The organism is Bacillus sp. 2D03 (genome assembly GCF_003946765.1).
Lineage (GTDB): Bacteria > Bacillota > Bacilli > Bacillales > Bacillaceae_G > Bacillus_A > Bacillus_A cereus.
In genome coordinates this window covers 1-46,521 of the sequence record NZ_RPSJ01000020.1, presented here as the reverse complement: position 1 = coordinate 46,521, position 46,521 = coordinate 1, and the positions used below count along the sequence as shown (strand labels likewise).

The following is a 46,521-nucleotide window of genomic DNA, read 5'->3' as shown; positions in this document are numbered from 1 at the left end:
CTACAGCTTTAAATCCTGCAAAGTGAATAACTGCTTCAATTGAATTTTCTTCAAAAATTGCGTCAAGCGCTTCGCGATTTAAAACATCTTCTTTATAAAACTTAAATTGTTTTCCTGTTATTTCTTTCACTCGATTTATAGATTCTACCGAGCTATTCGAAAGATTATCCACTACTATAACTTCGTAACCGCTATTTAGTAATTCTACACATGTATGACTACCAATATATCCTGCTCCACCTGTTACAAGTATTGCCATAATTATAGTCCTCCATATTTCATTCATTATAAACTTCTCAAAGTATATCACATATTTCTTATCCTATGTTTAACATGCGAACACAGAAACTTACATTTTATCCCATAATAATTTTATAACATATACGATTCTAATCAGGTAATAAAAAAACGCCACATAATAAAAATTATGTGACGTTTTTTTATTAAATTACGTAACAATATACACTTAGAAAATGCGCAAGACTACCTAATAATACAAAAACATGAAAAATTTCATGATGCCCCATATATTTAAACTCTAACCATTTTGGCTTTGTTCCATAAATAAATCCACCAATTGTATAAAAAATGCCACCAAGTACTAAGAAAATAATGCCTCCTGTACTTAAATTCTCAGCTAACGGGGCAAAGAATAAAACAATTAACCAACCCATCGTAATATAAATTGCTGTCGATAACCACCTTGGACAATTAAACCAAAACATTTTAAATACAATGCCACAAATCGCAGTTGCATAGACTAAACAAAATAATAGCAAACCACTTGCTGAATTTAATGTAATTAAGCAAAAGGGTGCATATGTACCTGCAATTAATATAAAAATCATAGAATGATCTAGCTTCCTAAAGAAGTATATAACACGTTCATTGGCCACAACACTATGATATACAGCTGACGCCGTATAAAGGACCATCATTCCAATACCAAACAAAATAACAGCTGTAATTGCAGCAAATGATGGCATCTTGATAGAAACTTTCACAAGCATAGCTAATAACGCAATAAATGATAATATCGCTCCACCTAAGTGAGTAAATGCATTAACTGGTTCCCTTACATAAGTATTCATAATAACACCCCTCATATAATTACATGTAGTTTTGATAACTACATGTAATTATATACACATTTCTTTTTAAGGTCAACATTTACAATTCATTTGTTTCGTAATACCATATTTAAAGATATATTAAACATTAAGTTCCACTAAGTTATAAAAGTGAGGGATTCTACGTGGAAAATATAAATGAATTACTTAAGACATTACATTTAGAAAAAAACATTAAACTTGAGGATATTCCAAATGTTGACTTATATGTAGACCAAGTTGTCCAACTATTTGAGAATACTTATGCAGATACAACGAGAACTGATGATGAAAAAGTATTAACAAAAACGATGATTAATAATTACGCAAAAGGGAAACTATTCATCCCTATCAAAAATAAAAAGTATTCAAAAGAGCATATGATTTTAATTAGCCTAATTTATCAATTAAAGGGAGCTCTCTCCATTAACGACATAAAAAGTTCATTAGAAACTATAAATGACTCCTTATTAAATGATGATTCATTCGAATTAAATACGTTATACAAAAATTATCTTGCTCTTACTGAAAGCAATGTCGAAAGCTTTAAACAAGACGTAAATAACCGTGTTACAGAAGTAAATGAGATTTCTTCCTTAGAAGATACAAAGCTAGAAAAATTTCTACTACTAACATCCTTCGTCACTATGAGTAATATGTATAGACGTTTAGCGGAGCAACTAGTGGATGATTTAAAAGAATCATAAATAAAAAACTATCCACCTATTAAAGTGGATAGTTTTTTATTTACTTAATTGCTTCATGAACTTTTAGTTGTTTCCCTTTAATCGTTGTAGTCTTCATGACTTTCAAGACAAGTGGTCCTTTTCCATTTAATATTTCAACGTAAGAAACATTATCTTGTATCGTAATAATACCTATATCTTCTGCTGTAACACCTTTAATTTTAGCAATTGTACCGACGAAATCTACCGCCCTAATTTTCTTTTTCTTCCCGCCATTAAAGTACAGCTTCATAATGCCTTTGTTGATATCTGCATTTTTATCTTTCTTTATAATTGGTTTAGCATGTATCTTTTCTTCAAATGCAGCTTTCTCTTTCATAACTTCTTCTTTTGAAGGTCCAATTGCCTTTGGAATTTCAAATCCAATATACTCCTCAATCTCTTCTAAAAATCTATTTTCATATGGTGTTATAAATGTAATAGCTTTTCCACTATTTCCAGCTCGTCCCGTTCTTCCAGTACGATGTACATAGCTTTCTTTTTCAAGTGGAATATCATAATTAATAACATGTGTAATATTATCAATATCAATTCCTCTCGCAGCTACATCTGTTGCTACTAAATAACGGAATTTTCCTTTTCTAAAATCATCCATGACTTCAAAACGATCTTCTTGTACCATACCACCATGTATTTTGTCACAAGGATAGTTAGCTCGTTTTAATTGTCTATATACATGATCTACATTTTCTTGTGTACGACAGAAAATAATACAGCTATCAGGATTCTCAATCGTTGTTACATCTTTAAGTAGTGAAAGCTTCTCGTCTTCTATCACCTCAAAAAGAGTATGTTCAATTTTATCCGTCGTAATCCCAGCTGCTTTAATTTCAATATGAATTGGTGAATTCATATATGTACGAGACAATTTCTCAACATCTTCTGGAAGTGTTGCTGAAAATAACATCGTCATTCTTTTTGTAGGTAATTCATCAATAATTGCCTCTACTTGATCGATAAAGCCCATATTTAGCATCTCATCTGCTTCATCAATAACTAAATACTTCAAACACTCTAAAGAAAGGGTACCCTTCTCAATATGATCCAACACACGACCAGGAGTACCAACTACAATATGTGTCTTTTGCTTTAATTCTAATTTTTGACGTGCAAATGGAGATTTCCCATAAACTGCCGCAGCCTTAATCCTTTTGAATCGACCTATATTTGTAATATCTTCTTTTACCTGTACCGCAAGCTCTCTCGTTGGTGTTAAAACTAATGCTTGTGGTTTATTCTCTTCCCACTCCACCATTTCACAAAGTGGAATACCAAATGAAGCCGTTTTTCCACTTCCAGTCTGGGACTTCACAACAAGATCCTTCTTTTCTAATGCAACTGGAATAACCTCACCTTGTACTTCTGTTGGATGATTATATCCTAACCCAGTAAGTGCCCTTACGATTTCCGTACTTAGTTTATAATCAGAAAAACTTTTTTTACTCATATATTAACCTCATTTTATTTTGTATTATTTTCTTTTTTATCTTTTGTATACATTACTATCACCCTACTTATTATACTTGAAACCTCACATAAAAAGGTGGATCATGCCAGATTCATCTTTTTATATAGAAATAAACCTTATCATTTCATATAATGTTCAACTACTTGATAACATCTTTTGCTCGTATTGTTAGCATTAACCTTTTCATATTATCCTACATCCACTCCAAAAAAATAAAAAGAATACATACAACCTTGTATAATTATCTTAATTTTTCAACCTTTTTCATAAACGAACAATAAAAATAAAAAAACGTTTTAAATTCGTTTTTAACGTTGTTTTTCAGATATAAAATCTACTTTTTCAAAAAATGTTAAGAAATCCTTTGACTTCTTAATAAAAATAATGTAAATTATCCTATGGACGAACATTTTTGATTAATAAAAATAAAATATTCGTATTTTAGGGGTGTAAATGATGGAAAACGTATTCGACTATGAAGATATTCAATTAATTCCCGCGAAATGTATTGTAAATAGCCGCTCTGAATGTGATACAACTGTCACTTTAGGAAAACATAAATTTAAATTACCTGTCGTACCTGCAAATATGCAAACGATTATTGATGAAAGAATTGCAACTTATTTAGCTGAGAACAACTACTTTTATATCATGCATCGTTTCCAACCAGAGAAACGAATCTCATTCATTAGAGATATGCAATCACGTGGATTAATCGCTTCTATCAGCGTTGGTGTAAAAGAGGACGAATATGAATTCGTACAACAATTAGCTGCTGAGCAACTGACACCTGAATATATCACGATTGATATCGCACACGGTCATTCTAATGCTGTGATCAACATGATTCAACATATTAAAAAACATTTACCAGAGAGCTTCGTTATCGCTGGAAACGTTGGAACTCCAGAAGCGGTAAGAGAATTAGAAAATGCTGGTGCCGATGCAACAAAAGTTGGTATTGGACCTGGTAAAGTTTGTATTACTAAAATTAAAACAGGCTTCGGAACTGGTGGTTGGCAGCTAGCTGCACTTCGCTGGTGTGCAAAAGCTGCAAGTAAGCCAATTATCGCTGATGGTGGTATTCGTACACACGGCGACGTAGCTAAATCTATACGATTTGGGGCAACTATGGTCATGATCGGTTCTCTATTCGCTGGTCACGAAGAGTCTCCAGGGGAAACAATTGAAAGAGATGGCAAACTTTATAAAGAATACTTCGGTTCTGCTTCTGAATTCCAAAAGGGTGAGAAGAAAAACGTTGAAGGTAAGAAAATGTTCGTTGAGCATAAAGGTTCTTTAGAAGATACGTTAATCGAAATGGAACAAGATCTTCAATCTTCTATCTCTTACGCTGGTGGAACAAAATTAGATGCTATTCGTACTGTAGATTATGTTGTCGTGAAAAACTCGATTTTCAATGGTGACAAAGTATATTAATTCTTAAATTAACTTGAAGGACAAGCATTTTCATGCTTGTCCTTCTTTTTTGTATATAAAAATGTAAAATACTTTGATTTAACTGAATTTTCTATTGTTATATTTTTAGATAGTCTTAATAAGGAGGATATACGACTTGAAAAATGTAATGGAAAATCGCCTTAATCGCGTAGAGGTACCTGCTGAACTAACATGGGATTTATCCGATTTGTATAATTCTGATACCAAATAGCCTACTGCATTAAACGCATTGGAAAATGATATACAGAAACTTGATTCATTTAAAGGACATTTACATACTAGCTCCCACACTTTATTAAATTGCCTACTTTTAGAAGAAGAACTTTTAATGACGTTAACAAAACTGTACTCATATGCAAATTTAAAAGAATCTACTGATCGTACAAATCCAAGTATTCAAGCGAACTCTTCCAAAATTTCTGCTTTATGGACGAAAGTACATACTGCACTATCCTTTATTCATAATGAAATTCTCATATTCGGCGAAGGAACAATTGAAAAATATTTAACTGAAGAAACAAAACTTGAACCTTTCCGTAAATCGTTACTAGAAATACTACAAAAAAGGCAGCACACACTGCATCCACTGCAGTAGCTCAAATGATTAAAGAGGAAGGACAACATGCTATTGATCGCTGGTGGTACAATGAAACATGCCGGAGTAGATATGTCAAAACCAGATGCAATCCGTAAAGCTGTTTCTTACGTTGGTTCATTAATTGATAAATTAGAGCATTCTTATCAAGTATAAAAAATAAGCCCTCGCTTTATGAGGGCTTATTTCATATTTACTTCCCAAACCGTTTGCGATATCCACATTTCCTGCAAAGTTCTTCAACCGCAACTCTTTTCGAAAATCCATCGACAATGTTTGTTGCTCTTTCACCTTCGATAATGTTAGAAAATGAATCATTATTAATATTCCCAAGGTTAATAATCCCTTCACCATCTAAACAACAAGGAATAACTGTTCCATTCGCTAAAATACCCGCTTGATTACGAAGTCCATGACAGAATCCTTTCCCATCATCCTCTTCTTCATGTAATGCTGGCCACTGGAATTCATAGTCTTGATTAATAAAGACACGTTCTGCAATTTTTATACCTTTTCCTGGTGTAAGCTTCTCTTCAATTTGATAAGATAGATCAAATTCATTTTCAATTATAGATAATAACTCTCTATTTTTCTGGATTTCAGCATTCGTTTTATTATCCTGAGTTAAATTCCATAACCTTAACGATACAATTAAATCTGATTGACTTGTCGCTTCCCTAATGAAGGAAAGTATACTCCTTACATAGCCCTCTTTATCTTGCGAACCTGGATGTCCATCAAAACTATGCAGTGAAAAATTCATTTGTCTTAACGCAGGCTTATTTAACAGCCTATGTCTTCTCTTATTAATTAACGTTCCGTTCGTTGTAATATTAACTTTAAACCCTTTTTCATGACTTAAGTCTAATAGTTGATCTATTTTCGGGTGGAGCAACGGCTCACCCTTCACGTGCAAATAAATGTAGTCTGTGTGAGGTTTAATTTGGTCTAATCTTTTAGCAAAATCCTCTACAGAAATGAATTGCTTCTGCCTTTCCGTCGGCGGACAAAAGCTACACGCAAGATTACATACACTCGTAATCTCCAAGTAAAACTTCTTAAACTTCTTCACCTTTAATTCCTCACTTCTCTAACTACTTATACTTTTTCCTCTTCATATTACAGCATATTTTTATGGAAATAGAAACATACTTATTTTAGGAAATCTACATACCATCTAATAATATTTAAAAGACCATCGGTAATTTTTGTCCAATGGTCTTTTTATCCTTTTATATGCAAAGAATAAATTTATTTATGATACGGTTCATCGTAACTATTCTAAATAAGGTTATTTTTTATTATTTTCATAATTAAATTTAACAAAAAAGGTAGTGCCTTCCGATCCTGTTTGAATTTCTATTTTTGCATTATGGCGGGCAGCAATGGCATAACATACACCTAACCCTAATCCAGTTCCATTATCTTTGGTCGTGTAAAACGGCGTACCCAGTTTCTCTAATACTTCAGGCCTGATACCTTTTCCTTGATCCCGCACTGCAAGCACCACACAATTTTGACCTTCCTTGTAAGTGCTAATGGTTAGAACTTTCCCTGTATTCATCGCTTCTAAGCCATTACGATATAGATTCATTAATAATTGCCGTATTTCATTACGATTTAAAAGTAATTCTGGAATGTCATTTGTATCGACTTGAATATATTTATTTTGATTGTACGTATCAATCTTTATTAAAGGAATAATATCGCGGATAATTGAATTTAAATCTAACATCTGCAAATCCGATTTCCTTGTATTACCCATTGAGAGAAATTCAGTAATAATAGAATTGGCACGGTTAAGTTCTTCAATCATTAAATGAAAGTATTTATTATGTTTCTCATAGGTATTCTCTTCTTTTAATAACTGTAAAAATCCTAGTACTGTTGTCATTGGATTTCTAATTTCATGGCTGATACCTGCTGCCATTTGCCCTATTAAATCTATGTTGGATAATCTTTTCAATTCCTGTTCATATTTCTTTTTTTCCGTTATGTTTTTAAAAATACAACAAATACCATCATCATACGGGTATGCAATAACTTCGTGCCAATATTCATCTGCAGTAGAAAGAAATTCGAAATGAACTGTAGTTCGCTCTGACATCGCACGATGAAATTCCTTATACATAACTGTGTCGATTTCACTCGGGAAAACATCCCATATATTCTTTCCTAATACATCTTTTGCTGTTTTTCTTTGCGGAAAATATTGGTGCTTATTTACGTACGTAAATTCCCATTTATTATTTAAAATAAAAAATCCATCCGTAATACATTCAATCACACTTGTAACTTTTTCATTAGCAGCAGCTAGCTCTCTCGTTCGCTCTTCCACTATGCTTTCTAGTTGATCCATATATGACAAATTCGAAAACGTAGGGGCTGTGGCATCAACGATAGATTTTGCTAGTTGAAGTTGAGAATGATCATAATTGTGAGCTTTTCCTTCTTTGCCAACGACGATTACCCCTAATACTTCTCCAATTGAAACCAATGGAATCATCAATAGACCCTTACTATCTATATTTTTTGTTTGAATAACTTCTTGAATCTTGGCTTCATAGCTTTTCTCTGTCCAATCCGCTTCTGTCCAATGACAGCCCTTACTTAATTTCGTTGTTTTAATTGTTGTTTTATCTAGCGGATCTAGAAGATGGGCAGTCATATTTTTACTCTCTAAAATCTGTTCTAGGTAAAAAAAGCATTTATCAAAACTCTCCTGTATCGAGGAACACATTGATAAATCACGTGTAACATTTAGTAACAGCTGCTTCTCAGCAATAAGGTTTTCCTTTTGTTTTAAATTATTTGTGTTTTGAATTGCAACCGCAGCCATATTTACATAAGCTTCAACACTTTGAATTTCTGAATCTGTTAAGTTCATCGGAATTCCATAATCAAATAAAAAAACTAGACCAAATAACTCTTGCCCAAATGAGATAGGCAAGGCTAATAAGGACTTAATTTTGAATGCATTAACCGGTCTCGGATCTGGTCGATGATCCTTTGAGGTATCAGGAATATAGATGGTTTTTTTCGTTTCAATAACCTCTTTTGCCAGTAAGTCTATTTCAGGATCAATTACTTGAGTATCGAGCGTTACGCCATTTATAGTCTCTGGTTTTCCTGCAAACCCTCTAAATGTTCCATCTTCCTGGGGTAAATAAATTCCAACAGCATCGCACCTAACAATTTCCTCTGATATCGCCATTGTCACACGCTGCAATACGTCACGTAGTTCTAATTTCGTATTTATTATTTTTGTTATATTTGCGAGTCTAGAATATCTCGTCTGATCACTTACCATTCACATAGCCTCCAATTATAGGCATAATAAAATAAATATGATAATATCAGTGTTTTACATAGAATACATTACTTATGATACGGTTCTCCACGATTAATCCGAAACGCTCTATAGACTTGCTCAAGCAACACTAATCGCATTAATTGGTGTGGCAATGTCATCTTTGAAAAAGAAAGTGATTCATTTGAACGCTTCATCACTTCTGAGCTTAGTCCAAGTGATCCACCAATTACAAATGCGACTTTACTCTTTCCGTATGTAGCAAGGCGATCTAGACTTACCGCAAATTCTTCTGATGACTTTTGCTTTCCATCTATAGCTAATGCAATCACATGCGTGTCATCAGAAATTTTATCCAGTATACGTATACCTTCTTTTTCCTTTACAATTAACATTTCTGCTTCACTTAAATTTTCTGGCGCCTTTTCATCAGGCAATTCAATTACTTCTACTTTTGCGTATGCAGATAATCGTTTTAAGTATTCTGCTATACCTTGTTTCAAATATTTTTCTTTTAATTTCCCAATTGAAATAATCGAGATATTCACACGTATCCTCCACCTTACAAACATGTTATCCACAAAACTTATCCACATATCCACAAATACTACCCACATATTGTGTGAGAATCTGTGTTCGATACAACATATGTCGCCTCATTTTGACAAAATTCACATGTTTTTTTCTCTTTTCTCGAGTTATCCACATTGTTGATAACTGGTGCAACTTCACACTCATCCACAATAATATCTAACGCTAATTCAACATGTTCTAAACAACAAGGTAAATTCATTTTCTACACCTCACTTTTCTACAATAGAAAACAGGAGGTAGGCCCTCCTGTTTTTAATACTTTTGAATGCCTAATTTCACTGTTGTTGTTACTCTTTTTGTACCACGATAAAACGTAAGAGTCATTTTATCATTAATTTCCTTATCATATAAGGCCGTACGGAATCCAATAATATCGCGAATCGGTTTTCCATCTACTGCCACAATAACATCATGTTCTCTTAAACCAGCATCCGCACCTGGCGAAGGACTTTTCACATCCAAAATACAAACGCCCTCTGTTACAGTACCTGGTAAATGTAATGTTTTTGACCAATAATAGTTTGGGATTTCATTTAATGACCTAAGTTCAATCCCAACATACGGTCTTCTTACTTTTCCATACTTCTCAAGTTCATTCATAATCGGAACAGCTCTAGTCACCGGAATAGCAAGGCCGATTCCTTCTACTTCTTTTGCAGCAATTTTCATTGAATTAATACCAATTAATTGTCCTGCTGCATTTACAAGCGCACCACCACTATTCCCCGGATTAATCGCTGCATCTGTTTGTAACACTTCTACTTGCCAATCATAATGTCCATCTTGATCTAAATCTACAGGGACAATACGTTCATTAGCTGAAATAATACCTTGTGTAACTGTTCCAGAAAATTGCAGTCCAAGTGGGTTTCCAATCGCAATAACTGGTTCTCCTCTGCGAACAGTATTAGAATCGCCAATTTCAATTATTTTTTTCACATGCTTTGCATCTATTTCTAATACAGCTAAATCTGTGACTACATCGGTTCCTAATACTTTTCCAGGAACCTTCTTACCATCACTTAGACTTACTTCAATACGATTCGCTCCAGCTACAACATGATTATTCGTTACAATATAAGCTTGACCATCTGTCTTTTTATAAATTACTCCTGATCCTGTACCGGCCTCTGAATCTGCCTCTGAAAAATTATCTCGTTGAATGTTAATAACACCCACAACAGCTTCAGATGCACGATCAACAGCATCTACAAAGCTAATCTGTTTAATCCCTTGAGCTTCAGCCATATTACTTCCGCTTGCTTCAGCTTGCGGAAGCGTATCAGCAGAATTCGAAAATAAAGGCGCTCCAAACGCAAATAAAGAAGCTCCTACAATTGTTCCCGCTATACTCGAAAGAACTATACCTTTGTGCTTCTTTTTTCCTGCACGTTTCATACGATAACTTTCTTCATCAATAAAGGACATATTTGTTCACCTATCTTCCTGAAAACAACTATATTCACCTTTATTGTTTACTAAAATGAAGAATTATACGTATTGAATTTTTGTAGGCATTTTTGGATCTGTATCGTGAATTTCAAAGGATTCACCCACTCCAAATCCTTTTTCCTCTAGTACTTGTGATACTGACATACGCGCTAGTTCTTTCATGTTATTATCTAGGCTTAAATGGGCTAAATAAATATGCTTTGTCTCATCTGTAATTACATCTGCCATCGCTAATGCAGCATCCTCATTACAAACATGCCCAACGTCACTTAAAATACGTCGTTTAATGCTCCATGGATAACGTCCCATACGAAGCATTTCTACATCATGATTACTTTCAAATACAAAAGCATTAGCTCCCTTAATAACGCCCTTCATACGGTCACTTACGTATCCCGTATCTGTAATAAGCGCTAATTTCCTATTATTGTTATGGAAAGCATAAAACATCGGTTCTGCCGCATCATGAGAAACTCCAAATGACTCGACTTCAATATCACCAAATGTTTTCACATCACCAACTGAGAAAATAAACTTTTGTTCAGTTGGGATATTTCCTATTAAATGTTCCATTGCATTCCATGTTTTCTCATTCGCATAAACAGGTAAATCATATTTACGTGCCAATACACCTAATCCTTTAATATGATCACTATGCTCATGCGTTACAAGAATACCTGATACATCATTTATATTTAGTTCTGCTTGTTTAAATAAAGCCTCTGTTGCTTTACCACTTAAACCTGCGTCGACTAGTAATTTTTTTTCATCGGTTCCTACGTATAGCATATTTCCTGTACTTCCACTTGCAAGTACGCTAAAATGCAACCCCATTCTTTCTCACTCCAGTATGTTCATCAACCACTTGATTTTCCTTTTCTCCTAATTCCATAACTTGTCCTTCAATTGCATTCACAAAGAAGTCCTGCTTCTGCTCCGTTTTTAAATTCCACGTTGGAGCAAGTACTTGGTTATTAGAAGTAGATGCGGTAAGAGTGGCATAACCAATTTGCGCTTCTTTAACATGCGTATTTCCATGAATTTTATTTTTTAAATACAAATTTTCTAAAGCTGTTTGAGCCGTAATAATTTCTTGCTCTTTCGTTTTTTCACCTTCGCCCATTTCTTTTAAATCAGTTAGCATTGTCTGCGTATATGAAACAAGTTCATTTTTTTCATTTAATTCCACAACAATCATCGCCTGATTATTATAGAAAATAGGCTTATCTTTATATTTTTGGAAGAAATAAATTTTAGAGTCTTTCACCGCTCCAAATTCATACTTTTGTCCATCCAATACATAGTTCTTCAAAAATTCATTATACTTATCTTTTGATAATGATTTCGTATTTAAAAAAGGCTCTTTTAGCTTACTTTCTATCTTGTACATATTTTGTATATGCACCGTTTGATTTTTCAAAGACTGTATATCTTCTTCTTTAAAGGCTTTATTTTCCGCTCTAATAAATGACTCTTTTTTCGGTTCTTTAGGGATATTTCCCATCGTAATTTTATTTGCTTTTAATTCTTGATCTATCTTTGTTTCTGCAATAAGCTCCAATTGATTACTATCTTGCTTTTGAATGAATTGGAAAATGAGAAAGAGGTCCAAAACAAAAAAGGTCACAATAAATATGGTTTTAATCCGATCCCAATCCATTTAGTCCTCCCTCACTCCACTCATAGATTTTCTGTTTACCTATTTCATCTTCAACAAGCTTTACATACCAAATTGGTTGTAGTCGAACCACTTGCCCATCTAGTGATAACTTGTATCCAATGCCAATATCCTTAATTACTTGTTTCTTTATCTCTGGATTATTTTCTAGGGATGCTATTACAACATGCCCTGACGGAAGAGTAACCTTCTGTTCTATACCTTTAGTATTTAAAGACAGCAACGGTCTTTCATATTCCATTACTTCTTCTGATCCCCATACTTGTCTTAATTCCGCTAATCCATCTGCATTGAATACTGGATATCCATCTTCATTTAAGCGAAATACTGTCTCTCCTTTATTCATATAGTCCAAACGATATGAATCCAAACTCCCACTGTGACCACTTACAAATTCAAAGCTTTTTTGTAAAAGCATTAAATTATCTATCGTTTTCTCAGTTAAGACAGAAGAGTTTTTATACTTTAGCATGTGACGATCGTTTTCAATTTCCATGGATCTAATACCATCTGTAAATGTTTCTTTCGACATCTCGGTAATCGGACTTAAATAACGAGGATCACTAAACAGAGCATTCTTAAACGTATCAACTGCTAAATTAGATGAAATATATGTTATATTGCTTAACTCTGTCGTTCCATCTGGTAAAAATAATTTTTTCATATCATTGAGTTGATAATCAAAATAAGGTTTTGCTGATACTATAAATTGATTTTGGGCATTTACAATATCTTTTAAATACAAGCCACTTAATTTTGCCTCGTATATTTTAAAGTTATCACCATCAGAAACAAAGTTAATTTTAATTTCTTGATCCTTACTTCTAGAAGGATCAAGGAGAATACGATTAAAATGTTTAGGCTTACCTGTACTTTTCTCTTTCATGTTAAACATGGATTTAACTGCATCAAATGGGATATCGGTAGGGAAAACAAGTTCAACTTTCCCTTCACCATGCACATATGAAAGGAAATCACCCTTAGTGATTGATATCTCTCTAAAATCATATAGTTCCCCTACTTCCAGAGGCTTATAGATTGATTCTATATCTGCCTCTCTTTTGCTCCCATAATGATTTTTATCTTTATGCACGATGATAGAAGTAGGACGGACAACATCGGAAATTTTAGTTTGGTTCATTCCTTCATTCCCCTGTACAAATTTCGCGTTTTGCATGGATGTAGAATCTGGCACATACGTCCATAAATTAAAAGTAAGAAATAGGCTAATTACAACTAGGTTAATTAAAACTATTGTTTTAAAGTTTTCCATACTCATTCCCAATCGTCCTCTTCATCTGCTGCCATTGGTAACGTGAAATAAATAGTTGTCCCTTTTCCTTCTTCACTCTTCGCCCAAATAGAGCCACCATGTGCCTCAATCATTTCTTTTGCAATTGCTAATCCAAGTCCCGTACCACCCATTTGTCTTGAACGAGCTTTATCTACGCGATAAAAACGTTCAAAGATTTTATCAACGTTTTCTTTTGGAATACCCATTCCTTGGTCACTTACACTAATTTCTAATAAATCACCGCGATCACGTAAACGATATGTTACTGTTCCACCTTCTGGTGAATACTTTAATGCGTTAGAAATAATGTTATACAGCACTTGAGTAATTTTGTCAGTATCCATATCAATAAATCTAGATTTCTTAGAGAAAGATCGTTTGAAACTTACATTTTGCTCTTTAGACATTTCAAAGCGATCAATAATATTATTAAAGAAATCAGTAAAGTCGACCCATTCTTTCATTAAACGATGCTCTGTACTATCCAGTTTAGATAGCTGTAACAACGCATTTACAAGTCTAATCATTCTTTCTGTTTCTTCTTGTGTAACCGTTAAAAATTGTGGTGCAATATTTGGATCCTGCCATGCTCCATCTGTAAGTGCCTCTAAATAACTGCGCATCGTCGTTAATGGCGTCCTTAATTCATGAGAGACATTTGCCACAAACTCACGGCGTTCCCGTTCTATACGTTCCTGCTCTGTTACATCATATAGTACAGCAATTAAGCCGTTTGCCTTCCCTGTTTCTTTTTGAATAACAGAGAAACTAGCACGTAAAATATATGGTTCGTTTCTCGTACTAAAATCTAATAAAACAGAATCTGGCTCTTCATATAAATGATCGAGCGTAAATTCTTCCTGTATCCCTAATACCTCTAAAACAGATTGATCGAGCGCTGTTTCACGAGAAACATTTAACATCTTTTCCGCAGGGTCATTTAGTAAAATAATATCCCCTTTTCGATCAGTAGCAATTACTCCATCTGTCATATGTGATAAAACAGATGATAATTTACGCCTTTCACTTTCTGTAGAAGAACGAGCTTGTTGTAATTTTTTCGATAAATTATTGAAGGATAATGCCAGTTGTCCAATTTCATCATGGCTATGCACTTTTACTTTTCTGGAATAATTTCCTTTTGCCATTTCGATTGCTTGTCTCCGCATATCTGAAATTGGTCTTGTAATTGTTTGAGCCAATAAAATCCCAAGTACGGCCGTTACTAATAAAGCAATTACTGTTCCCGTAGCAAAAATTTGATTTATATCCTTCATTTGTTTATATACATCTTCCATAGATGCCACAATGTAAATAACACCAAGCGCATCCTTACCGTTATCATCTAGAATCGGAGTAAGCATAACTTGAACACGATGACCTGTACTACCATCCTTCTCAATTTTCACTTCTGGCTTTTTTTGTACTAACACTCGCTGAACAGCTATATCAGTTGATGTTCGATTCACCTTATTCTGCTTTGATTCATCTGAAATAGCCAGTAACTTTCTGTGCGAATCAAATACACTTACCTCTTGTATAACTTTCTTCTGATCAGAGGCAAATTTTCGAATTGAAGTTTTAATCGTTTCATCTGTTGACTCTGTTTCTGCTTTTGTATAACTTTTTTTAAACTCTTGCTTCAAATTATATGATAATAAGTTTGTTTGCTGCGTTAAAGAATCCCTAAAACCTTGTACTAAGCTCTTCTCTAATTCCCTTACGAAATATACTCCAATAACTTGCATCGCTATTAATATTAATAGCATATATATAAGCACAAATTTTAAATGAATAGATTGAAAAAAACCAACTTTCTTCATATACTATTCCTGCTCTGGGTCACGCAAGTAATACCCTACTCCACGTCTAGTTACAATTAAAGTAGGATGGCTTGGATTATCTTCAATTTTTTCACGCAAACGACGTACTGTAACGTCTACTGTGCGCACATCTCCAAAATAGTCATAACCCCAAACTGTTTGTAATAAATGTTCGCGTGTCATAACTTGTCCTAAATGTTTCGCTAAATAATGTAGCAACTCAAATTCACGATGTGTAAGCTCGATATTTTCCTCGCGCTTCGTTACACTATATGCATTTGGATTAATCACAATTGGTCCAATAACCATTTCTGTATTTTCTTCTTTTTCCGCAGCACCACCTTGTTGATGGCGGCGTAAATTCGCCTTCACACGAGCAAGTAATTCCCTTGTACTAAATGGCTTCGTTACATAATCATCTGCCCCAAGCTCAAGCCCTAATACTTTATCAATCTCAGAGTCCTTTGCTGTAAGCATAATAATCGGCATTTCTGAGCTTTTACGTATTTCACGGCAAACCTCTAAGCCGTCTTTACCTGGTAGCATAATATCTAATAAAACCATATCTGGTTGCTCTTCATTAGCCTTTTCAATTGCTTCATCACCATCATGCGCCATTACTATTTCAAAACCTTCTTTTTCTAAGTTAAACTTCAAAATATCTGCAATCGGCTTTTCATCATCAACTACTAAAATTTTCTTTCCCATCATCGTCTATTTCCTCCTTATAAAAATATGGTCAATAATCCCTAAACATATTGATGTTTACATAGTATGTCCTATATGACCGCATCCTTTGTTTAAGTATTTTCTCCTCTATTCTCATAGACTCATGTATGATCCACTTTTACACGGCATCCTATACGATCTATAGAAAAACCTCTAGCTTCAACTGCTAGAGGCTCCTCGTTCTATTTTAAAATAACTACTCAGTTTTGTAAAATTACATAAATAAAAAGGATATTAAGTGGGCCCACTTAATATCCTGAGAGTGGCTCGGGACGGAATCGAACCGCCGACACGAGGATTTTCAGTCCTCTGCTCTACCGACTGAGCTACCGAGCCAAAACTATATATAAAACCACTAATGGTGGTATAAACAAAAGTGGCGGTCCCGACCGGGGTCGAACCGGCGATCTCCTGCGTGACAGGCAGGCATGTTAACCACTACACCACGGGACCAAAAATAAGCAAAAAAAAACATGACCCGTACGGGATTCGAACCCGTGTTACCGCCGTGAAAGGGCGGTGTCTTAACCACTTGACCAACGGGCCACGAAAAATAAAATGGTGAGCCATGAAGGACTCGAACCTTCGACCCTCTGATTAAAAGTCAGATGCTCTACCAACTGAGCTAATGGCTCATACTCACCAACGTCATATTTTCGTGACGACAAGATGTATCATAACATGTATTCTGTATTTATTGCAATACTTTTTTCGTTTTTTTATAAAAGAATAAGAAAAAACTCATGCGGACATGAGTTTTTTCTAAACACTATTAATTAAGCTTCGTATACGTTACGAACAATATTTGTTTGGTTACGATCTGGTCCAACTGAGAACATAGATATTTGAATTCCTGTTAACTCAGAAACACGTTCTACGTATTTTCGTGCATTTTCAGGAAGTTCATCTAATGATTTTACACCAGTAATATCTTCTTCCCAACCTGGAAGCTCTTCATATACAGGCTCACATTTTGCTAAAATGTTTAAGTTAGCTGGAACTTCATCAATAACTTCACCATTGTATTTGTAAGCAACACAAATTTTAAGAGTTGGAATACCTGTTAAAACGTCGATAGAATTTAATGATAGATCCGTTAAACCACTAACACGACGTGCATGTCTTACAACAACGCTATCGAACCAACCTACGCGGCGTGGACGACCAGTTGTCGTTCCATACTCGCGACCAACTTCACGAATTTGATGACCAATTTCATCATGAAGCTCAGTAGGGAATGGACCATCACCAACGCGGCTTGTATATGCTTTACATACACCTACAACGCGAGTAACTTTCGCAGGACCAACTCCAGTTCCAACTGTTACACCACCAGCAATTGGGTTAGAAGATGTAACGAACGGGTACGTACCGTGGTCAATATCAAGCATAACGCCTTGCGCACCTTCAAATAATACACGGTGATTATTATCTAATGCATCATTTAATACAACAGATGTATCACATACATATTGCGCGATTTGTTGCCCGTACTCGAAGTACTCTTCGAAAATTTCTTCTACAGTGAAACCTTCTGTATCGTACATTTTTTCAAATAAACGATTTTTTTCTACTAAATTGCGCTCAAGCTTCTCTTTAAATGCTTCACGGTCTAAAAGATCAGCCATACGAATACCAATACGAGCAGCTTTATCCATATATGCAGGACCGATACCTTTTTTCGTTGTACCGATTTTGTTATCACCTTTACTTGCTTCTTCTAACTCATCTTGCTTTAAGTGGTAAGGTAAAATAACATGTGCACGGTTACTTACACGTAAATTATCAGTACTTACACCACGATCGTGTAAGTATTTTAACTCTTCAAGTAATGCTTTTGGATCTACTACTAATCCGTTTCCGATTACACAAATTTTCTCTTTATAGAAAATACCAGATGGAATTAAGTGTAATTTATATTTAACTCCGCCGAAAACAATTGTATGTCCCGCGTTATTTCCACCTTGATATCTTGCAACTACTTCCGCATGCTCAGAAAGAAAATCAGTGATTTTACCTTTTCCTTCGTCGCCCCATTGTGTTCCTACAACTACTACTGAAGACATTATTAAAGCACCTCCGCAATTTTCAAACGATCTATTCAAACAATATAATTGTACCAAAACCGAAAAAGAAGTCAACCGAAAAGCGAACATTTTTTCACAAAAAAACTTTTTCGTTCGTAAGAATTATATATTTAACTTATGAAAGCCTTATCTTTCTTATAAAAAAAAAGAAACACATCTTATTATAAGAAATGTGTTTCTTTTTTATACTGCCTTTATGCCGGCGGAGCATGTCCATCCTCAAAACGACGTTCTAAGTTAACGAACTTATTGAACTCTTTGACGAATGCAAGTTCCACTGAACCTACTGGACCGTTACGCTGTTTTGCAATAATAATTTCAATTGTATTTTTATTTTCCGTTTCTCGATCATAGTAGTCTTCACGATATAGGAAAGCTACAATATCAGCATCCTGCTCAATACTTCCAGATTCACGAATATCAGACATCATCGGGCGTTTATCTTGACGAGATTCTACACCACGAGATAACTGTGATAAAGCAATAACAGGCACTTGCAATTCACGGGCAATCCCTTTTAAGGTACGAGAAATCTCAGATACTTCCTGCTGACGGTTTTCTCCTGATTTCCCACTTCCTTGAATAAGCTGCAAATAGTCGATCAAAATCATACCAAGACCTTGTTCTTGCTTTAATCTACGACATTTTGCTCGAATCTCATTTACTTTAATACCTGGCGTATCATCAATATATATACCAGCATTTGAGAGACTCCCCATTGCCATTGTTAATTTTGCCCAATCATCGGAAGTTAATGAACCAGTACGAAGTCTTTGTGCATCAATATTCCCTTCTGCACAAAGCATACGCATAACAAGCTGATCAGCACCCATCTCTAAACTAAAAATCGCTACATTTTCATCCGTTTTCGTCGCTACGTTTTGTGCGATATTTAATGAAAATGCCGTTTTCCCTACTGATGGACGTGCTGCCACGATAATTAAATCATTTCGTTGGAAACCTGCTGTCATCTTATCTAATTCAGTAAACCCAGTTGGTATCCCAGTAACTTCACCCTTTTGATTATGCAAAAGTTCAATTTTGTCATAAGCATCTACAAGAACATCTTTAATGTTTTGGAATGCTTTTGCATTCGTTTGATGGGATACTTCTAATATTTTTTTCTCAGCCTCATTTAAAAGACCATCCACATCATCTTCTCTCTCATATCCATCCGATACAATATGAGTCGCCGTGCGAATTAAACGACGTAAAAGCGCCTTTTCAGCGATGATGCGTGCGTAATATTCTACGTTAGCTGCAGTTGGCACAACCTCTGCTAACTCCGCTAAGTAAGAAACCCCACCAACTTCTTCTAATAATCCTTGATCAGCCATTGCTGATGTCATCATTATTAAGTCGATCGGCTCTCCCTTATCAGATAGCCCAAGCATGACTTCAAAAATCTTTTGATGTTTCGTTCGATAGAACGAATCAGGTACCAATAACTCTGATGCTGAAGTTAACGCATCTTGATCAATCAATACGGCCCCTAAAACCGCCTGCTCAGCCTCTATATTATGCGGAGGGGTACGATCAGCAAGTACATCACTCATACGCAATCCTCCTTGCTTAATTTATTTTTATTGTTCACTAACATGAACTTTTACTGTTGCTGTTACTTGTGGATGCAATTTCACAGTAACGTTTGTATAACCTAACGCGCGGATTGCATCGTCCATTTCAAATTTACGTTTATCAAGCTTAATCTTGTGTGATTTTTGCATTGCATCCACGATTTGTTTGCTTGTGATAGAACCAAATAAACGGCCACCTTCTCCAGATTTCGCCTTTAATTCTACAGTTAATTTCTCTAAAGTCTCTTTTAACTCTTTTGCATTTTCAAGCTCTGCTGCTGCATCTTTTTCTTCTTTACGCTTTTGAGCTTCTAAAGTTTTCATACTGCTATTTGTTGCTTCAGCAGCTAATCCTTGTTTTAGTAAGAAGTTATTTGCATAGCCATCCGGTACGTTTTTTACTTCTCCTTTTTTACCTTTACCTTTTACGTCTTTTAGAAAAATTACTTTCATGATTGTGTGCCTCCCTGTAAATAGTCATCAATAACAAATCGAAGCTTCTCCTCAGCTTCATCTACTGTAACATTTTTCATCTGTGTGGCTGCATTCGTCAAATGCCCGCCACCGCCTAAGTTTTCCATAATTAGCTGCACATTCACTTCACCTAAAGACCTGCTGCTAATTCCAATGAGATTCTCGCCACGTTTCGCAACAACAAATGATGCAATAATCCCTGTCATCGTTAATAACGTGTCTGCCGATTGCGCAATAAGCACTTGATCGTAGTAATCATCACTATCAACTTTAGCAATCGCAATTCCATTTTTATAAATGTACGCATTTTTTATAGCTTTTGCAACCCGTAAATACTGATCCATATCTTCCTTTAAAAGTTCTTGTACAAGTACAGTATCTGCACCATGTGAGCGTAAATAAGAAGCAGCATCAAATGTACGAGCCCCTGTCCGGAATGTGAAACTTTTCGTGTCGACAATAATACCCGCTAACAATGCCGTCGCTTCTAACATTGTCATCTTTAAATTTTTAGGTTGATACTCAAGTAATTCTGTAACCAATTCTGCTGTTGAAGAAGCATATGGTTCCATATAAACTAGCAATGGGTCTTCAATAAAATCTTCTCCACGGCGATGATGATCAATAACTACTACATTTTCAATTTTATGTAACAGTTTTTGCTCCATCACCATCGAAGGTTTATGCGTATCGACAACAACAAGTAACGAATCATCATTTGCAAATTCCATCGCTTGCTCTGGAGTAATAAAACGAGACCATAACTCCTCATTTTGTTTCACTTTGTCCATCAAACGCTTAATTCCTTTATCGGAATCATTTTCATCTAACACAATATATCCTTTACGCTCATTTAATTGAGCCACTTTTAAAATACCAATCGCAGCACCAATTGCGTCCATATCGGGAGCCCTATGCCCCATAATAATGACATTACTACTTTCTAATACTAAATCCTTTAACGCATGCGAAATGACCCTAGCGCGTACACGGGTACGTTTTTCAACCGGATTTGTCTTACCTCCATAGAACTTAACTTTACCTGTCGCTTGTTTAATAGCTACTTGGTCTCCCCCACGCCCAAGCGCAAGATCTAAACCAGATTGAGCCATTGCTCCAAGCTCTGATAAAGGTAAATCACCTGATCCGACACCCACACTTAATGTAAGTGGTATATTCCTTTTAGATGTTTCTTCACGCACCTGATCTAAAATGCTAAATTTCCCTTTCTCCATCTGCGTCAAAATACTTTCATTTAGCACAACGAAGAATCTTTCTGAAGATGCACGTTTTAAATACGCACCATACTTAAGTGCCCATTCATTTAGTCGCGATGTCACAAGACTTGTTATATTCGTACGTAATTGATCATCTAATCCTTGTGTAACTTCATCATAATTATCCAAATAGATGACAGCTAAAACAGTCCTTTGATCCTCGTACATCTTTTCGATTTCTGTTTGTTCCGTTACATCAAAGAAATAAATTAACTTTTCTTCTTTCCTTACAAAAACGCGAAACTTTCGATTATTTAAAGAGACTATATCGTCAGAAGTTTCTCCTTTAATGAAAAGAAGTAATGTTTCTGATACATCGTAAAGGTGCCATCCAGCTAATGCATGCTGTCCCAGACATGAAGATAAATAAGGATTTGCCCAATCAATCCCATAATCCTTATTGTATAACAAAATACCAATCGGCATTTGGTTAAATGCTTCATTACTTACTTTCTTTACTCTTGTAATCATATCTGTCGTATGCTTTTCGAAATTCCTTTGAAAATTAAGTTCAAATCGTATAACGATAAAGAATACGATACAAAAAATGACAAAAGCAGCTATCCCCATAATTAAATGAAAATAACAGAGAATTGAAATGAGCACAAATACAAAAAATGCCAATACATAAACAGGATATAAAAACCACTGTTTCTTATCAAATTCAGGCATGTATACAACTCCTATAAAGTAAAACTAACTCACCTTCCAGTTAGTTAAACAGATTAAAATAGTATAAGGAATATTATTTTATCCCCCTATTTTAGAACGCAATGAAATCCCTAAGTCAATTATACCTAAGATTGTCACAAGAGGAAACAGCATCGGAATAAACATGCATGCAATAAAACTAATAATAGGAACCCCTTTAGTAAAACCTTTTCTATACGCTAAAAAGGCGATAAATGTCAGACCTTGCAGTACAAGCAATAGTGCAAATATGACATTTAGGTTAGAAAATACCATATGTAAATATGATGTTGGTTCTACTTTTATAAAAGTTGCTAACAAAATAAATATAACGTAATACCAAATGATACTCTTTGGTAATTGTATATCTTTAAATTTAGGCCAAGATATAACGTCATGTTTTAACTTTTTCAAAACACTACCTGATATTATCACTGTAATCCAAGAAAAACATACTGAAACTAGCACAAGTATACTCGGAAGTAACGATTGTAATATATCATTCATTTGTGCAAGTAACTCTTTTTGTTCCTTACTAATCGGCATACCTGTAGCACTTACTATCTTTTCGCTTTTCGCCATACTTTCACTAAATATACTTTGCATTTGCTTCATTATATCTATGTTGAAAAACTTTATACTCGCAACATAAATAAGTACAAAACCAATTAAGTACGCAAGCGTCCCAGCTATTAAGATTTCCACTGGCTTTTTTCTTGTTTTATACATATATCCTAAAACAATCCCTATCAATCCAAACATAATTGTCTTCACTAAATTCATCGGTTGACTCACAATAATAGTAACAAAAAGTGCCGCTACAAAAACCACGAGCACATTAGATAGTTTATGTCTTATCATTAATAGTATAAATGGTAACGGCAACGCAAAAGTTACAACTGTACCCAAAATCGGAACATACATAGATATAAACAATAACATTACATATATAGCCAACAACGCGGCACCTTCAGTAATAAATCTTGCTTGTTTCACATTTTAACCTCTCTTTCAAAAAAGAAAAGCATAGCAAAATGCACAGTAGAGTCCGACTCTACTGTGCATTTCATACGCTATTATTCACCAACATATGGTAAAAGTGCCATTTGACGAGCACGTTTAATTGCAACTGTAAGTTTGCGTTGGTATTTCGCGCTTGTTCCTGTTACACGACGAGGTAAAATTTTACCACGCTCAGAAACGAAACGTTTTAATAAATCAACATCTTTATAGTCAATGCGAGTGATGCCGTTAGCTGTGAAGAAACACACCTTACGACGTTTCGCACGTCCACCTTTGCGTCCTGCCATGTCTATTTCCCTCCATTCTTTGTTAAAACTAACAAATTTACTGTATTAGAACGGTAAATCGTCGTCGGAAATGTCGATCGGTTGACCTACATTTGAAAATGGATCGTCATTCTTCGTAAACCCAGAGTTACCTTGATTACCTGAATTACTAGATTGACCAAATGGGTTAGAGCCTTGGTTACCGAAACCAGCTCCTGATGGTTGCTGATTAAATGAACCACGTTGCTCCCCACCGCCATTACGCGGCTCTAAAAATTGCACGCTTTCCGCAAGAACTTCTGTTACGTATACACGTTTACCATCTTGTCCCTCGTAATTACGAGTTTGAAGACGTCCATCTACGCCTGCTAAGCTACCTTTTTTCAAATAATTTGCTACGTTTTCTGCTTGTTTACGCCATATTACACAATTAATAAAGTCAGCTTCACGCTCACCTTGTTGATTGGCAAATGCGCGATTCACAGCTAACGTAAAAGTAGCTACTGCAACACCATTGGGCGTGTAACGTAAGTCAGGGTCCTTAGTTAAACGACCAACGAGGATAACACGATTCATCAATCGAACCACTCTCCCTTATATATCAATTATTTTTCTTCTTCTTTAACAACGATATGACGAAGGATGTCTTCGTTGATCTTAGCTAAACGGTCGAATTCGTTAATCGCTTCTGCGTTAGATTTCACGTTTAAGATCATGTAGAAACCTTCACGTAAGTCGTTGATTTCGTAAGCTAAACGACGCTTACCCCACTCTTTCGTGTTAATGATTTCTGCACCATTGTTTGTTAAAACACCTGCAAAACGTTCAACTAAAGCTTTTTGAGCTTCTTCTTCAACGCCAGGACGAATGATGTACATAATTTCGTACTTTCTCATTACACTTTCACCTCCTTTTGGTCTAAACGGCCCGTAATGGGCAAGGAGCAATTAATTTATAGTAATTACTCACGAGTTTAGATTATATCATAGTAAGTTATATGAATCAACTCACCAATACATAAAAAACTTGGCAAACATATAATATATTTGCCAAGCTCATATCTTTATTTTTCCTAGGAAATATTAAATTAAACGTTAAAACGGAAGTGCATAACATCTCCGTCTTTTACGATATATTCTTTTCCTTCTAAACGTACTTTTCCAGCTTCTTTTGCAGCTGTCATAGAACCGTTTGTCATTAAGTCATCGTAAGAAACTGTTTCTGCACGAATAAATCCACGCTCAAAGTCTGTATGAATAACACCAGCACATTGTGGTGCCTTCATTCCTTGTTTAAATGTCCAAGCACGTACTTCTTGAACGCCAGCTGTAAAGTAAGTAGCAAGTCCTAATAGGTCATATGCTGCACGAATTAATTGATCTAAACCAGACTCTTCAATTCCTAATTCTTCAAGGAATACTTTTTTCTCTTCTTCGTCTAATTCAGCGATTTCTGATTCGATTTTTGCACATACAACGATTACTTGAGAATTTTCATTTGCTGCAAATTCTTTTACCATTTGTACGTATTTATTTTCCGAAGGATCGATAACATCGTCTTCACTTACATTCGCTACGTATAACATTTCTTTTGTTGTAAGTAAATGAAGGCCTTTAACAATCTTCATCTGCTCTTCTGTAAATTCAACAGTACGAGCTGGTTTTCCCTCTTCAAAAGCTTCTTTTAAACGAACTAAAATTTCATGCTCATATACCGCTTCTTTATCTTTTTGTCTTGCTAATTTCGCGACACGCTCGATACGCTTATCAACAGACTCTAAGTCCGCTAAAATTAGCTCTAAATTGATTGTTTCAATATCATCAATTGGATCTACTTTCCCTGAAACGTGCGTAATATTTTCGTCTTCAAAACAACGAACAACTTGGCAAATTGCATCTACTTGACGAATGTGAGATAAGAATTTATTTCCTAAACCTTCACCTTTACTAGCACCTTTTACGATACCTGCAATATCAGTAAACTCGAATACAGTCGGAACAGTCTTTTTCGGTTCTACTAGTTCCGTTAATTTATTTAAACGCTCATCTGGTACTTCTACAATCCCTACGTTTGGATCAATTGTACAGAATGGATAGTTCGCAGATTCTGCTCCTGCTTGTGTAATTGCATTAAATAAAGTGGACTTCCCTACGTTAGGTAATCCAACAATCCCAGCCGTTAATCCCATATTTTTCACTCCTATGTCTCAATCTTTCATCATTATAGATAGTAACGAAAAAAATGACAAGTTTCCGCCAAACGAAAAAAAGTAACAGTTACCTACTGTAACTGTTACTCTCCCTCTATTCTTCGTGCTTCACAAGTATTTTTTTCACCTTACGATCAAACTCTCTTCGAGGAATCATTACTGAATGGTCACACCCCTCGCACTTAATGCGGATATCCATTCCCATACGAATAATTTTCCAACGATTCTCGCCACATGGATGGGCTTTCTTCATTTCCACAACATCATACAAGTTATATTCCTTTTGCTCCACTCTCCAAACTCCTCTCCATACTAAATTGCTTTTCCACTAACTAATTCTTCACGATTATATAAAACCATACGCGGATATGGAATTTCAATTCCATGTAAATCAAGACGATTTTTAATCTCTTTACGAAGTGCCCTTGCAATAACTGCATGTTGCATCGGTTCTACTTCAGCAATAACACGTAATATAACTTCTGATGCAGCTAATGTTTGCACACCTAATAATTGAGGCGTTGTTACCATTTTTTCGTACTTTGAAGGTAATTCTACTAATAAATCTTCAATAACCTGCTCTGCTTTCGCAATATCAGCCTCATATGAAATAGATACATCAACAAACGCTACACTATTACTAACTGAGTAGTTAGTAACTTGAATAATACTTCCATTTGGTAAAGTATGAATTTCACCTGTCCAACTCTTTACTTTCGTTGTACGAAGTCCAATTTCTAAAACGACTCCTTCAAATTGACCGATTTTAACATAATCGCCAACTGAAAACTGATCTTCTAACAAAATAAATAAACCTGTAATAACGTCTTTCACTAAACTTTGAGCACCAAATCCGACTGCTAAACCAATTACCCCAGCACCCGCTAATAAACCTGATGCATTAATATCAAACACACCTAAAATCGCAATTAGCATAATGAACATAACAACGTACGCTACAATATTTTCAAGTAATTTCGCTACTGTAACTGTACGACGTTCTGAAATTTGAATTGGAGAACGACTTCCCATACGAAACGCATTTCGTACAACCGCTCTTGCAATTCGCACAACAACCGCACCAATTATTAAAATAATGCATATTTTTAATGTCGCAACTCCAATATGAGCCCAACGATCAGCATCTAATAAATACTGTTTCATAGAATTAAACCACTTCGCTAATAAATCCATGTACCTCTACCTCTCTAGCTAAAATTTCTTTTTAGTTACCCTTATTATTGTATCAGAAGTCCCCTAATTGCTGAAAAAATTTTATGATTTTAATCCTATTTTATCCCCGATATCCAGGTATAAAATGGAACGAATATATATATACTAGTACTATTATTTCCGTTTTCATTCACATTTTGCAAAAATTACGCAATTATAACTTTCCATTTTCCTCACCATATAACATATATTGAAAATTTATTAAAAGGATGGGTGCTTCATGAATATTGGAAGTTTTCGCTTACCATTTTTTGAGAAAGAAACTCAAAACGTTATGCACCAAGATCTAGAAGCCTCTGAGATAATCAGTAATTTCTTACTTACCCATATTCCTATTAAAACTAATATACCAATCATTCTCGTTTGTATCGGAACAGATCGCTCTACAGGTGATGCACTCGGCCCGTTAGTTGGTACAAAACTTGAACAAATAGACATCCAAAACCTCCAAGTATTCGGTACACTAGATGAGCCAGTACATGCGCTAAATTTAGAAGAGAAAATTCATAATATACAGAAAGAAAATCCTACTGCATTTATAATTGCTGTTGATGCATGTTTAGGAAAGTCCCAAAATATCGGATCAATCACTACTGGAAAGGGGCCTAGTAAACCTGGAGCTGCTATGAATAAGAAATTACCTGCAGTTGGTGATTTGCACATACACGGTATCGTCAATCTAAATGGGTTTATGGAGTTTTTCGTTCTTCAAAATACAAGATTAAGTTTAGTCATGAAAATGGCTGATGTAATCGCACAAAGTATAAAAGAGACGGATCAAAAATTATCCGCATTAAAAAAAGCAAACCATCTATAAATAATAAGATGGTTTGCTTTTTAATTTTTCTGTGCTAATAGTTCTAAAATACGATTTAAATCTTCTTTATTAAAAAATTCAATTTCAATTTTACCTTTTTCTTTTTTCGTCTCTTTAATTTTCACATCTGTGCCAAACTTTTCTCTTAAGAACGTTTCACGTTCTACGAAAAATATATTTCGCTCTTTTTTCACTTTTTTTGTTTCACGTGAAACGTGTTGATTAATCTCTTGGACAATTTTCTCTAATTGACGAACATTTAATCCTTCTTTTTCAATGCGTTTCAATAAGGACTTCAATTGTTCTTCATCTTTTATCGTAAGTAAAGTTCTCCCATGAGCCATTGAAAGTTGACCATTTGCAATCATATCTTGTACGAAAGAAGGTAGGCTTAATAACCTAGTATAATTTGCAATGTAAGGTCTGCTTTTACCAAGACGTTTCGCTAATTGTTCTTGCGTTACATTTAGCTCATTCATTAACATCTGGTATGCCATTGCCTCTTCCATAGGATTTAAATCTTCTCGTTGTAAGTTTTCTAACAAAGCAAATTCCATCATTTGCTGTTCAGTTAATTGTCTGACAACGGCAGGTACTTTTTCTAAACCAGCCTCTTTTGCAGCACGAAATCGTCTTTCACCTGCAACAATTTCATATCCTTTAATACTCTTCCTAGCAATTAATGGTTGTAAAATACCGTGTTCCTTAATCGAAATTGCTAATTCCTGAATCGCCTCTTTATTAAAGTGTTTACGCGGTTGATATGGATTCGGCCTTAATTCAGTTACAAGAATCTCCTGAATTGTTTCCTCTTCTTTCACATCTAAATCAGGAAAAAACACATTAATTCCTCTTCCTAATCCTTTAGCCACCTGCAATCACTTCCTCTGCTAAATCTATATATACTTCTGCTCCTCTTGATTTAGCGTCATACTGCATAATAGGTTTCCCATGACTTGGAGCCTCGCTCAAGCGTACATTACGCGGAATAATCGAGCGATATACTTTATCCCTAAAATACTTTTTCACTTCATCTATAACTTGGATTCCTAAATTTGTACGGGCATCCAACATTGTTAACAATACACCTTGAATTGCTAAATTTTTATTTAAATGTTTTTGTACAAGTCGAACTGTATTTAATAGCTGACTTAACCCTTCTAGTGCGTAATATTCACACTGTACAGGAATAATAACAGAATCTGCTGCTGTTAATGCATTAATCGTTAATAACCCTAAAGATGGGGGACAGTCGATAATAATATAGTCATATTCATCACGAACTGGCTGTAATGCTCTTTGCAAACGTACTTCCCGGGAAATAGTCGGTACCAATTCAATTTCAGCACCAGCTAATTGAATTGTAGCGGGTAGAACATCTAAGTTTTCAGTTGCGGTTTTCTGTATAACCCCTTGAACATCTGCATCTTCCACAAGAACGTTGTAAATACATTGATCTAATTCAGATTTTTCAATTCCCACACCAGTCGTTGCATTTCCTTGAGCATCAATATCTACAAGAAGGACTTTTTTACCTACTTGTGCCAATCCAGCCCCTAAATTAACAGATGTTGTTGTTTTTCCAACACCGCCTTTTTGATTAGCAATAGCAATGATTTTTCCCATGATGTCACCTACTTTCAACCTTTCTATCTTATTCTAGTAACAATTACGTTTATTGTAACATGAAATAAAACTTTTTCTTTTACGTCCTTTATTAAACTTCAAAATTTATTTCTAAACTCCTTCTTCATTTAACAAGAAAATATAGTAAAAGAGACCTCTCCAATAGGATAAGGTCTCTAGCACGTCATTATTATTTTTTCTTTGGAATTTTAATTGTAATTTGATAGTACTCATCAAATTCTTCTTCCTCAGAATTAACATTCAAACCACTTTCAGTAACCATTTGTAAAGATTGTCTAATTGTATTCATAGCAATCCTCGTATCTCGACTTACTGCTTTTTGCTTTGCCTTACGCTTCGGTTTCGCTTCCTCTAGTAGCTTCGCAATTCGTTCTTCTGTTTGCTTTACATTTAGTTGTTTCTCCACAATTTCCTGTAAAACCTTCAGTTGTAATTCCTCATTTTTTAAAGGAATGAGAGCGCGGGCGTGACGTTCTGTAATGCTTTTTTCTAATAATGCACTTTTTATTTCTTCAGGCAACTTTAACAATCGCAACTTATTTGCGATTGTAGATTGTCCTTTTCCAAGTCGTTGTGCCAATGCTTCTTGTGTTAAATTATGTAACTCAATCAGCTTTTGATATGCCACAGCTTCCTCGATTGCCGTTAGTTCCTCACGTTGCAAGTTTTCAATTAAAGCTACAGAAGCTGTCTCTGTATCATTTAAGTTCTTTATAATTGCAGGAACCTTTTCCCAACCTAACTTTGTTGCTGCGCGAAAACGTCTTTCTCCAGCAATAATCTCGTACTTATCATCCTCATATTGCCTTACAACAATCGGCTGAATAAGTCCATGTGTACGAATTGTTAATGCTAGCTCATCAATACGCGCATCATCAAAAACTGTTCTTGGTTGATAACGGTTAGGGGTAATATTTACTATCGGAATTTCTTGTATTTCTTCATATACCTTTTTATCTATCTCTTCATGGCTTTCGTCTTGTAATTCGAATTCGCTCTCTTTATCTCCAAAGCCAAATAAACGAGAAAACGTATTTTTCATACATATTCCACCACCTTTTAGGCCTATTGACTATTCTCCATAAAATGTTTCCTATGAAACATTTACGTTTTCATTTATATAATTTAATCTTACGTCTAATAAGATTTATTTTTCAATAGGTAATTTATTGGGTGTTCCCGGTTTGCGTGGATATTTCTTTGGTGTCTTGCGCTTTTTCTCGATTAATAAAATATTACGTTCACTCTCTTCAAACGGTAATTGGAACGTAGACATCTCTTTTAACTCTCCGCCTAGCACCTCTAAAGCATACTTACCATTTTCAATTTCTTCGTTTGCTGCTGCACCTTTCATTGCAATGAATGTTCCTCCAACTTTTACAAGCGGTAAACATAGCTCACTTAATACAGAAAGACGCGCAACTGCACGTGCCATTACAATATCGTATGATTCACGTACACCTTCTTTTTTCCCAAATGTTTCAGCACGATCATGACAAAATGCAACATCACTTAATTCTAACTTTTGTGCTAAGTGATTTAAGAAATTAATACGTTTTTGCAACGAATCTACAATTGTTATTTTTAAATGCGGGAAACAAATTTTTAAAGGAATACTTGGGAATCCAGCACCTGCACCAACATCGCAAATTGAGAATGGTTTTGAAAAATCATAATAAAAAGCAGCTGTAATGGAATCAAAAAAGTGTTTTAAATATACTTCTTCTTTTTCTGTAATAGCCGTTAAGTTCATTTTTTCATTCCACTCTACTAATGTTTCAAAGTAGATTTTGAACTGCTCTAACTGTCTAGAAGAGAGGGTGATTCCCTTCTCTTCTAGCATAGATTGAAATTGTTCTATGTTCATCTAGCAATATCTCCTTACTATTTATTGGTTCGATACGCGTGCAATTTTTCCTTGTTCTATATACACAAGTAAAATGGAAATATCCGCTGGATTTACGCCAGAAATACGTGAAGCCTGCCCCATTGAAAGTGGACGAACATCTTTCAATTTCTGTCTAGCTTCTGAAGCAATGCTAGAAATCGCATCATAATCAATATCTACAGGGATTTTTTTATTCTCCATTTTCTTCATACGCTCTACTTGCTGTAAAGATTTTTCAATATATCCTTCATACTTAATCTGAATTTCAACTTGTTCTTTAACTTCATCACTTAATTCTACTTCACTTGGTACTAAAAGATGAATATGCTCATATGTCATCTCTGGACGACGTAATAAGTCACTTGCACGTATTCCATCTTTCAATTCACTTCCGCCAATATTGCGAATTAATTCTTGAACTTCAGGACGTGGTTTAATAATAATGCTGCTTAAACGTTCCTTTTCCTGTTCAATTTGTAATTTTTTATTTGTAAATCGCTCATAGCGCTCTTCTTTAATTAATCCAATTTTACGACCAACTTCAGTTAAACGAAGATCAGCATTATCGTGGCGTAATAATAGACGGTATTCTGCACGAGACGTTAATAAACGATATGGTTCATTTGTACCTTTCGTTACAAGATCATCAATTAAGACACCAATATAAGCATCCTCGCGACCTAAAACAACTTCTTCTTTACCTAAAGAGCGGCATGCTGCATTAATTCCAGCCATAAGCCCTTGTCCGGCCGCCTCTTCGTAACCAGAAGTTCCATTAATTTGTCCTGCTGTATATAAATTTTTAATCTTTTTCGTTTCAAGTGTTGGCCATAGTTGTGTTGGCACAATTGCATCATATTCAATTGCATAACCTGTACGCATCATTTCAACATTTTCTAGGCCTGGAATTGTTCTAAGCATGTCACGTTGTACATCTTCTGGTAAGCTTGTGGATAAACCTTGTACATATACTTCTTGTGTATTACGCCCTTCTGGCTCTAAGAAAATTTGATGACGCGGTTTATCATTAAATCTTACTACTTTGTCTTCAATAGAAGGACAGTATCTAGGACCTGTTCCTTTAATCATACCAGAATACATAGCTGAACGATGTAAATTTTCATCTATTAAACGGTGTGTTTCTGTACTTGTATATGTCAACCAACATGGAATTTGATCCATAATAAATTTCGTTGTTTCAAAAGAGAACGCACGTGGCTTATCATCACCTGGTTGAATTTCTGTTTTACTGTAGTCAATTGTATTACTGTTTACACGAGGAGGTGTCCCTGTTTTAAATCTTACAAGATCAAATCCAAGCTCCTCTAAATGCTCAGATAATGTAATAGACGGTTGCTGGTTATTTGGACCGCTTGAATATTTTAAGTCGCCCATGATAATCTCGCCACGTAAAAATGTTCCAGTTGTAATTACAACTGTTTTTGCTGTATATTCTGCACCAGCTTGTGTAACTACCCCTTTACATACACCTTCTTCAACAATTAAACGCTCTACCATTCCTTGGAACAACGTTAAGTTTGGTGTTTCTTCAATTGTTTTCTTTAATTCATGTTGGTAAGAGAATTTATCAGCTTGCGCTCGAAGTGCACGTACGGCTGGTCCCTTACCTGTATTTAGCATACGCATTTGAATATGAGTTTTATCAATATTACGTCCCATTTCTCCGCCTAATGCATCAATTTCACGAACAACAATCCCTTTTGCTGGTCCACCAACAGAAGGGTTACATGGCATGAATGCTACCATATCCAAGTTAATTGTTAACATTAATGTTTTTGAGCCCATTCGTGCTGCCGCAAGACCAGCTTCACATCCTGCATGACCTGCACCGATTACTATGACATCGTATGAACCGGCATTGTATCCCATTGTTTATTCCTCCTAATAATCTCTATCTTTCTACAACTTCACTATATTATTTTCCTAAACAAAATTGAGAGAACAACTGGTCAATTAAGCTTTCATGCACTGTGTCCCCAGTAATTTCACCAAGTATTTCCCACGTTCTTGTTAAATCAATTTGTACCATATCAATTGGTACACCATTTTCAATCGCCTCAACTGCATCACCGATTGTTTTTCCTGCTTGTGTTAATAATCCAATATGTCTCGCATTAGAAACATATGTCATATCTGCAGAATCGATTGTTCCTTCAAAGAATAAATCAGCTATTGCCTTTTCGAGTTCATCTATTCCTTGTTCTTCAATTAAGGATGTTGTAATAACACGATTTCCCGCGGCTAACTCTGTAACACGTTCCATATCAATCGCTTGCGGTAAATCAGTCTTATTCACAATAACAATAAAGTCTTTTCCTTGTACCGCACGGAATAGATCTTCATCCTCATTTGTTAAAGCCTCGCTATAGTTGACAACAACTAATACTAAATCCGCTTGGCTCATCATTTCTTTTGAACGTTCCACACCAATTCGTTCAACAACATCTTCTGTCTCCCGAATACCGGCTGTATCTATAAGTTTAAGAGGTACACCACGCACGTTAACGTACTCTTCAATAACATCACGAGTTGTTCCTGCAATATCAGTTACAATTGCCTTTTTCTCCTGAACAAGACTATTTAATAACGATGATTTCCCAACGTTAGGTCTACCGATAATTGCTGTAGCAATACCCTCACGTAAAATTTTCCCTTGTTTTGATGTTTCTAATATTTTTTCGATTTCCGAACGAACATGCGTCGCTTTCTCAATTAAAATATTATGTGTCATCTCTTCTACATCATCGTATTCTGGATAATCTATATTTACCTCAACATGAGCTAATGTTTCTAATATTTCTTGACGCAAAAGACCAATTAATTTAGATAATCGCCCTTCCATTTGATTAATTGCTACATTCATCGCACGATCTGTTTTTGCTCGAATCAAATCCATAACAGCTTCTGCTTGTGATAAATCGATACGTCCATTTAAAAAAGCACGTTTTGTAAATTCGCCCGGTTCTGCCAATCGTACTCCTTGTGCTAGAATAAGTTGCAATACTTTATTTACTGAAACAAGTCCACCGTGACAGTTAATTTCCACTATATTTTCACGTGTAAAAGTCCTTGGTGCGCGCATAATAGACACCATAACTTCTTCAATAACTTGATTTGTATCTAAATCAACAATATGACCATAATGAATAGTGTGAGAAGGAACCTCTGTTAAATCCTTCCCCTTAAAAATACGATTAACTTTCTCAACCGCATCATCCCCACTTACTCGAACAATGGCAATTGCACCCTCTCCAAGCGCTGTGGAAATCGCAGCAATTGTATCAAATTCCATGTCCTTTCACCTCACTTGCTTATTTATCTCTATTTCAACATGATTATTTCTTTCACTAAATTATTAGGATACCATAACGAACCTATCTACAAAAGAAGAATAACTCATTTTATTATATCCCCATGTAAAAAACACTAAACTTATTCACAGTGGATAAGTTTAGTGTTTTTTAGTTATCCACATCTATTTTTCGCTCAAAAAAACCGGCACTCATTTGAGCAACCGGTCATTTAGGAGATATTACAACATGCCGATGTGGTTCATTTCCTTCAGAAGTTGTATTGATACCTTGATGATTTGATAATGCCTGATGAATAATTTTTCGTTCAAAAGATGGCATCGGTTCTAAAATAACTCTTTTTTTCGTATTAAATACTTGTTTCGCTAATCGATAAGAAAGTGATTCTAACGTACTTTTTCTTTTACTACGATAATTTTCAGCATCTAGTGTAATACCGATATACTGCTTCGTGTTACGATTCGCGACAATTTTTGTTAAATACTGTAAAGAGTTCAATGTATTACCTCTTTTCCCAATTAAAACACCTACATTATCACCAGAAATTGTAAATTCAATTTCGCGTCCTTTTACAATTTTACTAATCTCAACTTCCACACCCATATCGTGAATAACATTTCTTAAATATTCTTCACATTCTTGAATTGGATCTTTCTTCAATACAACTTCTACTACTGCAGGACGATTCCCAAATAAACCTAAGAATCCTCTTTTACCCTCATCGACAATATTTATATCTACTCGATCTTTTGATGTATTTAATTGCCTTAAAGCATCCTCTACTGCCAGCTCGACTGTTTGTCCTTTAGCAGTAATTACACTCACTTGCTTGAGCCTCCAGCTTTGCTAGCCTTAATTTCTGGCCCTTTGATAAAGTACATTTGAGCAATACCAAAGATATTACCAACAACCCAGTAAAGTGATAATGCGGCTGGGAAGTTAATTGCAAAGATTAAAATCATAATCGGCATAAGCCAAAGCATCATTGCCATTTGCGGATTTTGACCAGCTGTTCCTGCCATTGCAAGCTTTTGCTGAATAAATGTCGTAATTGCTGCAACGACCGGTAAGATATAGAACGGGTCTGCATGTCCTAAATCGAACCATAAGAAACTATGTTGTTTAATTTCAGCTGTTCTCATAATTGCATGATAAAAAGCGAACAGAATTGGCATTTGAATAAAGATTGGTAAACAACCAGCTAATGGATTTACACCATTTTTTTGATATAACTGCATCATTTCTTGCTGCAGTTTTTGCTGTGTCGCTTGATCTTTAGAGCTATATTTCTCTTTTAACTTCACCATTTCCGGTTGTAACGCTTGCATCGCTTTCGTACTCTTCGTTTGTTTAATCATTAGTGGTAATAACGCAAAACGAATGATAAGAGTTGTAATAACAATTGCTAAACCATAATTACTGTTAAATAAGTCGGCAAAATACGTGATTAACTGAGAAAGCGGATATACGAAATATTCATTCCAAATCCCAGTACTTTTCGATGTAATCGGCTGACCCGTTTCACTACAACCGGTGGCAATCGCCATTAATGCAACGACCATGGCTAGTAAACCTAATTTCTTTTTCAAAGCCTACTCCTCCTTGTATCGGTATGTATATAGTGTAATTCATTTCCTTACGCTACTTTTTTATTCTTTTCATACCAGAGCGTTTAAAGACATGAATTAAGCTTTTCTTTACTTCTTCATATGTCATCTCTGCACAAGGCTTCCTTGCTATTATAACAAAATCTTTTCCAGAAGCTATCTCATCTTTTAACTCTGTAATAGCCTGACGGACCATGCGCTTAATTCGATTACGAACTACTGCATTTCCTATTTTCTTGCTAACAGAAAGGCCGATGCGAAAGTTTGGCTGTTCTTCTTTATCTAATTGGTATACAACAAACTGACGATTCGCATTTGATTTTCCTTTTTGAAAAACCGCCTGGAATTCATCATTCTTCTTTATACGATGTTTTTTCTTCATATCAATTGACACTCCTGTATTTCATCAGCGGAAATTCACTATTATTAGAAAAAAAGACCACTGAACGATCAGTGGTCTACGCAGATAATACTTTTCTTCCTTTACGACGACGAGCTGCTAGCACTTTACGTCCGTTCGCTGTGCTCATACGGCTGCGGAAACCATGTACTTTGCTGCGCTTACGTTTATTTGGTTGGTAAGTTCTTTTCATTATATGACACCTCCCTGAGGAATATCTGTTAAAGACAGTCCTATAAATTATAGTTAATCAACTAGGAAAATGTCAATGGTTCTAGAAATTTTCATCAAATATTCATTTTGAACCTATTCACATACTTTTTCACAGCATCTATATTTCCTTGTGGATAAATGTTTTTTTACGTTTTTTATATCCACAAACTTTTTTCACACTTTTACACAGTATATCGTGTTGTGGACAAGTTTATTCCACAAGGTATTGATTTTGTGGATAACTTTCTTAAATTCATTGCTATAGCCACTTTTTTTTGATATTATAGTTGTGTTTTCACTTTGAATAAGTTTTCCACACCTTTATCTTATCCACAATTTGTGTATAACATGTGGACAGTTTTAATCACATGTGGGTAAATAGTTGTCCACATTTGCTTTTTTTGTCGAAAACCCTATCTCATATACAAACGACGTTTTTAGGTTTTAAAATACGTTTCGTATAAATATACATTTTATATTTATTGGGTTGTACATTTGTTGCGCAACCTTATTCTTTTACCATCTTAGTAAAGGAGGGACACCTTTGGAAAATATCTCTGATTTATGGAATAGTGCCTTAAAAGAATTAGAAAAAAAGGTAAGCAAGCCTAGTTATGAGACATGGTTAAAATCAACAACGGCTCATAACTTGAAGAAAGACGTATTAACGATTACAGCTCCAAATGAATTTGCTCGTGACTGGCTAGAATCTCATTACTCAGAACTAATTTCAGAAACACTATACGATTTAACAGGGGCAAAATTAGCAATTCGCTTTATTATTCCCCAAAGTCAAGCTGAAGAGGACATTGATCTTCCTCCAGTTAAGCGGAATCCTGCACAAGATGATTCAGCTCATTTACCACAGAGCATGTTAAATCCAAAATATACATTTGATACATTTGTTATCGGTTCTGGTAACCGTTTTGCCCATGCAGCTTCATTAGCTGTAGCCGAGGCGCCAGCTAAAGCGTATAATCCACTCTTTATTTACGGGGGAGTTGGGCTTGGAAAGACGCATTTAATGCACGCGATTGGTCATTATGTAATTGAACATAATCCAAATGCAAAAGTTGTATATTTATCATCAGAAAAATTCACGAATGAATTTATTAACTCTATTCGTGATAATAAAGCTGTTGATTTTCGTAATAAATATCGCAACGTAGATGTTTTATTGATAGATGATATTCAATTTCTTGCTGGAAAAGAACAAACTCAAGAAGAGTTTTTCCATACATTTAATGCATTACACGAAGAAAGTAAACAAATTGTAATTTCTAGTGATCGACCACCAAAAGAAATTCCGACTTTAGAAGATCGTCTTCGTTCCCGCTTTGAATGGGGACTTATTACAGATATTACGCCACCAGATTTAGAGACACGAATTGCGATTTTACGCAAAAAAGCAAAAGCTGAAGGGCTTGATATACCAAATGAAGTTATGCTTTATATCGCAAATCAAATTGATTCAAATATTCGTGAATTAGAAGGTGCACTTATCCGAGTTGTAGCTTATTCATCTTTAATTAATAAAGATATTAATGCTGATTTAGCAGCTGAAGCACTTAAAGATATTATTCCAAATTCTAAGCCGAAAATTATCTCTATTTATGATATTCAAAAAGCTGTCGGGGATGTTTATCAAGTGAAATTAGAAGATTTTAAAGCGAAAAAACGTACAAAATCAGTTGCGTTTCCTCGCCAAATTGCAATGTATTTATCGCGCGAGCTTACAGATTCCTCTTTACCAAAAATAGGTGAAGAATTTGGTGGACGTGATCATACAACAGTTATCCATGCCCATGAAAAAATCTCTAAACTACTAAAAACCGATACGCAATTACAAAAGCAAGTTGAAGAAATTAATGGTATTTTAAAGTAGTAGCTGAATAGTGTGAATAACTTACCTTGTTTTACGCACAGTCTATCCACATGTAGATAGACTGTTTTTACATCCTTTATAGAGGTTATCCACATATCCACAAGCCCTATTACTATTACTACTATTTTTTTATCTTTATTAATTAAATAAAATCTTATACTTACCGGAGGTTTTTCTTTATGCGTTTTACAATACAAAAAGACTATCTTGTAAGAGGTGTACAAGATGTAATGAAGGCAGTTTCTTCTCGTACAACAATCCCCATTCTTACGGGAATTAAAGTTGTAGCTACTGAAGAAGGGGTTACATTAACAGGAAGCGATGCTGATATTTCTATTGAATCGTTTATTCCAGTCGAAGAAGATGGAAAAGAAATCGTAGAAATAGCTCAATCAGGAAGCATTGTTTTACAAGCAAAATATTTTAGTGAGATTGTAAAAAAACTACCTAAAGACACTGTCGAAATTTCTGTGGAAAATCATTTTATGACAAAAATAAAATCTGGAAAATCAGAGTTTAACTTAAATGGTTTAGATTCTGCAGAATATCCGTTACTGCCACAGATTGAAGAACATCATGTATTTAAAATACCAACAGATTTACTTAAACATATGATCAGACAAACTGTATTTGCAGTTTCTACTTCTGAAACAAGACCGATCTTGACAGGTGTAAACTGGAAGGTATATAACAGCGAGTTAACTTGTATTGCAACAGATAGTCATAGACTGGCACTTAGAAAAGCAAAAATTGAAGGACATAATATTGCAGATGAGTTCCAAGCTAATGTTGTTATTCCAGGTAAGAGCTTAAATGAATTAAGTAAAATTTTAGATGAGTCTGAAGAAATGGTAGATATCGTTATTACGGAGTATCAAGTATTATTCCGTACAAAACATTTATTATTCTTCTCAAGATTGTTAGAAGGAAATTATCCTGATACGACACGTTTAATTCCGGCAGAGAGTAAAACGGATATTTTTGTGAATACAAAAGAATTCCTACAAGCAATTGATCGTGCTTCACTATTAGCAAGAGATGGCCGCAATAACGTTGTTAAATTATCAACTTTAGAGCAAGAAATGCTAGAGATTTCTTCGAATTCACCAGAAATCGGAAAAGTTGTCGAAGAAGTACAATGCGAAAAAGTAGATGGAGAAGAGTTAAAAATATCTTTTAGTGCAAAATATATGATGGATGCATTAAAAGCTTTGGATAGTACAGAGATTAAAGTTAGCTTTACTGGGGCGATGAGACCGTTCTTAATTCGTACAGTAAATGATGATTCAATTATTCAATTAATTTTACCGGTTCGTACTTACTAGGTAAGGAATAAGGGTTGCTAGTTTAAAGATGCTAGTGGCCCTTATTTGATTTTTGGGTATTACTTTCCTAATGCTAGTTTATTTAGTACAATGAAAGAATGAACACTTTCAGAAAGTGAGCGATTTTATGAAACGTATTAAAATTTCAACAGAGTATATTACACTAGGACAATTTTTAAAGTTAGCTGATGTAATTGATACAGGTGGCGCTGTAAAATGGTTTTTACAAGAATATGAAGTGTACGTGAACAACGAACTTGAAAATAGAAGAGGTCGCAAACTATATGCGAATGATGTTATTGAAATTCCAGGAAGCGGAACTTTCCAAGTTCAGGCATAAAGGGGGAGCCCTTTGTTTATTTCAGAAATACAATTAAAAAACTATCGCAATTATGAAAAATTAGAGCTTTCCTTTGAAGATAAGGTAAATGTAATTATCGGCGAAAATGCACAAGGGAAAACTAACTTGATGGAAGCTATTTATGTTTTAGCGATGGCGAAATCTCATAGAACCTCTAATGATCGCGAACTTATCCGCTGGGATGAAGATTTTGGTCAAATAAAAGGGAAATTACAAAAAAGAAACAGTTCTTTGTCCTTGGAATTAAATATTTCGAAAAAAGGTAAAAAGGCAAAATTAAATCAACTTGAACAACAAAAGTTAAGTCAATATATTGGCGTGATGAATGTTGTCATGTTTGCCCCAGAAGATTTAAATCTTGTAAAAGGAAGCCCTCAAGTAAGAAGACGCTTTTTAGATATGGAATTAGGACAAATAGCTCCTGTATATTTGTATGAATTAAGTCAATATCAAAAGGTGCTCACGCAACGAAATCATTTGTTGAAAAAAATGCAAGGGAATAGTAAGAATGAGGAAACGATGTTGGATGTATTTACACTTCAACTAATTGAGCATGGTGCGAAGATACTGCAAAAACGTTTTGAATTTTTGCATTTGCTACAGGAATGGGCAGCTCCAATTCATCGAGGTATAAGCCGTGGATTAGAAGAGTTAGAAATTGTCTATAAACCAAGTGTAGATGTATCAGAATCAATGGATTTGTCGAAAATAAAAGAAGTATACTATGAAAGTTTTCAATCTGTGAAACAACGTGAAATTTTCCGTGGTACGACTTTAATTGGTCCTCATCGTGATGATTTACAATTCTTCGTTAATAGTAAAAATGTTCAAGTCTTTGGTTCGCAAGGACAACAACGAACGACCGCACTATCCCTAAAATTAGCTGAAATTGAATTGATTTATTCAGAGGTTAAAGAATATCCAATCCTTTTGTTGGATGATGTTTTATCAGAATTAGATGATTATCGTCAATCACATCTTTTAAATACAATTCAAGGAAAAGTGCAAACATTTGTTACAACGACGAGTGTCGACGGAATTGAACACGAAACATTAAAAGAAGCGAAAACAATTCATGTAACGAACGGCACTGTAGATTGTGAAATAGATAGGGAATAACCCCTGTTTAAATGGAAAAGTAGGTGATCTTTGTGTCAATGGAACAAAAGCAAATGCAAGAAAATGCATATGATGAAAGTCAGATACAGGTGCTTGAAGGACTAGAGGCAGTTCGGAAACGCCCTGGTATGTATATTGGATCTACAAGTGGAAAAGGGCTTCACCATCTTGTGTGGGAAATCGTAGATAATAGTATTGATGAAGCACTTGCAGGTTATTGTGATGAAATTAATGTTAGTATCGAAGAAGATAATAGTATTCGTGTAACGGATAATGGGCGTGGTATTCCGGTTGGTATACAAGAAAAAATGGGACGTCCAGCTGTAGAAGTTATTATGACTGTTCTCCACGCCGGTGGTAAATTTGGCGGTGGCGGTTATAAAGTTTCTGGTGGTTTACATGGTGTTGGGGCATCGGTTGTAAATGCTCTATCAACAGAATTAGAAGTATTTGTACATCGTGAAGGTAAAATCCATTACCAAAAATACGAAAGAGGTATTCCGGTTGCGGATTTAAAAGTCATTGGTGACACAGATCAAACAGGAACAATAACTCGATTTAAACCAGATCCGGAAATTTTCCAAGAAACAACAGTATACGATTTTGATACGTTAGCAACTCGTATGCGTGAATTAGCGTTTTTAAATCGTAATATTAAATTAACAATTGAAGATAAACGTGAACATAAGCAAAAGAAAGAATTCCATTACGAAGGTGGAATTAAATCATACGTTGAGCATTTAAATCGCTCAAAACAACCGATTCATGAAGAGCCTGTGTACGTAGAAGGTTCAAAAGATGGTATTCAGGTTGAGGTTTCTCTTCAATATAACGAGGGATACACAAATAATATTTACTCATTTACGAATAACATCCATACGTATGAAGGTGGTACACATGAGGTAGGTTTTAAAACAGCTTTAACTCGTGTAATCAACGACTATGGTCGTAAAAATAGCATTTTAAAAGATGCGGACAGTAATTTAACCGGTGAGGATGTTCGTGAAGGTTTAACAGCAATTGTATCAATCAAGCATCCAAATCCACAATTTGAAGGACAAACGAAGACAAAACTTGGGAATAGTGAAGCGAGAACAATTACAGAGTCTGTATTCTCAGAGGCGTTTGAAAAGTTCTTACTAGAAAATCCTAATGTAGCGCGAAAAATTGTAGAAAAAGGTACGATGGCTGCACGTGCACGTGTAGCTGCGAAAAAAGCGCGTGAATTGACACGTCGAAAGAGTGCGTTAGAAGTTTCGAGTTTACCTGGTAAATTAGCTGATTGCTCTTCGAAAGATCCAGCAATTAGTGAAATTTACATCGTAGAGGGTGACTCTGCGGGTGGATCTGCAAAACAAGGACGCGATCGTCATTTCCAAGCAATTTTACCGCTGAAGGGTAAAATTATTAATGTGGAAAAGGCACGCTTAGATAAGATTTTATCAAATGATGAAGTTCGTACAATTATTACGGCGATCGGTACAAATATTGGTGGAGACTTCGATATTGAAAAAGCACGCTATCATAAAGTTATTATTATGACCGATGCCGATGTTGATGGTGCACATATTCGTACCCTATTATTAACGTTCTTCTATCGTTATATGCGTCAAATAATTGAGTGTGGTTATATCTATATTGCACAGCCGCCGTTGTTTAAAATACAACAAGGTAAAAAAATTCAATATGCTTACAACGATAAGGAACTTGAAAAAATCTTAGCAGAATTACCGGCCCAACCTAAGCCAGGGATTCAACGTTATAAAGGTCTAGGGGAAATGAATCCAACTCAGCTATGGGAGACGACAATGGACCCAGAAGTACGTTCATTACTTCAAGTTTCCCTTCAAGATGCAATTGAAGCAGACGAAACATTTGAAATTTTAATGGGAGATAAAGTAGAGCCACGTCGTAACTTTATCCAAGAGAATGCAAAATACGTGAAGAACCTTGATATTTAAATGAGTAATGACAGGAATCTAAGTATTCCTGTCTTCTACATATAAATCAATGTATGTGTAACGGAAATGTAAGAGGAGGTGCTCGTTGATGTCAGACAATCAACAACAAGCACGAATTCGAGAAATTAATATTAGTCATGAAATGCGTACCTCATTTTTAGATTACGCAATGAGTGTTATCGTATCTCGTGCATTACCAGATGTTCGTGATGGATTAAAACCTGTGCATCGTAGGGTTTTATATGCGATGAATGATTTAGGAATTACAGCTGATAAAGCGTATAAGAAATCAGCACGTATTGTCGGTGAAGTAATCGGTAAGTATCACCCTCATGGTGATTCAGCCGTTTATGAAACAATGGTACGTATGGCGCAAGATTTTAGTCAACGTTATATGCTTGTAGATGGGCATGGTAACTTCGGTTCTGTAGATGGAGATTCAGCAGCGGCAATGCGTTATACAGAGGCAAGAATGTCTAAGATTTCTATGGAATTAATACGTGATATTTCAAAAAATACAATTGATTATCAAGATAACTATGATGGTTCCGAAAGAGAACCGATAGTACTACCAGCGCGTTTCCCTAATTTATTAGTAAACGGTACAACAGGTATTGCTGTTGGTATGGCAACAAATATACCGCCGCATCAGCTTGGCGAAGTAATTGATGGTGTGCTGGCATTAAGTCATAATCCTGATATTACTATCGCGGAATTAATGGAATATATTCCCGGTCCAGACTTTCCGACGGCAGGTTTAATTTTAGGAAGAAGTGGAATTCGAAGAGCTTATGAAACAGGTCGCGGTTCCATTATGCTTCGTGCTAAGGTTGAAATTGAAGAGAAGTCAAACGGTAAACAATCTATTATCGTAACTGAACTACCTTATCAAGTTAATAAGGCACGATTAATTGAAAAAATCGCAGAATTAGTTCGCGATAAGAAAATTGAAGGTATTACAGATTTACGTGATGAATCAGATCGTAATGGTATGCGTATTGTCATGGAAGTACGTCGTGATGCTAATGCAAACGTACTATTAAACAATCTATATAAACATACAGCGCTTCAAACAAGTTTCGGTATTAATATGTTGTCTCTTGTAAATGGGGAGCCACAAGTACTAAATTTAAAACAAAATCTATATCATTATTTAGAGCATCAGAAGGTAGTAATTCGTAGACGTACTGCTTATGAATTAGAAAAAGCAGAAGCACGTGCTCATATTTTAGAAGGATTACGAATTGCTTTAGATCATCTTGATGAAGTTATTACGTTAATTCGTAGTTCAAAAACGGCAGATATTGCCAAGCAAGGCTTAATGGAACGTTTTGGTTTAAGTGAGAAACAAGCGCAAGCGATTTTAGATATGCGTCTGCAACGTTTAACTGGATTAGAACGTGAAAAAATTGAGCAAGAATATCAAGACTTAATGAAGTTAATTGCTGAATTAAAAGCGATTTTAGCAGATGAAGAAAAAGTTCTTGAGATTATTCGTGAAGAATTAACAGAAGTAAAAGAGCGTTTCAATGATAAGAGACGAACAGAAATTACAATTGGCGGTATGGAATTTATTGAAGATGAAGATTTAATTCCTGAACAAAACATTGCGATTACGTTAACTCATAACGGTTATATTAAGAGGTTACCAGCTTCTACGTACAAAACACAGAACCGTGGGGGACGTGGTGTGCAAGGAATGGGTACAAATGATGATGACTTTGTTGAACATTTATTAACAACGTCTACTCATGATCATATTTTATTCTTTACAAACAAGGGTAAAGTATACCGTACGAAAGGATATGAAATTCCAGAGTATAGTCGTACTGCAAAAGGACTACCAATTATTAACCTATTAGGGGTAGATAAGGGTGAGTGGATTAACGCTATTATTCCAATTCGTGAATTTGGTGACGATCAGTTCTTATTCTTTACGACAAAACAAGGGGTTTCTAAGAGAACGCCACTTTCATCATTTGCAAATATACGTACAAATGGTTTAATTGCAATTTCTCTTCGTGAAGAGGATGAGGTAATATCTGTACGTTTAACATCGGGTGATAAGGATATTATTGTCGGGACAAGTAACGGTATGCTAATTCGTTTCAATGAACAAGATGTTCGTTCTATGGGACGTAATGCTGCAGGTGTTAAAGCTATTACGTTGGGCGATGAAGACCAAGTTGTAGGTATGGAAATTGTCGAAGAGGATGTAAATGTTCTAATTGTAACGAAAAATGGTTACGGAAAGCGTACACCGATTGATGAATACCGTCTGCAAAGTCGCGGTGGTAAAGGTCTGAAAACTTGTAACATTACAGATAAGAACGGTAAATTAGTAGCTGTTAAATCTGTTACAGGTGAAGAAGATATTATGTTAATTACAGCGGCAGGCGTTATTATTCGTATGCCAGTTGATCAAATCTCTCAAATGGGACGTAATACACAAGGTGTTCGTCTAATTCGATTAGAGGAAGACCAAGAGGTAGCGACGGTAGCAAAAGCACAAAAAGATGAAGAGGAAGAAACGAGTGAAGAGGTTTCTTCAGAAGAATAAGAGAGGGGATTTTCCCTCTCTTTATTTTTTTATAATAATACTTGCATAGGGAAGAGAAAGCCTATATAATAGGCAGAGTCAGCAAATGAGAGATACAACCTATCGAAAAAACTTGTTGACGAAAATAATATACTATGATATATTATAAAAGTCGCTGAAACGCGATATTGAACTTTGAAAACTAAACGAAACAAACAACGTGAAACGTCAATTTTTATTTTAGATGCTAGACAAACTAACTTTATTGGAGAGTTTGATCCTGGCTCAGGATGAACGCTGGCGGCGTGCCTAATACATGCAAGTCGAGCGAA

At 35.2% G+C, this 46,521-nt stretch carries 44 protein-coding genes, 4 tRNA genes, 1 rRNA gene and 1 pseudogene; 12 read left to right on the top strand and 38 right to left on the bottom strand.

The window, feature by feature from the left end; translation table 11 throughout:
* Both EBQ15_RS28855 and trhA read right to left on the bottom strand, forming a co-directional pair.
* Positions 1-259 (bottom strand): SDR family NAD(P)-dependent oxidoreductase (locus tag EBQ15_RS28855; protein ID WP_125653125.1); only part of this gene is annotated, 259 nt, incomplete at its 3' end.
* A gap of 184 nt (positions 260-443) precedes the next feature.
* A complete protein-coding gene (gene trhA, locus EBQ15_RS28850; protein ID WP_001099728.1) occupies positions 444-1,091 on the bottom strand; it encodes a PAQR family membrane homeostasis protein TrhA in 648 nt (215 codons plus the stop codon).
* 164 nt (positions 1,092-1,255) lie between these two features.
* Between trhA and EBQ15_RS28845 the strand changes: the two genes are divergently transcribed.
* Positions 1,256-1,816, top strand: a complete 561-nt coding sequence (locus EBQ15_RS28845) for a DUF1836 domain-containing protein (protein WP_000427884.1) — start codon at positions 1,256-1,258, stop codon at positions 1,814-1,816.
* A gap of 40 nt (positions 1,817-1,856) precedes the next feature.
* Here the strand turns inward: EBQ15_RS28845 and EBQ15_RS28840 are convergent, their stop codons facing one another.
* Positions 1,857-3,302 carry a DEAD/DEAH box helicase gene (locus EBQ15_RS28840; RefSeq protein ID WP_000039354.1) on the bottom strand — a complete coding sequence of 482 codons (1,446 nt, stop codon included), beginning with the start codon at positions 3,300-3,302 and terminating at the stop codon, positions 1,857-1,859.
* 477 nt (positions 3,303-3,779) lie between these two features.
* On the opposite strand from EBQ15_RS28840, the gene guaC reads away from it, so the two are divergent.
* The 3 genes and pseudogenes from guaC (at position 3,780) to EBQ15_RS28825 (ending at position 5,535) form a co-directional block, all read left to right on the top strand.
* Entirely contained in the window at positions 3,780-4,763 is a 984-nt protein-coding gene (gene guaC / locus EBQ15_RS28835) for a GMP reductase (RefSeq protein ID WP_000432447.1), read from the top strand.
* Between the two features lie 136 nt (positions 4,764-4,899).
* Positions 4,900-5,370, top strand: a pseudogene (locus EBQ15_RS28830) (oligoendopeptidase F); the annotation flags it as partial.
* Between the two features lie 36 nt (positions 5,371-5,406).
* Positions 5,407-5,535 (top strand): hypothetical protein, encoded by a 129-nt coding sequence (locus EBQ15_RS28825; RefSeq protein ID WP_016118980.1) that lies wholly within the window; start codon positions 5,407-5,409, stop codon positions 5,533-5,535.
* A 37-nt stretch (positions 5,536-5,572) separates the two neighbouring features.
* Here EBQ15_RS28825 and EBQ15_RS28820 read toward each other — a convergent pair whose 3' ends face one another.
* The 25 genes from EBQ15_RS28820 to EBQ15_RS28700 all read right to left on the bottom strand — a co-directional run bounded on the left by EBQ15_RS28820 (position 5,573) and on the right by EBQ15_RS28700 (position 27,056).
* Positions 5,573-6,451: a radical SAM/SPASM domain-containing protein gene (locus tag EBQ15_RS28820; protein WP_000713633.1), complete on the bottom strand. Its 879-nt coding sequence runs from the start codon at positions 6,449-6,451 to the stop codon at positions 5,573-5,575.
* A gap of 219 nt (positions 6,452-6,670) precedes the next feature.
* Entirely contained in the window at positions 6,671-8,689 is a 2,019-nt protein-coding gene (locus EBQ15_RS28815; protein WP_000253111.1) for a GAF domain-containing sensor histidine kinase, read from the bottom strand.
* 68 nt (positions 8,690-8,757) lie between these two features.
* A complete protein-coding gene (gene rlmH / locus EBQ15_RS28810; protein ID WP_001026998.1) occupies positions 8,758-9,237 on the bottom strand; it encodes a 23S rRNA (pseudouridine(1915)-N(3))-methyltransferase RlmH in 480 nt (159 codons plus the stop codon).
* A 59-nt stretch (positions 9,238-9,296) separates the two neighbouring features.
* Complete coding sequence (locus tag EBQ15_RS28805; RefSeq protein ID WP_001052832.1) at positions 9,297-9,482, bottom strand: CxxH/CxxC protein; 186 nt, start codon at positions 9,480-9,482, stop codon at positions 9,297-9,299.
* A gap of 53 nt (positions 9,483-9,535) precedes the next feature.
* Positions 9,536-10,711, bottom strand: a complete 1,176-nt coding sequence (locus EBQ15_RS28800) for a S1C family serine protease (protein ID WP_000008042.1) — start codon at positions 10,709-10,711, stop codon at positions 9,536-9,538.
* A 63-nt stretch (positions 10,712-10,774) separates the two neighbouring features.
* The gene (locus tag EBQ15_RS28795; protein ID WP_000522837.1) at positions 10,775-11,569 is read right to left on the bottom strand and encodes an MBL fold metallo-hydrolase; all 795 of its coding nucleotides are present in this window, start codon (positions 11,567-11,569) and stop codon (positions 10,775-10,777) included.
* Positions 11,553-12,395, bottom strand: a complete 843-nt coding sequence (locus tag EBQ15_RS28790) for a two-component system regulatory protein YycI (RefSeq protein WP_000383740.1) — start codon at positions 12,393-12,395, stop codon at positions 11,553-11,555. The genes EBQ15_RS28795 and EBQ15_RS28790 overlap by 17 nt, the downstream gene beginning before the upstream one ends.
* Positions 12,376-13,692, bottom strand: coding sequence for a YycH family regulatory protein (locus EBQ15_RS28785; RefSeq protein ID WP_000061555.1), 1,317 nt, complete (start codon positions 13,690-13,692; stop codon positions 12,376-12,378). Before EBQ15_RS28785 ends, EBQ15_RS28790 begins: the two co-directional genes overlap by 20 nt.
* The gene (gene walK / locus EBQ15_RS28780) at positions 13,689-15,530 is read right to left on the bottom strand and encodes a cell wall metabolism sensor histidine kinase WalK (protein WP_000755367.1); all 1,842 of its coding nucleotides are present in this window, start codon (positions 15,528-15,530) and stop codon (positions 13,689-13,691) included. The genes EBQ15_RS28785 and walK overlap by 4 nt, the downstream gene beginning before the upstream one ends.
* A gap of 3 nt (positions 15,531-15,533) precedes the next feature.
* Positions 15,534-16,241 (bottom strand): cell wall metabolism DNA-binding response regulator WalR, encoded by a 708-nt coding sequence (gene walR / locus EBQ15_RS28775; protein WP_000971865.1) that lies wholly within the window; start codon positions 16,239-16,241, stop codon positions 15,534-15,536.
* 281 nt (positions 16,242-16,522) lie between these two features.
* Positions 16,523-16,595 (bottom strand) — tRNA-Phe (locus EBQ15_RS28770).
* A gap of 41 nt (positions 16,596-16,636) precedes the next feature.
* Positions 16,637-16,712, bottom strand: a tRNA-Asp gene (locus tag EBQ15_RS28765).
* A 21-nt stretch (positions 16,713-16,733) separates the two neighbouring features.
* A tRNA-Glu gene (locus EBQ15_RS28760) sits at positions 16,734-16,805 on the bottom strand.
* A 13-nt stretch (positions 16,806-16,818) separates the two neighbouring features.
* Positions 16,819-16,894 (bottom strand) — tRNA-Lys (locus tag EBQ15_RS28755).
* 141 nt (positions 16,895-17,035) lie between these two features.
* Positions 17,036-18,325: an adenylosuccinate synthase gene (locus tag EBQ15_RS28750; RefSeq protein WP_000100238.1), complete on the bottom strand. Its 1,290-nt coding sequence runs from the start codon at positions 18,323-18,325 to the stop codon at positions 17,036-17,038.
* A gap of 215 nt (positions 18,326-18,540) precedes the next feature.
* A complete protein-coding gene (gene dnaB, locus EBQ15_RS28745) occupies positions 18,541-19,902 on the bottom strand; it encodes a replicative DNA helicase (RefSeq protein WP_001286149.1) in 1,362 nt (453 codons plus the stop codon).
* A 27-nt stretch (positions 19,903-19,929) separates the two neighbouring features.
* Entirely contained in the window at positions 19,930-20,376 is a 447-nt protein-coding gene (rplI, locus tag EBQ15_RS28740; protein WP_000864228.1) for a 50S ribosomal protein L9, read from the bottom strand.
* The gene (locus tag EBQ15_RS28735) at positions 20,373-22,346 is read right to left on the bottom strand and encodes a DHH family phosphoesterase (RefSeq protein ID WP_001113787.1); all 1,974 of its coding nucleotides are present in this window, start codon (positions 22,344-22,346) and stop codon (positions 20,373-20,375) included. The genes rplI and EBQ15_RS28735 overlap by 4 nt, the downstream gene beginning before the upstream one ends.
* Positions 22,347-22,424: 78 nt before the next feature.
* On the bottom strand, positions 22,425-23,360 hold the full coding sequence (locus EBQ15_RS28730) for a YybS family protein (RefSeq protein ID WP_000806427.1): 936 nt from the start codon (positions 23,358-23,360) through the stop codon (positions 22,425-22,427).
* Between the two features lie 80 nt (positions 23,361-23,440).
* On the bottom strand, positions 23,441-23,674 hold the full coding sequence (gene rpsR / locus EBQ15_RS28725) for a 30S ribosomal protein S18 (protein ID WP_000918873.1): 234 nt from the start codon (positions 23,672-23,674) through the stop codon (positions 23,441-23,443).
* Positions 23,675-23,719: 45 nt separating this feature from the next.
* Positions 23,720-24,232 carry a single-stranded DNA-binding protein gene (gene ssb, locus EBQ15_RS28720; RefSeq protein WP_000981966.1) on the bottom strand — a complete coding sequence of 171 codons (513 nt, stop codon included), beginning with the start codon at positions 24,230-24,232 and terminating at the stop codon, positions 23,720-23,722.
* Positions 24,233-24,258: 26 nt separating this feature from the next.
* Entirely contained in the window at positions 24,259-24,549 is a 291-nt protein-coding gene (rpsF, locus tag EBQ15_RS28715) for a 30S ribosomal protein S6 (protein WP_001233778.1), read from the bottom strand.
* A 191-nt stretch (positions 24,550-24,740) separates the two neighbouring features.
* Complete coding sequence (ychF, locus tag EBQ15_RS28710) at positions 24,741-25,841, bottom strand: redox-regulated ATPase YchF (RefSeq protein WP_000524667.1); 1,101 nt, start codon at positions 25,839-25,841, stop codon at positions 24,741-24,743.
* 115 nt (positions 25,842-25,956) lie between these two features.
* Positions 25,957-26,154 carry a DUF951 domain-containing protein gene (locus tag EBQ15_RS28705; RefSeq protein ID WP_000435485.1) on the bottom strand — a complete coding sequence of 66 codons (198 nt, stop codon included), beginning with the start codon at positions 26,152-26,154 and terminating at the stop codon, positions 25,957-25,959.
* A 20-nt stretch (positions 26,155-26,174) separates the two neighbouring features.
* Positions 26,175-27,056 (bottom strand): mechanosensitive ion channel family protein, encoded by an 882-nt coding sequence (locus tag EBQ15_RS28700; RefSeq protein WP_000364809.1) that lies wholly within the window; start codon positions 27,054-27,056, stop codon positions 26,175-26,177.
* Between the two features lie 259 nt (positions 27,057-27,315).
* Here EBQ15_RS28700 and yyaC point away from each other — a divergent pair, with 259 nt between their 5' ends.
* Entirely contained in the window at positions 27,316-27,912 is a 597-nt protein-coding gene (gene yyaC / locus EBQ15_RS28695; RefSeq protein WP_001020707.1) for a spore protease YyaC, read from the top strand.
* A 20-nt stretch (positions 27,913-27,932) separates the two neighbouring features.
* On the opposite strand, the gene spo0J is transcribed toward yyaC, so the two are convergent.
* The 10 genes from spo0J to rpmH form a co-directional block, all read right to left on the bottom strand.
* On the bottom strand, positions 27,933-28,784 hold the full coding sequence (gene spo0J / locus EBQ15_RS28690) for a stage 0 sporulation protein Spo0J (protein ID WP_001051832.1): 852 nt from the start codon (positions 28,782-28,784) through the stop codon (positions 27,933-27,935).
* Complete coding sequence (gene soj / locus EBQ15_RS28685; protein ID WP_000516114.1) at positions 28,777-29,538, bottom strand: sporulation initiation inhibitor protein Soj; 762 nt, start codon at positions 29,536-29,538, stop codon at positions 28,777-28,779. Before soj ends, spo0J begins: the two co-directional genes overlap by 8 nt.
* Before the next feature lie 190 nt (positions 29,539-29,728).
* On the bottom strand, positions 29,729-30,601 hold the full coding sequence (gene noc / locus EBQ15_RS28680) for a nucleoid occlusion protein (RefSeq protein WP_000799016.1): 873 nt from the start codon (positions 30,599-30,601) through the stop codon (positions 29,729-29,731).
* 105 nt (positions 30,602-30,706) lie between these two features.
* Positions 30,707-31,426, bottom strand: coding sequence for a 16S rRNA (guanine(527)-N(7))-methyltransferase RsmG (gene rsmG / locus EBQ15_RS28675; RefSeq protein WP_001019625.1), 720 nt, complete (start codon positions 31,424-31,426; stop codon positions 30,707-30,709).
* Between the two features lie 21 nt (positions 31,427-31,447).
* Positions 31,448-33,337, bottom strand: a complete 1,890-nt coding sequence (mnmG, locus tag EBQ15_RS28670; protein WP_000541055.1) for a tRNA uridine-5-carboxymethylaminomethyl(34) synthesis enzyme MnmG — start codon at positions 33,335-33,337, stop codon at positions 31,448-31,450.
* Between the two features lie 46 nt (positions 33,338-33,383).
* The gene (gene mnmE / locus EBQ15_RS28665; RefSeq protein ID WP_000393769.1) at positions 33,384-34,760 is read right to left on the bottom strand and encodes a tRNA uridine-5-carboxymethylaminomethyl(34) synthesis GTPase MnmE; all 1,377 of its coding nucleotides are present in this window, start codon (positions 34,758-34,760) and stop codon (positions 33,384-33,386) included.
* 226 nt (positions 34,761-34,986) lie between these two features.
* On the bottom strand, positions 34,987-35,604 hold the full coding sequence (gene jag / locus EBQ15_RS28660) for an RNA-binding cell elongation regulator Jag/EloR (protein ID WP_000111514.1): 618 nt from the start codon (positions 35,602-35,604) through the stop codon (positions 34,987-34,989).
* Positions 35,601-36,368 carry a YidC family membrane integrase SpoIIIJ gene (gene spoIIIJ, locus EBQ15_RS28655; RefSeq protein ID WP_000727737.1) on the bottom strand — a complete coding sequence of 256 codons (768 nt, stop codon included), beginning with the start codon at positions 36,366-36,368 and terminating at the stop codon, positions 35,601-35,603. The genes jag and spoIIIJ overlap by 4 nt, the downstream gene beginning before the upstream one ends.
* Before the next feature lie 52 nt (positions 36,369-36,420).
* The gene (rnpA, locus tag EBQ15_RS28650) at positions 36,421-36,768 is read right to left on the bottom strand and encodes a ribonuclease P protein component (RefSeq protein ID WP_000726619.1); all 348 of its coding nucleotides are present in this window, start codon (positions 36,766-36,768) and stop codon (positions 36,421-36,423) included.
* A 76-nt stretch (positions 36,769-36,844) separates the two neighbouring features.
* Positions 36,845-36,979 carry a 50S ribosomal protein L34 gene (rpmH, locus tag EBQ15_RS28645; protein WP_000831901.1) on the bottom strand — a complete coding sequence of 45 codons (135 nt, stop codon included), beginning with the start codon at positions 36,977-36,979 and terminating at the stop codon, positions 36,845-36,847.
* 564 nt (positions 36,980-37,543) lie between these two features.
* Between rpmH and dnaA the strand changes: the two genes are divergently transcribed.
* The 7 genes from dnaA to EBQ15_RS28610 form a co-directional block, all read left to right on the top strand.
* On the top strand, positions 37,544-38,884 hold the full coding sequence (gene dnaA / locus EBQ15_RS28640; RefSeq protein WP_000428018.1) for a chromosomal replication initiator protein DnaA: 1,341 nt from the start codon (positions 37,544-37,546) through the stop codon (positions 38,882-38,884).
* A 179-nt stretch (positions 38,885-39,063) separates the two neighbouring features.
* The gene (dnaN, locus tag EBQ15_RS28635) at positions 39,064-40,209 is read left to right on the top strand and encodes a DNA polymerase III subunit beta (protein WP_001212884.1); all 1,146 of its coding nucleotides are present in this window, start codon (positions 39,064-39,066) and stop codon (positions 40,207-40,209) included.
* 127 nt (positions 40,210-40,336) lie between these two features.
* On the top strand, positions 40,337-40,549 hold the full coding sequence (gene yaaA / locus EBQ15_RS28630) for a S4 domain-containing protein YaaA (protein ID WP_000821364.1): 213 nt from the start codon (positions 40,337-40,339) through the stop codon (positions 40,547-40,549).
* Between the two features lie 12 nt (positions 40,550-40,561).
* A complete protein-coding gene (recF, locus tag EBQ15_RS28625; RefSeq protein ID WP_000470745.1) occupies positions 40,562-41,689 on the top strand; it encodes a DNA replication/repair protein RecF in 1,128 nt (375 codons plus the stop codon).
* 38 nt (positions 41,690-41,727) lie between these two features.
* Positions 41,728-43,650, top strand: a complete 1,923-nt coding sequence (gyrB, locus tag EBQ15_RS28620; protein ID WP_000435982.1) for a DNA topoisomerase (ATP-hydrolyzing) subunit B — start codon at positions 41,728-41,730, stop codon at positions 43,648-43,650.
* An 88-nt stretch (positions 43,651-43,738) separates the two neighbouring features.
* Complete coding sequence (gene gyrA / locus EBQ15_RS28615) at positions 43,739-46,210, top strand: DNA gyrase subunit A (protein ID WP_001282864.1); 2,472 nt, start codon at positions 43,739-43,741, stop codon at positions 46,208-46,210.
* A gap of 241 nt (positions 46,211-46,451) precedes the next feature.
* Positions 46,452-46,521, top strand: a 16S ribosomal RNA gene (locus EBQ15_RS28610); the annotation flags it as partial.

Excerpts from the sequence above, each read along its gene's own strand:
- EBQ15_RS28825 (WP_016118980.1), top strand. The coding sequence starts at position 5,407 with ATGCTATTGATCGCTGGTGGTACAATGAAACATGCCGGAGTAGATATG.
- mnmG (WP_000541055.1), bottom strand. The coding sequence starts at position 33,337 with ATGGGATACAATGCCGGTTCATACGATGTCATAGTAATCGGTGCAGGT.
- rpsF (WP_001233778.1), bottom strand. The coding sequence starts at position 24,549 with ATGAGAAAGTACGAAATTATGTACATCATTCGTCCTGGCGTTGAAGAA.
- rsmG (WP_001019625.1), bottom strand. The coding sequence starts at position 31,426 with ATGAACATAGAACAATTTCAATCTATGCTAGAAGAGAAGGGAATCACC.
- ychF (WP_000524667.1), bottom strand. The coding sequence starts at position 25,841 with ATGGGATTAACGGCTGGGATTGTTGGATTACCTAACGTAGGGAAGTCC.
- soj (WP_000516114.1), bottom strand. The coding sequence starts at position 29,538 with ATGGGAAAAATCATTGCTATTGCTAATCAAAAAGGCGGTGTTGGAAAA.
- EBQ15_RS28800 (WP_000008042.1), bottom strand. The coding sequence starts at position 10,711 with ATGTCCTTTATTGATGAAGAAAGTTATCGTATGAAACGTGCAGGAAAA.
- rpmH (WP_000831901.1), bottom strand. The coding sequence starts at position 36,979 with ATGAAAAGAACTTACCAACCAAATAAACGTAAGCGCAGCAAAGTACAT.
- walK (WP_000755367.1), bottom strand. The coding sequence starts at position 15,530 with ATGAAGAAAGTTGGTTTTTTTCAATCTATTCATTTAAAATTTGTGCTT.
- EBQ15_RS28795 (WP_000522837.1), bottom strand. The coding sequence starts at position 11,569 with ATGGGGTTGCATTTTAGCGTACTTGCAAGTGGAAGTACAGGAAATATG.
- noc (WP_000799016.1), bottom strand. The coding sequence starts at position 30,601 with ATGAAAAATACGTTTTCTCGTTTATTTGGCTTTGGAGATAAAGAGAGC.
- guaC (WP_000432447.1), top strand. The coding sequence starts at position 3,780 with ATGGAAAACGTATTCGACTATGAAGATATTCAATTAATTCCCGCGAAA.
- rnpA (WP_000726619.1), bottom strand. The coding sequence starts at position 36,768 with ATGAAGAAAAAACATCGTATAAAGAAGAATGATGAATTCCAGGCGGTT.
- rpsR (WP_000918873.1), bottom strand. The coding sequence starts at position 23,674 with ATGGCAGGACGCAAAGGTGGACGTGCGAAACGTCGTAAGGTGTGTTTC.
- EBQ15_RS28700 (WP_000364809.1), bottom strand. The coding sequence starts at position 27,056 with ATGGATTTATTAGCGAAGTGGTTTAATTCTATGAAACAGTATTTATTA.
- EBQ15_RS28840 (WP_000039354.1), bottom strand. The coding sequence starts at position 3,302 with ATGAGTAAAAAAAGTTTTTCTGATTATAAACTAAGTACGGAAATCGTA.
- EBQ15_RS28750 (WP_000100238.1), bottom strand. The coding sequence starts at position 18,325 with ATGTCTTCAGTAGTAGTTGTAGGAACACAATGGGGCGACGAAGGAAAA.
- EBQ15_RS28805 (WP_001052832.1), bottom strand. The coding sequence starts at position 9,482 with ATGAATTTACCTTGTTGTTTAGAACATGTTGAATTAGCGTTAGATATT.
- rplI (WP_000864228.1), bottom strand. The coding sequence starts at position 20,376 with ATGAAAGTAATTTTTCTAAAAGACGTAAAAGGTAAAGGTAAAAAAGGA.
- yyaC (WP_001020707.1), top strand. The coding sequence starts at position 27,316 with ATGAATATTGGAAGTTTTCGCTTACCATTTTTTGAGAAAGAAACTCAA.
- EBQ15_RS28785 (WP_000061555.1), bottom strand. The coding sequence starts at position 13,692 with ATGAGTATGGAAAACTTTAAAACAATAGTTTTAATTAACCTAGTTGTA.
- EBQ15_RS28790 (WP_000383740.1), bottom strand. The coding sequence starts at position 12,395 with ATGGATTGGGATCGGATTAAAACCATATTTATTGTGACCTTTTTTGTT.
- EBQ15_RS28815 (WP_000253111.1), bottom strand. The coding sequence starts at position 8,689 with ATGGTAAGTGATCAGACGAGATATTCTAGACTCGCAAATATAACAAAA.
- EBQ15_RS28735 (WP_001113787.1), bottom strand. The coding sequence starts at position 22,346 with ATGCCTGAATTTGATAAGAAACAGTGGTTTTTATATCCTGTTTATGTA.
- walR (WP_000971865.1), bottom strand. The coding sequence starts at position 16,241 with ATGATGGGAAAGAAAATTTTAGTAGTTGATGATGAAAAGCCGATTGCA.
- yaaA (WP_000821364.1), top strand. The coding sequence starts at position 40,337 with ATGAAACGTATTAAAATTTCAACAGAGTATATTACACTAGGACAATTT.
- mnmE (WP_000393769.1), bottom strand. The coding sequence starts at position 34,760 with ATGGAATTTGATACAATTGCTGCGATTTCCACAGCGCTTGGAGAGGGT.
- dnaN (WP_001212884.1), top strand. The coding sequence starts at position 39,064 with ATGCGTTTTACAATACAAAAAGACTATCTTGTAAGAGGTGTACAAGAT.
- gyrA (WP_001282864.1), top strand. The coding sequence starts at position 43,739 with ATGTCAGACAATCAACAACAAGCACGAATTCGAGAAATTAATATTAGT.
- gyrB (WP_000435982.1), top strand. The coding sequence starts at position 41,728 with ATGGAACAAAAGCAAATGCAAGAAAATGCATATGATGAAAGTCAGATA.
- trhA (WP_001099728.1), bottom strand. The coding sequence starts at position 1,091 with ATGAATACTTATGTAAGGGAACCAGTTAATGCATTTACTCACTTAGGT.
- dnaB (WP_001286149.1), bottom strand. The coding sequence starts at position 19,902 with ATGAGTGATGTACTTGCTGATCGTACCCCTCCGCATAATATAGAGGCT.